We start from the raw sequence: 57,671 nt of genomic DNA, 5'->3' as shown, positions 1-57,671 counted from the left end.
CTGACGAACTCATTCAGAAGATAAAGGCTGAGATTGCAGAAATAGATAAGGATCTTAGCGAGATGGTGCGTGTTACCATCGAATGGTTCACTCATTTGAAGGAAAAATACGGTAAGGATCACCCTCGCCACACCGAGATAAAGAGCTTCGATACCATCGTTGCAGCGAAAGTAGTTGATGCTAACGAGAAGTTATACATAGATAGTAAGGCTGGATTCATTGGTACTGGACTCAAGAAGGCAGAGTTTGTTCAAAACTGTTCAGACCTTGATGACGTCATTATCTTCTATCGCGATGGTAAGTATAAGGTGATTCGTATTGCCGACAAGGTGTTTGTGGGTAAAGGAGTTATATATCTTCAGGTATTCAAGAAGAATGATAAACGCACCATCTATAACGTTGTTTATCGTGATGGAAAGACTGGTCCTTACTACATCAAACGCTTTAATGTCACCTCAATTACACGTGACAAAGAGTATGACTTAACCTCTGGTACAGATGGATCAAGGATCTTCTACTTCACAGCTAACCCTAATGGCGAGGCCGAACTGATAAAGATTACCCTTGATCCGAACCCTAACAAGCCAAAACAAAACATCTTCGTTGAGTATGACTTTGCTTCTGTGCTTATCAAAGGACGCACGGCTAAGGGCAAGCTACTCACAAAGAAGAACGTTCATCGTATCTCATTGAAGAGTCATGGACACTCAACACTGGGCGGACGAAAGGTTTGGTTTGATCCAGATATCAACCGAATCAATTACGAAGAACATGGTCGTTTCCTCGGAGAGTTCGCTGATCAGGACAATATACTCGTCGTCTTGAAGAATGGAGAGTTCTATATTACGAACTTCGATGCAAGCAATCACTACGAAGATAACATCCTTCGCATAGAGAAATTCATTGCAGATAAACCATGGACAGCCGTGATCTATGATGCAGACAATCAAGGTTATCCTTACCTGAAACGCTTCCAAATGGAGGCAACAAAGCGTCATCAGAACTTCATAGGAGATAATCCTAACTCACAAATGGTACTCTTGACGGACGTTGCTTACCCTCGCATTCAAGTGACATATGGCGGGGTGGATGCATCAAGAGGTACAGAAGAGTTTGATGCAGAGCAATTTGTTGGTATCAAAGGATTCAAAGCTAAGGGTAAACGACTTACCACTTGGAAAGTAGATAAGATTGAGGAACTTGAGCCAACACGCTTCCCAGAAGAAGAGAAGAAGGATAATAACGATGAGGGAGATAATGGAGATGATACTCAAGAAGAGCCTACAACAACTCCAATAGAGGAGAATCTCGACCCTGATGCAGGTAAATCTCAACAACAAGTGATTGATGAGATAACTGGGCAACTCAACTTGTTTACAGATGAATAACATGATATTCCCACTTATAGAGACTTGATGTGAATGTTTCTATAAGTGGGACTTTCTCTTTAACGGAACTTATGCCTATGAAACTAAAGACTCTCTTTTTACGTAAAACAAACTTCTTTATAACGTTTCTCTTACTCTCTTCAGCAACCTTACAAGCCCAAGACACCTTATATAATAATAAGGTGATAAGCAATGCACAAATGTTGGGTATCGGTACAGCTAACGTCCTCGACACTTACTTATCACAAGAGAAATACAACGGAACAGAGCTTAGATACATCTCACATACAGTGCGTGAGAATGGTAGCAGGGCGTCACGAGAACTGATACATCAAGCTCAATTAATCTATGCACACAATCGACGAGACAATAATAACGAATTAGGAGGCTATTACAACTTCCAATATAACTGGCAATATGTCATCAATAAATGGACTATCGGCAATGGAGACTTACGCTTGAAAGCTGGTGGAGGAATTGACACAAGGCTTGGTTTCCTTTATAACACCAGCAACGCCAATAATCCAGCACAAGCTTATGGGCAACTAAACATCGCTCCTAATGTTACAGCTGATTATCATTTTCACCTTTGGGAGAAGCCTTTCTGTCTCCGTTATGAATTACAAATACCACTTATTGGATTAGCTTTCTCACCTAATTATGGACAGAGTTATTATGAGATATTCACGAAAGGTAATTACGATCATAACCTCATTTTCACAACTCCCATCAATGCTCCTTCACTCCGACAGATGGTTACAATTGATTTTACATTGCATCACACCACCCTTCGTCTTGGCTATCTTGGCGATTACCAACAGGCTAAGATGAACGGATTACGCCAACACACGTGGAGCAATCTATTTGTATTGGGTATCGTAAGAACATTTTCTATCAATAAAATATTGCCATGAGAAGAATCCAATCTACCATCAGCTATATCACAACGAGCCTCCTTCTAATTCTCTTGTTATGCTCTATTACGAGCTGCATTGATAATGAAGAGTATGCCAACAACCCACGTGGAAACTTTGAAGCATTATGGAAGATCATGGATGAACATTATTGTTTTTTCTCACAAAAGGGAATAAATTGGCAAGAAGTTCATCAACGTTATGCCAAACAGTTCGACACATCCATGAATGAAAAACAGCAGTTTGAAGTTTTAACGAATATGCTTTCAGAACTCAAAGATGGGCATGTCAATCTTTATACCTCTTTTAATATCGGACGTTATTGGGCGTGGAGAGACAACTATCCAAAGAATTATTCTGACTCGCTGGAGCGTAAATACCTGAAGAGTGATTATCTCATTGCAAGCGGATTAGACTATACTGTCTTTGATGACAACATTGGTTATATACGCTGCGAGAGTTTCCAAAATCCTATTGGGGCTGGTAATTTAGATGACATTCTACTGCATCTTCAACCTTGCAATGGGCTTATTATCGATGTAAGGAACAATGGAGGTGGACAGTTAAGTAATGCTGAAGAACTGGCAGCAAGGTTCACGAATAAAGAGGAGCTTGTTGGTTATATTCAGCATAAAACAGGTCCCGATCATAATGACTTCTCATCACTTCAACCCGAATACCTCACTCCCGGAAAGGGTATTCGATGGCAGAAACCAGTTGTTGTGTTGACTAACCGCAGTGTATTCTCTGCTGCCAACGAGTTCGTGAAGTATATGAAGTGTTGCCCAAACGTCCACATCGTTGGTGATAAAACAGGTGGCGGAGCAGGTTTACCCTTCTCTTCCGAACTACCCAATGGATGGTCGGTTCGTTTCTCCGCATGCCCCATGTATGATCGAGATAAGCAAATGACAGAGTTCGGTATTGATCCTGATTACAAAGTAGACATCACTGAATCGGATCTCATAAAAGGCAAGGATACGATTATCGAGTTTGCTCGTCAACTCCTTGCAAAGTAATAGAACCAACCCTTCAATCTCCAGAAAGAAGAGCTTGAAGGGTTGGTTTTATAAAAGGATAATGCCCATCTTAAAACCACCAAACACTAGTGTTATTTTTAATTGGGGTTGCTGTCACATTTAACATTTGCATTAATTATCTAATTATGACCATCTTATTTATTCTAAAAAGATGACAGAAATGACAGGAAAAACGTTTTTCGTCATATCCAAGTAAAACGTATTTAGAATTGACTTCGCAGCTACATAACCTTCTCATACACAGATATTATAGTTGCAAAACAACTATAATATAACATAAACAATAGTCACAATGAAGCAAGAATACATATTAGTTCTTTATTATAAAACAATTAGAAAAGAAATTCATAAACATTTGGTTATATCCAAAACATTATGTATCTTTGCACTCGTTATGCGCCTGTGGCGGAATTGGTAGACGCGCTAGACTTAGGATCTAGTAACTTACGTTGTGCAGGTTCGAGTCCTGTTAGGCGCACAAGAAAGAGCTAAGCATCATTGATGATTAGCTCTTTTTTATTCTATATATACATGTCAACATTGAAACCTCATGGTTTGACCTATTAGTAATCGCCCTCATTACTCATCATCAACATCAGCCCACACAACACGAGCACCAGATGCCATGTCTTGAATCTTCTTCCCCTTCCTACCGTCACGAGCACCAGAAGGAACAAACTTGCACTTTATACCCTTGATATTACGCTTAAGATTGAAGTCTTCTCGATTCTCTACAGGTTCACTCTCTACGCTGAGATGAAAACGACCTAAGCCATCAAGAACAACCGTTTCTCCCTGGCGAAGACGATAAGAGATCTCATCTATAAGGGCTACAACAAGCCCTCGAACGTCACCACGAGTAAAAGATGTGCTCTCCTGAATAGCATCAGCTAACTCTTCAGTGGACACTTCGCCAGCACTAACAGTTCGTGCATACCAATGCCCAGCACCCTTTTTATCTTTAAACTTACTCTGTTCTAATCTGATTTGAATTGACATAATATTATATTTATCTAGTTACTCTATTGGTTAAACAACTTCAATTGGAATCTATCAATAGACTGAGCTACGTTGCTTCCAATGGTGGCCTGCAAAGGAGGAGAGCTTCTTCAATCTTTCAATAAAGCCCGACCGTCCTTCCAAGTCAGCTGCAAATATAATAAAAAAGGGCACCTTCTGCAAGAAAAAATAGATTATTTTTTTATATAAGACATCATCTCTTCCCTTATTGTTAGCCCCCTTCTGTTCTATAAGTTGTGGTTAATTTGAAGATAGATAAATCTGTTGAATGAATTAAAAAAGTAAAAACAGCGTGTTAGAAACATAGTTTTTCGTATATTTGCAAGCACACTAATAACAATAAATAAAGGTAAAGATAATGTTGAATAAGAAGTTTCTTTCAGCTACCTTCATAGCTTTAGCAATTACAGGTAGCGTTGCTTTTGCTGCAGTCCAGCAGGGAAAGGTGATGTATAAACAAGCAGATGGAACATACGTAGTGAACACCACAACCCTAACTCCTAATGTAAAAGGATTTAAGGGGGCTACTCCTGTGGAAGTTTATATCAAGAATAACAAGGTAGTAAAGGTCGTTCCATTGCCAAATCATGAGTCACCTCGATACTTCAACACGGTGAAGGAAAACCTACTCCCTAAGTTTGAAGGAATGAAAGTGGCAAAGGCTGCAAAGGCAGAGCAGGTTGATGGTGCAACAGGTGCTACCTTCTCTTCACGTGCAATAAAGGCTAATGTGGCTGCAGCTGTGGCTTATTATAAAAAGAATAAGTAAGGGTTTCTCAACAAAATAGGTAGAAATTATGATTAGATTAAACGCTTTTTTCAAGGTAAAAGAGGGTGTTACGACAGCTCAAGTGAAGGCACTTGCAGATGAGTTAGTGGAACTCTCTCGCAAAGATGAGGGCAACAAAGGTTACGATTTGTTTGAGAGTGCAACTCAACCGGGTGTTTTCATGTTCTGTGAAACATGGGAGAATAAGCTTTGTTTAGCTCGTCATGCCCGTTCAGATCACTTCACGCGCATTGTTCCAGAGATAGAGAAGTTGACGGATGGAGGCTTGAGTATAGAACAGTTTGAGCGTTAAAAAAGCCTCCTCCCCCTCTCCTTTCGGAGAGGGGGAGGAGGCTTTTTTATAGTCTCTACCCTTACTTCACATCGCCCACTTTAATCAGATACTCTGCAATCTGTACTGCATTCAATGCCGCACCCTTGCGTATCTGATCACCTGTAAGCCATAACGTATTACCATTGTCATCAGCTAAATCCTTACGAATACGCCCCACATAGACATCATCGTGACCAGCACTCTCGAGTGGCATTGGGTACACATAGTGCTGCGGATCATCAACGAGTGTTACGCCAGGAGCCGCCTTCAATGCCTCACGAATCTCCTCAACAGATAGCGGGTGTTCGGTCTCGAACCATACAGCCTCTGAATGGCTACGGAGTGAAGAGACACGAACACAGGTGGCAGAAGTACGTATGTCGGAGTGCATAATCTTCTGTGTCTCATTAAACATCTTCACTTCTTCCTTCGTATAATCGTTTTCCATCATCTTATCAATCTGTGGAATAACGTTATAAGCAAGTTGATGTGGGAATTTCTTAATCGTCTTTACCTCGCCTGTCTCAACGAGTTCCTTATATTGTTGGATGAGTTCTTCCATTGCTGCAGCACCTGCACCCGATGCGCTTTGGTAACTGCTGACGTGCACCTTCTTGATATGACTGAGCTTGTTGATAGGGTTCAAGACAACAACCATCATAATCGTTGTACAGTTTGGGTTGGCTATAATGCCACGAGGACGAACGAGGGCATCCTCTGCGTTAATCTCTGGAACAACCAAGGGAACATCTGCATCCTGACGGAATTGGCTAGAGTTATCAATCATCACAGCACCATATCGAGTGATTGTTTCGGCAAACTCGGCTGACGTTCCTGCTCCCGCACTAGTAAAAGCAATGTCAACACCCTTGAAATCGTCGTTATGCTGGAGCTGTTTTACTTCATATTCTTTACCCTTAAATGTGTACTTTCGACCTGCAGAACGCACTGAACCGAATAACACAAGATCGTCCAAAGGGAAGTTTCTTTCGTCTAATAGGCGTAGAAGTTCTTGTCCTACGGCACCACTGGCACCAACTATTGCTACTTTCATATGTTTTGTCTTTTTTGTTTTCAATTAATCACTTGTACTTGCAAAAGTACTATTTTTATTGCAATATAGGCTACAATCTGTCTTTCTTTTTAGCCTTTGGTGGGTTATATTTGTCTATATTCAACTTCTTTTGTAACTTTGACCTCGGATTTAATAGAGTACATCTATAACTAAAAACACTTGAGAAAAAGAGAAGTAAGAAGGCTTGAGTTGAACTATCTAAACAATTATAACAATGAATAATACTACACAAGAACCCGAACTTCCAAGCAAAGAGCATTTGTTTGAAGAGAGTTGCTTAATCATCGATGAGGCGCAACATGAGGCGTTTCATGCCGTGAATATCGCCTTACTGAAGCGTAATTGGCTGTTAGGGAAGAGGCTGAATGAGGAGCTATTAAAGTATTCCCGTGCTGATTATGGCAAGCGAGTTATACAAGAGTTAAGCGGTCTGCTTGTACAGAGATATGGTAAGGGTTTCTCTAAGAGTAATCTTTATAACTACATACTCTTTAATCAACTTTACCCAGACATATTCCAGTTGTCGACTGGAAAATCGGCTCGGCATGACATTCTCCAGTCGGTGACTGGAAAATCTTCCATTCGTCTCACTTGGACGCATTATAGCGTATTGTTGCAGGTTCGAGACGATGAGGCAAGGGCATGGTATGAGCAGGAAGCAGTTACAGAGGGATGGAGCGTTAGGACACTCCAGCGTAACGTGAGTAGCCAATACTACTATCGCCTATTACAATCTCACCATAAGGAGCTGGTAAGAGAGGAGATGCTGGAAAAAGCAGTCCACTTGTTGAGAAGTTGGAATTCATTAAAAGCCCTGTTGTTGCAGAGTTCTTAGGATTCACACCGAATACTTCTTTTACGGAAACAGACCTAGAGAGCTGTATTATTAGTAATCTCCAGAAGTTCATCATGGAGTTAGGAAAGGGCTACGCATTCGTTGGGCGCCAGCAACATATCCATACGGAGAAGGAGGATTATTACATCGACTTGGTCTTTTATAACTACTTCTTAAAGTGCTTCGTATTAATGGATCTAAAGACATCAAAGGTTACGCACCAGGATGTGGGGCAGATGGATATGTATGTCAGGATGTTTGATGAACTCAAGCGGACGGATGGCGATAACCCGACCATAGGTATTCTTTTATGTTCGGACACGGATGAAGACATCGCACGATACTCCATACTCCACGATAGTAAACAACTTTTTGCAACAAAGTATAAGCTTTATCTACCCACACAAGAGGAACTGAAGGCAGAGATAGAAGCGCAGAAAGCGCAGTATTACTTACAGTTTAAAGGGCAAAATAAGTCGTGATAATTTACGCTCCGGCATATATACAAAGGGTGTAAAATGGGGTTCATCTCTTGAAGTAATATACCTGTTTAATAGTTGGAAGCACTCTTTATCTATTGTAAAGCATAAGCAGTGGAATCGAAATATATATGTTTAGCATTTCTTTTCCGCTGCTTTTCTTTTTGTTTCTTCGGTGTTCTGTATTGTTTTGAAGCGTAAGTAATAGTATTATCTAAGTGTGATAATTAATTATCTAAGCGTGATAATTAGTTATCTAAGTCTGATAATACTTTATCACGCTTAGATAATAAGAAAAGATACGCATTCCGTGAATGCAGAATACGTATGTAAAGAATACGGGAACCGCAGGAACTGAATGCGGAAAGCGTGTGTAAGTGTGAGGAACAAAGCATATTGACTTAAATTTTGGCTTATATAATCTATGAATATATGCTAAGATGGAATGTTGCCAAACTTTTTTAGTAACTTTGCAGGCAATAAGTTTATAGACATTCATGTTGCATTTATCACAGTATTTCCCTATAGCTGACCCGACACTGATATTCTTTGTGGTGCTTTTGATGATTCTTATTTCACCTATCATCATGGGGCGATTGCGCATACCTCATATCATTGGTATGGTATTGGCAGGAGTTATCGTTGGTAAGTACGGACTGAATATATTGGAGCGTGACGCTTCATTCGAGTTATTCGGGCGTGTTGGGTTGTATTATATCATGTTCTTAGCGGGACTTGAGATGGATATGGAGGGGCTGAAGAAGAATCGTAATCGGGTGATGATCTTCGGGCTGTTAACCTTCCTTTGTCCGTTTATTATGACTTATCTGATGGGTGTTAGCTTGTTGAGTTATACGCCATTAGCCGCATTGTTACTTGCTGCTATTATGGCATCGAACACGCTGATAGCCTATCCGATTGTGGGAAGATATGGACTGACACGGCACACAAGTTCGACGTTGAGTGTTGGTTCTTCCATGATGGCACTCTTCATTGCTTTGATCGTAATGGCATCAATCGTCAATAGCTTTCATGGCGGTGGGGGAGTTGGCTTCTGGTTGTTCTTCGTTGTGAAGTTTGTTGTTTATTGTGCTGGACTAGTCTTCTTTATACCCCGTCTTGCACGTTGGTTCTTGCGCCGTTATTCTGATGCCGTTATGCAGTTTATCTTCATCTTAGCGGTTGTATTCCTTTCGGCTTCTTTATCTGATGCTGTAGGCTTAGAGGGCATCTTTGGTGCATTCTTGTCTGGTTTGATATTAAATAGATATGTTCCGAAGGTTTCTCCGTTGATGAATCGCATAGAGTTTACGGGTAATGCGCTGTTCATTCCTTACTTCCTAATTGGTGTGGGAATGTTGATCAATGTTCGTTTATTGTTCTCTGGCACCAACATCTTATGGGTGGTCTTTTGCCTTGTTGTCTTTGGAACATTGGGTAAGGCAGTGGCAGCATATATTGCCGCAAGACTCTTTAAGATGTCGAAGATGTCGGGGCACATGATGTTCGGTCTTACGAGTGCGCACGCCGCAGGGGCTATTGCCATGGTGATGGTGGGGCGTCGCTTGGAGGTTTCTCCTGGAGTTTACCTCTTTGGAGATGAGGTGTTGAATGGTATTGTGATTATGATACTCTTCACCTGTATCATATCAACATTGGTTACAGAGTGGGCTGCTCAGCGCATTCGTTTACAAGAGAAAGAGGAACCAGAGATCGTGAAGACGCTTAACGACGAGAAGATTCTTATTCCTGTGAAGTATCCTGAATACGCTGAGAGTTTGGTCTCTATGGCTATAATGATGCGTAATCCACGACTAAAAAAGGAACTTGTCGCCCTAAATGTAGTGTATGATGATGTTAATATGCGGCATAATCAAGCGGAGGGGCAGCGTTTGTTGGAACAGATTCATCAGTTAGCTAGTTCTTCAGATGTACCAATGACAACGCAGGTGCGCATAGCGGCGAATATTGCCAATGGTATTAAACATGCCTTTAAAGAGTTTCAGGCATCTGAGATACTTATGGGGTTGCACTTCCATAAGGATATAAATAAGAACTTCTGGGGTGAGTTCACACGTAGTTTGTATAATGGATTGAGCCGACAAATTATCGTTACTCGTATTACCCAGCCCCTGAATACAATAAGAAGAATACAAGTTGCAGTGCCTTCTCGTGCTGAGTTTGAGCCTGGTTTCTATCGTTGGTTAGAGCGATTGGCACGTATGGCAGGTAATTTGGAGTGCCGTATCGTGTTCCATGGTCGCCGTGAAAGTTTGCAACTCATAACGGAGTTCATTCGTAATAGATTCCCTAGTGTGCGTGCTGAGTACGAAGAGATGTCTCATTGGAAAGAACTTCCAGATTTGGCAACACGTGTGAAAGCTGATCAGCTATTTGTGATCGTCACAGCTCGTAAGGGTACAATTTCTTATAAGAGTGCGATGGAACGATTACCAGAAGAGGTGAATCGCTACTTCAAGGGTAAGACACTGATGATAATATTCCCTGATCAGTATGGTAATCGTATGGACGATATGACGTTCGCCCAACCACAACACACGGAGGAACGCAGTGCTTACGAGGCTGTGAGAGAGTGGATTCATAATAAGGTGTAGGAGGGGATTAGGCTAATATGGCTAATAAGCCTAATAGCCCCAATAAAAGAATAGCATTATGATAGATATTAAGAACATAACCAAGAGTTTCGGTTCACTTCAGGTGTTGAAGGGTATCGACTTGCATATTAATAAAGGAGAAGTGGTGAGCATTGTCGGACCATCAGGTGCTGGTAAGACTACCTTATTGCAGATAATCGGAACACTGGATAAACCTGATAGTGGTTCTGTCATTGTCGATGGCATTGACGTTGGTAGTCTTTCGACAGGAAAGTTGAGCGACTTCCGTAACCAACATCTCGGTTTTGTATTCCAGTTTCATCAGCTCTTACCAGAGTTCACTGCCCTTGAGAACATTATGATTCCTGCCTATATTGCAGGCAGAAAGACGAAGGAAGCACGTCAGCGCGCAGAGGAGTTATTAGCGTTTATGGGGTTAAGCGATCGTGCAAGTCATAAGCCCAACGAACTATCAGGTGGTGAGAAGCAGCGTGTGGCAGTGGCTCGAGCATTGGTAAACAATCCAGCTGTCATCCTTGCCGATGAACCTTCAGGTAGTTTGGACACAAAGAACAAACAAGAGCTGCACCAACTCTTCTTCGATCTCCGCGATAAGTTCGGTCAGACCTTCGTCATTGTTACACATGATGAAGGGCTCGCACACATAACAGATAGAACAATACATCTTAAAGATGGCATGATACAGAATGACATTTGTCAAGAGACAGAATGACATAGAGACATATCTTTTAATGACATATTTCTTTAATGAGATATTTCTGAGGTGAAAGGAATAAGTCACTGTTAAATCTTCATTAAAACTGAGATACGATGGGCACAGAGCAGTTGATAAAACTAATTATAAACACCGCCTACGAGGTTCGGAGCCATTTGGTAGCTGGGTATATAGAGAGTGTATATAAGAAGGCTTTGTTGTTAGAACTCGGAGAAGCTGGGCTCAAAGTAGAGGATGAAGTAGAGTTGCCTGTGCAATATAAAGGACATGTGATAGGCAATTTCAGAGCAGATATAATAGTAGAAGGAAGCGTTATTATAGAGTTAAAGGCTGTTGCTCATTTGCTACCTGCACATGAGATTCAGCTCGTAAACTATCTTACCATAGCAGAGATAGACAATGGACTAATTATTAACTTTGGTGCTGCAGAGAGATTAGAAATTAAACGCAAGTATAGAGTTTATACTCCGCATATTTAAAGAATATGTCATTAACTAATATGTCATTAAAAAATATGTCTTTATGTCATTCTGTCTATTTCATTCTTTCTATGTCATTAACTAATAAGTCATTCTGTCTAAAGTTCATTTTGTCTAAAAATAAAGCATTATGTCTAAAATAAAGCTCGGAGCATACAACACGCTCACTGTATTAAAGATTGCCTTACGTGAAGGCAATGGTGAACCATTTGGACTTTTCCTCGATGGAGGACCAGATGGAGAGATTCTCATGCCTCAGAAGTATGTACCAGAAGGTACTGAGATTGGTGATGAGATAGAAGTATTTGTCTATCTTGATCAAGAGGAGCGCCCTATTGCTACGACAGAAGATCCCCTGGCGCAGGTGGGCGACTTTGCTTACTTGGAGTGTTCGTGGGTCAATGAGTATGGTGCATTCCTTTCGTGGGGTGTGATGAAAGATCTCTTCTGTCCGTTCCGTGAACAGAAAAAGCGAATGGTAATGGGTAATTCATATATTGTGCATATCCATTTGGACGAAGATAGTTATCGCCTTGTGGCATCTGCTAAAGTGGAACATTATCTTGACGAACGTCGACCACGTGATTATAAGCATGGGCAGGAGGTTGATCTTCTCATATGGCAGAAGACAGATCTTGGCTTTAAGGTGATTGTTGATAACCAGTATCCTGGTCTTATCTATGAAGATCAGGTGTTTCAATATGTTCACACTGGCGACCGATTGAAGGGTTACATATCCACTGTTCGCCCCGATGGAAAGATAGATTGTACACTTCAACCCACAGGGCAGCAGCATGCAGAAGACTTTGCTGAGGTGCTCCTCCAGTATCTCCGTGATCATAATGGCATCTGCGACCTTGGCGATAAGAGCGAAGCAGAGGATATCAAGCGTCGTTTCCAAGTGTCAAAGAAGGTTTATAAGCGAGCTATTGGCGACCTTTACAAGCGCCGACTCATCACAGTTGAACCATTGTCTATACGCTTAGTCGGCGAGCAATGATTCTTCTAACTCGCTTTTTTTGCAGACCAAATAAAGGATAATAAAATACAATGCAGAATCAATTTTCAAGAACCCAACTTCTTCTTGGTAAGCCTGCCATCGACACCTTAAATGGTAGTCGCGTGGCTGTTTTTGGTGTTGGAGGTGTTGGTGGATATGTTGTGGAAGTCTTGGCACGCAGTGGCGTGGGGGCTATTGATGTTATTGATGACGACCGTGTCTGTCTTACGAACGTCAACCGACAACTTCTTGCAACCACTCGGACAGTGGGAAAACACAAGGTGGACGTGGCTGAAGAACGTATTCATACCATCAATCCTCGTTGTATCGTACGGAAATATCAGACCTTCTATTTACCCGACAATGCTGACCAATTCGACTTCTCACACTATGACTATGTCGTTGATTGCATCGATACCGTAACAGCAAAGCTTGATCTCATCTATCGTTGTCATGAGTTGAACATCCCTTTGCTTTCTTGTATGGGTGCAGCTTATAAGCTGGATGCTACGCAGTTTCGTGTGACTGACATCTTCAAGACTATCAACGACCCACTGACGAAGGTGATTCGCAAGAAACTTCGTAAGACAAAGATTAAGCATCTAAAGGTAGTATATAGTCCTGAAGAACCGCTTGAGAGTATAGAGCAACCCGAAATCTCTTGTCGTTTCCACTGCATCTGTCCTGACAAGGATATGCGTAAGTGTACCGACCGCCATACTATCCCTAGTTCTAATGCGTGGGTTCCAGCTGCGGCGGGACTAATCGCAGGTGGAGAAGCTGTGAAAGATCTTGTCAATCTTGCCCACACTATGCGCATCCGCCCTGAAGATGAGGCTACAAGTGAGCCTGCTCGCATTGCACGTGAGCGTGCAGAAAAGATGTTGGAAGAGCATAAACGAATCAAAGCAGAGAAAGCTGCTGCAGATAAGTAATGTATTTATATTGTATATATTAAGGGGATATAAGTGTTTCTGTCATCGTTGGAAAGACATAATCCTAAGACTACGTAAGAAAATTAAAGGGCATTTGGTGATGTTACAATCTCCAAATGCTCTTTGTTTTTGTTGTATTTTATGTCAAATTATACCATGAGATTACTCATAAACGAATGTGAAGTCTTTCTTTGCTGTTAGCGTATTACCAACAAAGCAAGTCTTTAGAGCGATATGCTCAAACTTCTTACGTTGCTTCTCATCAAATGAAACTTTCAGATGGAAGGTGATTGGAATACGTGAAACAGCGAAAGTCTCCATATCTTCTTCAATCTGACCAATCTCAGCATAGCAACCTGAAAAATCTACACCACCACGTTCAGCTTGCAATCCCATCATCGTCAGCGCACATGCAGCCAGTGCATTGCCCAATAACTCAACAGGATTTTGGTTCTCCCCCAAGCCTCCTACAGCCTTACCAGCATCAGTGTTTATGGTTACAGCAGACCTAACGTGTGTTGCTTCAACTCGCCCTTTCCCTTGATAAATTGCTTTTGTAACTGTCATAATTGTATCTTTTAAATTAGTAATAATACTTCGGTTTGCTAATAACATTTATATGTTTCGACAAAGGTAGTAAAAGGTTATAGATAAAACAAGGAATTAATTATTTTACTGAAAATTAGTTTGCCGTCACTCCCTGTTACTTTTATGGATGTGTAAATGCTAGCCCACTTCGTAATCCCTCTTTAAGTATTACAATAATAGCATTTGTTTCTGAAAGTTCTTTACATTCAAAATTCTCATTCTAGAGTAAATAGCCCATTATTATGGGCGAAAAATGAGTCAAAAGTAGGGTTTTCTCGAAAACTATATAGTTTTTGTGCAAAAGGTATATAGTTTTTTGCTAAAAAGTATATAGTTTTTCGCTAAGAAATATATAGTTTTTTGTTGAGAAATATATAGTTTTTCAACAAAAATTCCCTTGTTTTTCAGTAATAATGAATATTTTTTTGCTAAGATAATAAGATAAAATATATAAGACGATGAATATCAACAAGTTATAAAACATTATCTTTTCAGCCCCATATTTTCCGTATTTGAGTCAAAGTACATTCCTCTTTGAAAATATCGCAGAAATACCCCCTCAAATTAGCAGTATTTTATTACAAAATATAGCCTTTCGATAAACCTCTTCCAGAGATAAAAGTTAAGGACAGGAATCCTTGCTTGTATTTTAGCTCTACTGGACAGCAATATTTTCTAAACAGTTCTTCTGTATTGTTCATGCTTAAAAGTAATATTTACGTGATGTTAGTTATTATTAGATTAATTGTTTGCTATTTTTTCCAACTTAGGAATATTCCCTTTAATTATTAGTTTTTATTAATTTATATTATTAACTTTGCTGTGGGAAAGCTATTGAAATATTTGCTTTTGTATAATTATAATCTTAAAAACCTATTTAAATATAACCATGAGTAATTTCTATGTTAAGATAGATGAGGACTTAGAGTCCTTTTTAAGTGCTAAGGAGGATGCAGAAAGATTCGTTAATGATTGTATCCGCAGAGATAAAATAGAAAGCGAAAAACAGCAACAAATTGAAAGAGAACGTATAAAGAAAGAGTTGGCTAATTTTAAGAAGAATGATGAGAATCAACCCACAGAATCTCATGAAAAGAAGAGCTCTTTTAAGGTAATCTCTCTAATGTATTGCCTTATTTTTATTGCTATCATAATGGTCCTCCTTTCTCTTAGCCAAATTAAAAAGGAGTCACACCCCAGTGGTACTCCTATAAATGTATCGGATGATTCAACAGCCATAGTACCTGATTCTAGTACTGTTAAGTCGAAATCAGTTTCAAATATCCGTTCTTGGAATTTCAAAGAAGAACAGGATAAGATGACAAGTACTAAGAATATTTGGGCTTCAATTGTCAGTGATAATTCTGTAAACCTTGATGCGCCATACTATTCTACAGAAGCAAAGATTACAATCAGATATATGAAGAAGTGGGGATATGATGCCATTATTTATGTTAGTGAGGGGCAAGTCTATGGGAATGAATATTCTAATCAAAATTATGTGATGGTTCGATTTGATGATGAGAAGCCTATTCGTTACTGGTTTGATGAGCCTGCAGATGGTTCTAGTACACATGTTTTCATAAGAAAGCACAATGATTTCATCTCTAGATGTAAGAAGGCAAAGAGAATTAAAGTAGAGATTCCTCTATATGAGGCTGGTCGCCCTATCTTTGAATTTAGTGTTGATAAGCCTCTTGTTTGGAAGAAATGATGTTTATGCTTTAAGTTATGGAACGGATATACTTTAGCACTAAACTCCATTTTATAATGATTTAAAAGTTATATATTTATGAATAAGTTTTTATTTGCTTTCTTGTTCTCATTTTATACAGTTTGTTGTTATTCCCAAATTGCTGATACAAAGATGGGAATGTCAAAAGAGATTGTTCAGAAAATGCTTCAAAATAGATTTGGATATACTGATAATACAGATGAAACAAGTATTACGTACTGGGATGTGTCCTATGCTGGATATAAATGGGATTACATTAATTTCGATTTTAAAATTGACAAGCAAGATCAAAGTCACCTTTCTGAGATAGAACTTAATAGAGACTTTGTATATTTAGAAAGTGCTAAAGAATTCCTTTATAAGCTTAAAGAGAAGTTATCTTATGATTTTGCGATAGAAAAGACGCGAGCTAATGTCCCTTTGAGTTATGAATCTCATAATAATGATTCAGAAGTAAACTTATATATATACATCAATAAAAATAGCAAAAAGAAGTATAGTGTTTGGCTTTGTTATGAAGATGAAAAGCCACTATATGTAGAACAGGATCTAAATGAATCTATTCTTTATACGAATTTTGGTGATTCTTATGATAAAACTAAAAGAATCTTAGAACACAAATTGGGAGATTGTTCTGAATCGTCTAGAGATTGGATAGCATACGATGATGTTTGGTTTGCGAACATAAAATGGGACTCTTCCTATTTTTACTTTATTTATACAAGCACGACTAGTCATCTGTCTGCAATTCTACTTAGGAAAAGTTGTTTTGATGCTGATGAAGCAAAAAGGTTTAGAGACAGTATATGTAAATATAAGTTTTGTAATCATACTTTTAATAAATACAAGATTGAAGAGAATGGTTTTAAAACACGATATTCTGATGAAAGCGAATCCCTTGTAATTGTAAGCATAAAAAAAGATTATACGGATGCTCCTTACTCTGTAATAGTAATTGTAAAATCTAAGCTTTATAATTCTGAAGATAAATTTTAGTGATTAAAAGGCGACCATCTGTTGAGATAGTCGCCTTCTGTTATCTTATCTTTAGAATTCTGCGTTCTTAGGAGTACGTGCAAATGGGATTACGTCACGGATGTTTTGCATACCAGTAACGAAGAGGATGAGGCGCTCGAAGCCAAGTCCGAAGCCACCATGTGGACAGGTTCCATATTTACGAGTGTCGAGATACCAGTCGTAAATCTCACGTTTCATACCGCGATTATCTATCTCTGCAAGTAGCTTATCGTAATTCTCTTCACGAACAGAGCCACCAATAATCTCACCGATATGTGGGAAGAGAACGTCTGTTCCCTGCATTGTCTTGCCATCAGGGTTCTTCTTCATATAGAACGACTTAATTTCGCTTGGATAGTCGGTCATGATGACAGGGCGTTTGAAGTATTCCTCAACGAGATAACGCTCATGCTCACTGCTGAGATCCATTCCCCAACCAGTGATTGGGAACTCAAACTTCACACCATCAGCAACTGCCTTCTGAAGAATCTCTATACCTTCAGTGTAAGTTAGGCGAACAAAATCCTCCTTGAGTACACCCTCTAAGCGAGCAATCAGTCCCTTGTCAATCATCTTGTTAAGGAATTCAAGGTCGTCCTTGCAATTCTCCAATGCCCAGCGAACGCAGTATTTAATGAAGTCTTCCTCAAGATCCATCAATTCATCCTTATCAATAAAGGCTACTTCGGGCTCAACCATCCAGAACTCTGCCAAGTGACGAGGCGTATTAGAGTTCTCTGCACGGAAAGTGGGACCGAAAGTATAGATAGCACCAAGTGCGGTAGCACCCAACTCACCCTCCAACTGACCAGATACAGTAAGGTTCGTGCGCTTACCGAAGAAGTCAGCACTATAATCAACCTCACCACCTTTTGCGACGCGATCGAGGTCGAGTGTCGTTACTTGGAACATATTTCCAGCACCTTCGGCATCACTACCAGTAATTAATGGAGTGTGGAAATAATAATAACCATGGTCGTGGAAGTACTTGTGGATAGCGATTGCCATATTGTGGCGAATACGGAATACAGCACCGAAAGTATTTGTGCGCAGACGCATGTGACCATACTTGCGCATGTACTCAAAGCTCTGCCCCTTCTTCTGCATAGGGTAGTCGCTTGGACAAAGACCATAGATTTCAATCTCTTTACATTGAATCTCCGACGTCTGACCAGCACCCTGACTCTCTACAAGCGTACCGATAACGCTGATACAAGCACCTGTTGTAATGCTCTTCAGTTTCTCATCGTCGATAGTAGTAGGGTCAACGACCACCTGAATGTTCTTGATAGTAGAGCCATCATTCAGTGCGATGAAGTCAACAGCCTTGCTACTTCTATGTGAGCGAACCCAGCCTTTTACATTAATATCTTTACCAAAGTCGGTGCAAGCAAGTGCATCGACGACTTTTGTTCTTTTCATCTTTGTATTGTAATTAGGACTTCTCAACAAGCTCAAAAGAAAAGGAAAAGGAATAAAGAGGGAATCTCTTTACACATTCTTTCCTTAGAAGTTTATAGTAGAAGTCTTTATCCTCGTTTATCCTCTCACCCCCTCCCTTCGGAGGGGCTTGGGGAGGGCTTCTTATTCAAATGCACCCATGCGCAGCATATCAACTTCCTTCTCTGTGAGGAAACGCCAATCGCCACGACGTACATTCTTCTTTGTTAGACCAGCGAACTGTACACGATCGAGCTTAACAACACGATAACCAAGACTCTCGAAGATACGACGAACGATACGATTCTTGCCACTATGAATCTCAATACCAACCTGTGCCAAATCGTCAGGACTAGCGTATTCAATGGCATCAGCCTTTATCTCTCCGTCTTCAAGCTCAATACCATCAGAGATTTTCTGAAGATCATTTGCTGTGACAGGCTTATCAAGGAATACATGATAAACCTTCTTCTTTAAGAACTTAGGATGTGTGAGTTTAGAAGCAAGGTCACCATCGTTTGTAAGAAGCAATACACCGGTTGTGTTACGGTCTAGGCGTCCAACAGGATAGATACGCTCTGGGCATGCACCTTTAACAAGATCCATTACAGTCTTACGCTGTTGTGGGTCATCGCTTGTTGTAACGTAATCCTTAGGCTTATTCAATAGGACATAAACCTTCTTTTCTAGTGAAACTGTCTTATCCTGAAAGAGTACAACATCAGTGCGTAGAACCTTACTTCCAAGTTCTTTAACAACCTCACCATTTACGGTGACAGCACCAGATAGGATGAACTCATCAGCCTCACGACGTGAACAAACACCAGCATTAGCTAGATACTTATTCAAACGAATTGGCTCGTTTGGATCGAAATTCTCTTCCTTATATTCAATGCGTTTCTTCATTGAATACTTTGCATTTGGATCATAATCTGCGGTACGCTGACGGTATCCACCTTGGTTATATCCACCACGGTTGTTATACCCACCGCGACTCTGATAACCGCCACGATTATTGTAACTACTGCGGTTCTGATAACCACCACGGTTATTATACCCACCGCGATTATTATATCCACCACGGTTTTGGTAACCATTTTGACGTGGCTGATAGCCACCCTGGTTTACCTGATAACCATTGTTGTTCTCTTCTCCTTCTGCGTTAGTGTTGTTGTTATAACGAGGGCGATAACCTTGTGACTGGTATCCTCCTTCTTCGTTATTATAACGTGGACGATATCCACCTTGCTGTGGTCTGCTTTGATAACCACCACGACTTTGGTATCCACCTTGGCGTGATTGATATCCTCCTTCTTCGCCATTGTTGTTGTTGTAACGTGGGCGGTATCCTCCCTGTTGAGGGCGACTTTGATAGCCACTACGATTGTTGTATCCACCACCATAGTTGCTTTGACGTGGGCGATAACCTCCTTGTTGTGGGCGGCTACTGCTTTGCAAGCCTGAACCAAAGCCCTCTGGACGGAAGCCACCTTCGTCGTTTCCACCATTAGCCTTGTCGCTGCTATAAGCACGCTGTGTGTGAATACGTGGACGTTGTGGGCGTCCTGTGCCACGGTACTCTCTTTGATAACCACCTTGTCCAGCTGCAGAATAGCCCTCACGGCCATTATCATTCTGTTCAGACTGAACCTCTTTGTTCTCGAATTCTTCTGCCATAATTGTAGTTTGCTTTAATGTTAACTACTGACCTCACGATCAATGAGTAATAAAGTTTATTATTCTTTTATTTCTAATTATTATTTGTTAGAACTCCTATTAGAAGGAGCTACTCAGTTTTATTAATAATCTTTCTTTTTAATGATTTATGGATATTTTAAATTCCAGTATAGTTGTGTGGAGTAATTGCCATGAGCTCTGCTTTTACGCTATCACTAACATTCAATGTCTGTATGAACTCATGAATTGTCTCCTCAGTCATCTTGTTATTGGTACGTGTGAGAGCCTTTAATGCCTCATAAGGATGTGGATAAGCCTCACGACGAAGGATAGTTTGAATAGCTTCAGCTACTACCGCCCATGTATCATCAAGGTCTTCACGTAGTTTCTCTTCATGGAGAATAAGTTTACGTAAACCTTTCAACGTACTTTGAATAGCGATAACGCTGTGACCAAGTGGTACACCTACATTACGTAAGACAGTAGAGTCTGTCAAGTCGCGCTGTAATCTACTAACTGGCAATTTCTGTGCTAAGAACTGCAAAATAGCATTAGCGACACCCAAGTTACCTTCGCTATTCTCATAGTCAATAGGGTTCACCTTGTGTGGCATAGCACTTGAACCAACCTCTCCGGCTTTAATCTTCTGCTTGAAATATTCCATTGATATATACATCCAGAAGTCGCGATCAAGGTCTATAATGATGGTGTTGATACGACGAATAGCGTCAAAGATACTACCCATGTGGTCGTAATTACTAATCTGTGTAGTCCATTGTTCACGTTCCAAACCTAGTTTCTCACTGACAAACAGATTGCCAAAAGCACGCCAGTCATACGTTGGATAGGCTACATGATGCGCATTGAAATTACCTGTTGCACCACCAAATTTGGCTGTAAACTTACAACTGCGTAAGGATTCCAGTTGCTCACTAAGACGATATACATATACTTCTATTTCCTTTCCTAATCGAGTAGGAGAAGCTGGCTGCCCATGTGTCTTTGCTAGCATTGGAACCTCTTTCCATTCTTCTGCATACTCTTTTAGCTGCTGAATAAGCTCTTCCACCTGTGGATAATACACCTCCTCAAGTGCCTCCTTGATAGACAGAGGAACGCTCGTGTTGTTGATGTCCTGTGAAGTTAAGCCGAAATGGATAAATTCCTTATACTCATCTAAGCCCCCAATCTTATCGAACTCCTCCTTAATGAAGTATTCTACAGCCTTAACATCATGGTTTGTTGTCTTCTCAATCTCCTTTACTCTTGCTGCACCAGACTCATCGAACTTGCGGTAAATATCACGTAGTTGTTCAAATAAATCATGGTTGAAACTTGCCAACTGAGGTAGTGGTAGTTCACAAAGAGTGATGAAGTACTCTATTTCTACACGTATGCGATAGCGAATAAGAGCATATTCTGAAAAATAATCAGCTAGACGTTCTGTTTTGTTTCTGTAGCGTCCGTCAATTGGAGATACGGCTGTTAATGTGTCGAGAGTCATAACAATGGATGATTAATAATAGGTGCAAATTTAGCAATAAAATCGGTAAACTCACAAGGATAAATAATAATAAAACAAAAAAGAAGACGCCTTTTATACAGATAAAAAGAAAACTTCGTAACAAGTGTTACGAAGTCTTCTCTTTTGTTGATAACCATTCGTGGGCGTTGACGGATTCGAACCGCCGACCCTCTGCTTGTAAGGCAGATGCTCTAAACCAACTGAGCTAAACGCCCTAAATTAAAATCCCTGCAACCCCGAAGAATCACAGGGAAACACCCCTTGTGGGCGTTGACGGATTCGAACCGCCGACCCTCTGCTTGTAAGGCAGATGCTCTAAACCAACTGAGCTAAACGCCCCTCACTTTCTGTAAGGCGAGTGCAAAGGTAAGTGTTTTTTTTGTTTCTGGCAAACAATTAAGGAATTATTTTAATGTAGGGTGCTATTATTTACATCTTTCTTTATTTCTATTTGATATCCTTCTGTTCGGTTATGTGTTGTACTTGTAGTAGGTCGTTAGGCTTGTTACACAAGCTCTTTTAGTATTCTTTCTGCTCCCTTTAATTTGCAAAAGGAGGCTCTACATTATCAGAGAAAGACTTTTATCATTGGGGGAAATAGATTATTTTACGTTAGATTTAAAGCCGTTTTCATCTAAAAAATAGTCTATTTTTAATAAGAAAATAAACAAATAATGAAGAAAAAATAAGCTAAAAACTCTGCCAAGAAGAGTTCTCCTCAAACATTGTGAACCATTTGTATTCAGATAAACAGACTTCTCCTCAAAAATAGAAGGAACCTAGCTGCAACACTGAACACTAATATTTACAACAAAATCATTTGTTTTTTTACCCATATTACTTCGTCTCTTTTTCTAAAAGTTCGTACATTTGTAAGCAGTATCAATCAATACCAAACAATGAAATATATACTATTACCTAAACAAGATAAGCTCCATCAGCTACCTTTCTATTTTGCTGTAGAAGAATACGTTGCCCATCATTACCCCGATGATGATTATTTCTTGGCATGGCGTGTACCCCCTACTGTAATGTTAGGGCGCAATCAACTGATTGAAAATGAGGTGAACGTTGATTATTGCAAGGCACATTCTATCGACATATTCAGGCGTAAGAGCGGTGGAGGATGTATCTATGCCGATGAAGGGTGCATACAGTTTTCGTATATATCACACCTTTCTAATGCGAATGAAGCCTTCGTTCAATACATGAATCGCATGGCTAATTTGCTACAAAGTATTGGTATCAATGCCCAATTATCAGGGCGAAATGACATCCTCATCAACGACACGAAGGTTTCAGGATGTGCTTTTTATCAACTTAACAACCGCTGTGTTCTGCATAATTCATTGCTTTTTAACACACAACTATCGCATCTTTCAAATGCACTCACGCCCTCACTTGCGAAGCTCAAGAGCAAAGGAATAGATTCTGTTAGGCAACGTGTTACCAACGTATCACAATATACTGACATTGAAATAACCGACTTCATGCGCTATGCCCAACAACAATTCTGCCATAGTGAGGTGTTAGAATTGACCGAAGAGGATATGAAAGGAATTGAAAGAATCGAACAGGAGTTAGCCTCCGACAGCTTTGTTTATGGTAAAAATCCGAAGTATTCTATTGTAAAAAAGCATCGTTTCGAGGGGGTGGGAACACTGGAAGCGCACATAGAACTAAAGAATAACACGATTGTAAGCATCAATTTGATGGGCGATTATTTCCTCCTTGGAGATATTGATAACGCTCTTCTGAAACCATTAAAAGGCGTGGAGTTTACGAGAGAGGCTGTTGAAAATATTTTGAAAACTACTGATTTGTCAACTATCATACGTGGCTTTCAACTCTCACAACTGCTCCGCTTGCTCTTTGGACGCAAACCACACGTGATGAAACCAGAGTGGTTAAAGATTGATCTAACATCGAAGAAGTCAACTGGCGAGACTGCTGGAATCTTGTCGAAACACCACATGAACACCATCTGTACGAGTGGCTTATGTCCAAACAGGGCTGAATGTTGGATGGCACGCACGGCAACTCTGATGATTGGGGGCGATATCTGCACCCGAAAATGCCGTTTCTGCAACACTTTGAGTGGGCGACCAAGAGCATTAGATAGCAACGAACCAACAAGAGTAGCCGAATCCATCAAGGCTTTGGGACTGCGTTATGCCGTCATCACATCGGTGGATCGTGACGATTTAGACGATTATGGAGCTGCACATTGGGTACAGACAATCAAGGAAATACAGCGTTTGAACCCCGAAACAAAGGTCGAACTACTTATCCCTGACTTTATGGGTAAAGCTGAACTCATACATCAGGTGATGGCAACAAAGCCTCATGTGGCTGGTCATAACATGGAGACTGTACGCCGACTGACGCCTTCTGTGCGTTCAGTAGCACAATATAACCGAAGTTTAGAGGTGTTGCATGAGATTACGGAGTGCGGTATTACAGCCAAAACAGGCTTTATGTTGGGCTTAGGAGAGACCCACGAGGAGATATTAGAGACGATGGATGACATTCTCAAAACGGGTTGTAAGCGTCTAACCTTGGGTCAGTACCTTCAACCAACAGCCCACCATCTCCCCGTATCAGCTTATATTACACCCGAACAATTTGCCGATTACAAGCGCATTGCATTAGAGAAAGGATTCAAGCATGTGGTGAGTGGACCGCTGGTTCGCTCTTCTTATCATGCTGCAGAGGGGTAAAACAAGATTGAGAATAGGCTTTCCCCTACCCTTTACTGACATGGTTTAGATAGAATGACACAATGACTGATTGTCGTAATAACATATTTCTAAGATAGAGGAGACGTGTTTTTAGCCATAAAGACACAATGACAAGTCACCTTAATGACATATTTCTATGACAGAGGAATACAGGTACACGACCTTCCGTTAGGCGCTTCTCCTCCTTTAACTATCAAACAAATGTTCAATATCATGCTGCTTCATAACCGCAATAATCGGTTCGCCAGATGGCGTGTAATTGACATTTTCACAAGTGAAAAGCTCATTCACAAGGTTATCCATCTCACTATTGGTCAATACCTGACCCTGTGGAATAGCAGCATTACGTGCTAAACTCAAAGCGAGGGTACGATCGATATCTTCCTTCACACTTGCCCCACTCTCCGCAGCCGACGCCACCATATCTTGGATAAGACTAACAGCATTGAGCCCTTCGATGCCTGCTGGCACTCCATTCACAGCATAACTATCACCACCGAGACTATCCAATTGGAAGCCCATCTCTGCCATTTCAGGGAGGATGCGATCGATGATTAACTTGTCAGATACGGTGAATTGTACCACTTCTGGGAATAGAACCTTTTGCGAATGAGCCTTATGAGATGACAACTGACGCAAGTACTCCTCAAATAAAATGCGTATATGGGCACGGTGTTGATCGATAATCATCAAGCCAGACTTCACCGCTGTCATGATATAACTACCCTTATACTGATAGTGTGAAGGTGACTTTTCCTCTATCATCGATTCGTTTGTAGAGGCTGTAGAGGCTGATGAAATAATCAAACTCTCGTCTGTTGGAGTCGTATTAACATCTAAATCATCTTGTTCAAAGAGTTTTGATTGGCGTATCTCAGCATTCCCATCCAAACCAGAGTACAACTCCTCCCAACCCTCTGGCACACTCGGATTCTGCGGTTGGGCAGTTTGTTTAAAAGGATTGAACGATGGGTTGATTTCAACCTTCGGTGCTTTAGTTCCTGAATGAGGGTCGAATACAGGAATATCAGGCTTCCCCTCGGTATCAAAGTCAATCGAAGGAATATCATTAAAGCGCCCCACGGCTTCTTTCACAGCTGCTAAAAGAATCTGCCAGATGGCTTGCTCATTCTCAAACTTTATCTCCGTCTTTGTCGGATGAATGTTTACATCAATGTTCGTAGGCGGTACTTCAAAATAAAGAAAGTAAGGAATCTGCTCTCCCTGAGGGATAAGTCGATCGAACGCAGTGATGACCGCCTTATGAAAATACGGGTGTTTCATATAACGTTCATTAACGAAGAAGTACTGCTGGGGCGTCTTCTTGCGTGCAGACTCTGGTTTCCCAACAAAGCCATGGATATGACATAGACTTGTGTCAACGTCTATTGACAAGAGATCTTGGTTCAGTCTCTTCCCAAACACCTCAACAATTCGCTGTCTATAGTTGCATGATCGCAGATTAAAAAGCTCTGTTCCATTACTATATAAGGTAAAGGCTATATGCGGATAAACCAATACAATGCGTTCAAAAGCATTGATGATATTATTCAATTCGGTGGTGTTCGACTTCAAAAACTTGCGTCGTGCAGGTACATTGAAGAAGAGATTCTCAACCAAGAAATTACTTCCTACAGGGCAGGAACAAGGTTCCTGATTCGTAAAACGACTACCCGAGATAGACAGATGAGTACCAAGATCATCATTCGCCATGCGTGTCTTCAATTCTATCTGCGCCACCGCAGCAATCGACGCAAGTGCTTCTCCACGAAAGCCCATGGTATGGAGTGAGAAAAGATCATCTGCCTTACGTATCTTAGAAGTTGCATGTCGCTCGAAAGAGAGGCGTGCATCAGTCTCTGACATACCCTTTCCGTTATCAATCACTTGGATAGATGTGCGCCCCGCATCGACTACTAAGACATTAATTGACGTTGCTCCAGCGTCGATGGCATTCTCTACTAGCTCCTTGATAACGGATGCCGGGCGTTGAATAACCTCTCCCGCTGCAATCTGATTGGCTACACTATCGGGTAAAAGTTGTATGATATCACTCATTGATTAATAATGCTTAAGCAATAAACAAGAATAAGATAAGCAGTGCTATAACACCTGCAGAGAGTATCAAAGACACCCACATGGCTGTGAAACGATTGTATTTGTGTGTCAAAACTTGTGGTCGCAAGCTATGAGAAAGACGCCTTTGAAGTTCCTCACGATACCCCTCCTTTGGCTCATCTTGCTGTTCTAACTCATTTTTCGCACGCTTCTCTATATCCGAGAGAAACTCTTTACGTTCATCAACATACATGTATTCATGATGAAAACGACGGGGCTTTGATGATTGAAAGAAGAACATATTTCAAAGGAGTTAATGATGTTAATAATGTGAGGAGAAGTTGACCTATTGTCGGAAATGATTCTACCTATTGTCGTAAATGATTACGACAATAGGTTGACAAGGGGTCACTCTATACGTTGTCGAGGCGGCAAGATGACTTGAGCATTACGCTTGGTAGCTTCCGTCTTACGTGCCGCACGACGGAAGATGTCATTCTTATCCTTTGGACGAACATTATCAAAAAGCTCAAAGTGAGGCAATGTCAGGCGATCAGGAGGGATCTGCGTCATTGGACTAATCACACCATCTGCCTTGGACATCCATATTTTTTTCAACTTACGTTCGGGTGTTATGAACATACTAAGGGTATCTGTCTCCGTGTAATTATGCCCTATCAACGTACTGTCTTTATCGGTATGATAGAACACAACTTCTACGTTTCCCCATGCGTCCACACGCCTAACAGCACCATTGACAAAGTCTGCACGCATGTCACGTGACGATATTTGATTATAGTGTTGCTTATCTGGAAGCGTCTCAATAGAGAACGCATTACCATAGACAAAAGCCTGTCGAATGGTGGAATCATTCATGTATGCCTTGATCGAATCACCTACTAGTTGACGGTTACCACTCCATACTATCGGGTAGTCATACATAGTCATACAGGAGTCTTTCGTATTAGCAACAAGGAATCCACATACGGCTTGTACATCCGTGCGGAACGCCCTCACGTTATTGACGCCATAGATTTCACGATACATCTTAGGCGTGTTCATGTAGAATCCCTTCATACTAATAGTGTCGGCATGAACGAATAGTGTGTCACCCTGAGAGAAGTCCTTTGCAATCGGACCAGGCTTTCCGCCAAATGCTATAGCCGCCGAGTCAGTATAGTGAAGATAGTCTCCTTTGAAGGCATGTTTCTGTTTCTCATCTATATAATAGACGTTCCCTTCCCCTGTTCCTTCGTGCGTGTTGCTATTATAAGTAAGGTCGCGACCAGTGATTGTACGCTGGTTTAGCTTATCAATAATCTTCACATTACCATGTCCCTCACTATATCCAGACTTGGCATTGTAGATTACTTCATCACCAGTAATCACTCTCTTTTGTCGCCGATCATCGATCTTCACATTACCACGAGCAGTGCTATGACCAGTCTTCTCATTATAGAATACGTCTTGACCTATTATGGTTCTGTCATTTGCCTTATCGACTATCTTTACATTACCATGCCCTTCGGCTTCACCCGTCGAACTGTTATAAACGATGTTATCTCCCTCTACATCTTGCTTTGGAGATGTAATCGTTGAATGACCATTAAGCTCCATGTTGTCAGTTCGACTATTATAAGTTCCATCGCTAGTATGCACGACTTCGCCCTTTGCTGTTCGAATAACTGACTTGCCAACAACGTGTACCAAACCGGTTTCTGTATTACCATGTGCCTCTGGAGTTGTGATTCTGTACTTAGGAGTAAACATAACAACATTACCAAAGAAGTTCGCATCGTGGCTCTCTGTGTTATAATCACCTTGATCGGCAATAACAGTATTTCCATTGTAAACCAAGGTTCCACGACCACCGAAGTAATTGGCAACTTTCGATGTCATGTTATAGTCTAAGCTATCACAACGCAACGACTTTCCAGGCTGACGAACAACAACCTTTTCTCTTACATGAACCATCTGAGACATACCATCATAGTGAAGACGACGACAATCAAGCGTCACTCCACCTGGTCGAGTCATATGAACTTTACCGAAAGCTTTAAACCAATTCGATTGGTCATTGAAGTATGCACTATCACAACTAAGCGTCATTCCCTTATAACGCAACCGAACATTACCCTTTGCAATCTGCACATCTGGCATCAACATCTGGTTGTGTCTAAGGTTATCAGCATGGTCTATATAGAACTTACTACCCTTCTTTTCCGTCACTTTCTGAGCCATAGAAGGGTAGTTATAGCATAACCCAAACAGGCATAGAATCGTGATTAACATGATTCTATGCCCGCAAAGCTTATATATATAAGTGTTTTCTAATGTCATTTAATCCAACCTTCATACTTGAACTTACAATCCTTGTAGCGAGGATTCATTCGAACATAAGTGTTCTTAATCTTGCTTACTACCCAGTCATGAATTATCTCTTGACGACGATGAGCAATAACTATATCACGCATAGTTTGGAAGTCTTCTGTTATCGTAGCTCTATGTTCGTCGGTACGACTCTTTAGCTTTACGATAGCACAAACAACCTTCCCTCGATTGTTAACCATCTGAAAAGGAGCAGAGATCTCACCAACTTTCATGGTGTCAACAACTCGTGCTACTTCCGTTGGTAAGTCCTTCATCTTGAAGCGTGAAGTGCGTGAGTTATCTGACGAGTTGACCATGAGACCATGATTATTCTTCGTATCTTTGTCATCAGAAAGATATGCGGTAGCATCTTCGAAAGTGAATTTCTCTTTGCGAATATCGCGCCCAATAGAGTCCAACCTTTCCTTTGCAGCATCAATAGAAGCCATTGATACACGAGGTTTCAATAGGATATGACGACAATTAATCTTATCTCCTCGACGGTCAATCAACTGAATGATATGATACCCAAACTCGCTCTCTACAATCTTAGAAACCTTCTTGGGATCAGTCAAGTTGAATGCTACTGCAGCGAAAGCAGGGTCTAACACTCCTCTTCCCATATAACCTAATTCACCGCCCTGACGCGATGATCCAGGGTCTTCGGAGTACAAACGTGCTAAAGTGGCAAAGGATGTTTCCCCCTTTGTTACACGATCCGTATAGTCACGTAGTTGGTTTTTAATACGATTAACTTCCTCTGTCTCCACCTTTGGTGTTTGTGTCAAAATCTCTACTTCCACGGTAGTTGGAATCATAGGAATACTATCCACTGGTAGCTTCTTAAAGTATTCTCGCACCTCTGCTGGTGATACTTTCACATCACCAACAAGCTTTTCTTGCATCTTCTGAACCAACTGACGATTCTTATAATCATCGTGTAAGTCTTGTCTAAGTTGTGCTATACTCTTATGTTGGAACTCCTCTAGTTTCTCCTTAGAACCTATTTGTGGCAAGGAAATCCAGTAGTTGATTTGTTGATCAACTCCCTGTGCTATCTCCGACTCAGTCACCTCTACACTATCAAGAGCAGCCTGATGAAGGAAGAGTTTCTGCACTGCTATTTGTTCAGGCAGCACACACTCTGGGTCTCCATCCCACTTCATTCCCTCTGCTTCTCCCTGCAGTTTCATGATCTCGACTTCGGACTTTAAGATTGGTTCATCACCCACAACCCATATCACCTCATCGACAACATTATTGGCTTTATCAACCTGGTTCGTATCTACCGAATCTGTTAGAACTAGCGGTGCAGAGGCACGAAAGGCACCTGCATGCAAGCCCATTGCCACAAGCGTAACGCCTATGAGCAAAGCACCTGTCTTACATTTATTTATCTTCATCTGATTCCTTTATTATCACTTAATGCTTATTGACTGTAGCAAGCACAGCCTTATCAACCACAACTTTATATTTCTTTCGCAATGAATCAACCCAATTCTTCTCAAGTTCCTTTTGATAATCAGAAACCACAAGATCGCGTACATCATCCAAAGACTCTGGTGCTTTCAACTTCTTACCATAGGTTGCACCAATAGGAAAGTCCTTCATCTCTTTCACAGGAACACTCATTCCAAACACCTGCTCATCGACAAGTTCACTATCACCCTTACGGAAGATTCCCTTCTCAACACGTATGCGAAGTGTGCTATCAGAATTGAATGTCTTACGCAGTGCATCATTCCATTGTGCAAAAGGGAGTCGCTTCACACAATCCCTCACAGCCTCAACATCAGCTTGATTCTTTACATGATAAGCAATGCCTTTAAAGCGTGGTTCAGTCCATTTATATTGTTTCCTATGTTTGTGGAAATAGTTTTCTAAGCCCGTAATATCTGCTGAAGCCTTATCCCAAACCATACGATTACTCATCTCAACCATCAATAAGCCATCATAATACTCACGGATAAGATTCTTCAAATTAGCATCCTTTTCTTCCAGTTCCGCAAGTTGTTTATCAAGTAATTGCTCACGAGTTACACCCTTACCTGCCTGCTGAACAAGGCTATCTAACTTCTTATCGACAATCTGATCACGCAATCCACGCATCTCAATAAACTGTAAGATCCTTGCATGCAACGAATCATAAGGAGCCAATCCTTCATGTGCTATCATCTTAATAATGTGATAACCATAAGGAGAAAGTGTTGGTTTACTAATCTCACCAGGCTTCAATGCCAACATAGCACACTCGAACTCCTGTACAGTCTGCCCCTTTTGTAGTAAAGGCAACTCGCCTCCATTCTGTACAGACTCTCGATCAGCAGAATACTTCCTAGCCAACTCTCCGAAGTTTGCTCCATGCTGTAAAGCATTATAGATAGAGTCTGCCAAGACCTTAGCTTTCAATTCTTCTTCTTTTGTCGCACGCTGGTTTATTCCTACAAGAATGTGTGCACAACGCCATAAGCCACCATTCGCTTCAATACTCTTCTTCGTCTCTTGATAAATATCCCGAGCCGCTTTCTCAATATCTGAGTCTGTTAGGAACGATGGACGAACCTGCTGATCTCGATAGGTAAGGAACTCCTGCTTGAAGGAAGACAATGTATCCAAACGAGCATCCAAAGCCGCTTGTACCTTCAACTTATAATTGATGAACAGGTTCACATAATCGGCTATACTCTTCTTATCAATGACTCCTTCTGCATTGTTCTTATTATATGAATACTCAAATTCAGAACGACTAACTGGATGCCCATTGATAGTCATTATGGTTGGGTCAATCTGCCCAAATACCATCGTGGTAGATAGCAGTGACAATAATAAAAGAGCCTTGATTTTCATTGTTATTATTTAAGACACACATACCCTCTCCACTGCTTTTACAGAGAAGAGGGCGGTTAATTATTAATCTGTTAATTACTCTGGACGAGAGTAGTTTGGTGCTTCACTCGTAATAGTGATATCATGTGGATGACTCTCCATAACGCCTGCGTTGGTGATACGAGTAAACTTCGCATTGTGCAAATCTTCGATAGAAGCAGCACCACAATAGCCCATTCCAGAGCGGAGACCACCAACAAGTTGATAGATAACTTCTTGAACAGTTCCCTTGTAAGGAACGCGTCCTGCAATACCTTCTGGTACCAGTTTCTTTGCATCACGGATATCATTCTGGAAGTAACGATCACGTGAACCATTCTTCTGCTCCATAGCCTCCAAAGAGCCCATACCACGATAACTCTTAAACTTACGACCATTGAATATAATCGTGTCACCAGGAGATTCCTCTGTTCCTGCAACCAAAGAACCAATCATCACACTGCTTCCTCCAGCTGCCAAAGCCTTCACGACATCACCAGAATAGCGCAATCCTCCATCAGCTATCAATGGCACTCCCGTTCCTTCCAACGCTTTATAAACATCATAGATAGCACTCAACTGTGGTACACCCACACCTGCTACAACACGTGTTGTACAGATAGATCCAGGACCAATACCTACTTTCACTGCATCCGCACCATTATCAACAAGGAACTTAGCTGCCTCTGCCGTCGCAATATTACCCACTACAACATCAAGGTTAGGGAAGGCCGCCTTTACATCATGCAACTTACCAATAACACCAGCAGAATGTCCATGAGCAGTATCGATGACGATAGCGTCTACACCTGCAGCAACCAATGCTTCGGCACGCTCCATGGTATCACCTGTAACGCCAACACCCGCTGCGACACGCAAACGACCCTTCTCATCCTTGCTTGCCATAGGCTTATCTTTAGCCTTTGTGATGTCCTTATAAGTGATTAGACCTACAAGATGATTGTCCTTATCGACTACTGGTAACTTCTCAATCTTATTCTCTTGAAGAATCTGCGCAGCGGCAGTAAGGTCGGTTTGTTGATGTGTAGTAACAAGGTTCTCCTTGGTCATCACGTCATCAATCAACTTATCCAAATGGCGTTCAAAACGCAAGTCTCGATTGGTCACAATGCCTACTAAGTGGTTATCCTCATCTACAACGGGGATACCACCAATGTGGTAATCGGCCATCATCGCGAGTGCATCCTTCACTGTTCTACCTTTTAAGATAGTCAGTGGGTCATAAATCATACCGTTTTCAGCCCTCTTCACGATTGCAACTTGGTGTGCTTGATCCTCAATAGTCATGTTCTTGTGGATCACACCAATACCACCTTCTCGAGCGATGGCAATCGCCATTGAGCTCTCCGTAACGGTGTCCATTGCCGCTGTAACAAAGGGCACATTGAGATCAATGTGGCGTGAAAACTTGGTTTTCAACTGTACCTCTTTGGGTAATACTTCCGAATAAGCTGGGATTAAAAGGACGTCATCGTAAGTCAATCCGTCCATCTTGATCTTTTCTGCAACAAATGATGACATAATGATTTGGAAATTTATTGCATGCAAATTTAGTAATTAATTATCAAATAGACAGGCTTTTCCTCCATTTTCTCTAATCGAATTAAAGCTATTTAACGGCAGCTTAGTACGACAATAGAATATCTATAATATCACATGGAAAAAAGATATAGTAACGGATGTTCTGATCTTCTTCTGGATATAAGATTCGTGCATTTCATACATCTTCTAACTAGTAGTTGCAAACTAAAGAGAACCGACCTCGTTAGCAACAGACAAGAGATTGAAAAAAAAGAGACGCCTTCTTCACATCAAAGAAAGCCTCCCTTCACAACAAAGGAAGCCTCTCTTCAAATCGAAAAAAGCACTTCCTTTAAGTCAAAATTATATTTTTTATATGCGATTAGTTTGCCATCTCTGACAGAAACTTTATACGTACCAACCGGATAACATCCTCACTATAATCACCACCAAACTCTTCCATTGCCACATCTAGGCTATCTGTCTCACTGTCCATGAAGTAGTCATAGATGTCATTGATTGTATCATCATCGTAAACATCCTCTAGGAAGTAATCGATATTGAGCTTCGTTCCACTATAGACAATCTCTTCAATCTTAGTGAGAAGATCATCAAAATCAAGTCCTTCTGCCGATGCAATGTCATCAAGTGGGAGTTGTCTGTCAATGCTTTGGATGATTTTTACCTTCTGCATAGACTTCTTTGCGACCGTTCGCACACGTAGTTCTTCGGGACGTTCGATGTGGTTTTCTTCGCAATGTTGCCTTATCAATTCACAAAACTCTTTCCCATAACGCTTCGCCTTACCTGCTCCTACCCCTTGAATGTTCTGTAGTTCCTCTTCATTAATAGGATACATCATTGCCATCTGCTCTAAGGATACATCCTGAAAGATGACGTATGGAGGAATTTCTAACTTACGTGCTATCTTCTTACGAAGGTTCTTTAGCATAGAGAAAAGCTCCGGATCGAGAACTGCAGTGCCCGTCAATGGTGTATCATCGTCCTCTTCATCCTTAAATTCGGCATCCATTACGATCATAAACGACGTTGGCGACTTCATGAAGCGTTTGCCTGCTGCTGTCAACTTCAGTAATCCGTAATTCTCGACATCCTTCTTCAAATAACCAGCCAAGAGTGCTTGTCTGACTACAGGGTTCCATATCTTCGGGTCTTCATCTTCGCCGGCACCGAAGTCTTCAAGCTCGTTGTGCTTATGATCTTTTTGATCATCTGTCGCCCTACCTTTGACGAAGTCAATGACATACTCTTGTCGGAAGTTTTCTTTCAAAGCCTTCACTGCTTGGAGAACTATCAAGAGCTGATTCATTGCCTCAATCTTCTTCTTCGGGTGCAGACAGTTATCACACATACAACAATTATCCTTTGGATATTCTTCACCAAAGTAATGAAGTAACATCTTACGCCTACAAACAGACGATTCAGCATAAGCCTCAGTCTCTTGTAACAGCTGCCTACCAATGTCCTGCTCAGCTACAGGCTTTCCTTCCATAAACTTCTCGAGTTTCTTCAAGTCGTTCTTTGAATAGAAGACAATACAGATCCCTTCCTCACCATCACGTCCAGCACGTCCTGTCTCTTGGTAATATCCCTCCAAACTCTTCGGTATATCGTAATGGATAACGAAGCGTACATCAGGCTTATCAATACCCATTCCGAATGCTATTGTAGCCACAATAACATCCAACTCCTCCATAAGGAAGTCGTCTTGAGTCTTCGATCTCGTTTCCGAATCGAGCCCTGCATGATAGGGCGCAGCCTTTATATCATTAGCTTGAAGGATGGCTGCCAACTCTTCCACCTTCTTACGTGAAAGACAATAGATGATTCCGCTTTTACCAGTATGCTGCTTAATGAACTTAATTATTTGCTTGCTTGTATCGTCATCACTCCTCTTTGCACGTACCTCATAGTATAGATTAGGACGATTAAAAGAGCTTTTAAACTCGGCACAATCCTCTATTCCAAGACTACGAATGATATCCGTCCGCACCTTATCGGTTGCAGTTGCAGTGAGCGCAATGACTGGTGCAGCTCCAATAGTATCTATTGCATAACGTATCTTACGATATTCTGGACGGAAATCGTGTCCCCATTCAGATATACAATGAGCCTCATCAATCGCATAAAAACTTATCTTCACCGACTTTAGAAACGCCATATTCTCCTCTTTATTGAGAGATTCTGGGGCTACATAAAGTAGCTTTGTGCGTCCGGAAACAATATCGGCACGAACCTTATCTATCTCAGCCTTCTTTAAAGATGAGTTAAGATAATGCGCTACACCATCCTCTTCACTGATACCATTGATGACATCTACCTGGTTTTTCATTAATGCAATAAGAGGCGAAACAACAATAGCTGTACCCTCCATTATCAGTGATGGAAGTTGATAACACAGGCTTTTACCACCACCTGTAGGCATTAGTACGAAGGTATCATGTCCTGCAAGAAGATTGCGTATAATGGCTTCTTGATCACCTTTGAACTTCTCAAAGCCAAAGTAATATTTAAGTTTTTCGGTAAGATTGAGCTCTTTTGTCATGTTAATAGTTGGTGATTTCCTATCCGTTTATGGTTTTGGTAGAAACAAAGAAAGTCTGCTGATGCAGCGTTACACACTACATCGGCAGACTATACATATATGTTATGAGGCTGCCCCCGATTGTTGGATATGAGCCTTATCGAGCTGTTGACGAACATATTGTTCCGTCACCTCAAATTCTTTTACGTCTCTTGATGGGACTTCAAACATAGCATCCATCATTACAGACTCTACGATTGAACGTAGTCCACGGGCTCCTAACTTATATTCAACAGCCTTGTCTACAATACTATCAAGAGCTGCTTCTGTGAAAGTGAGCTTTATATCGTCCATTTCAAACAGCTTGATATACTGCTTAACAATGGAATTCTTTGGTTCAATAAGGATGTTGCGCAAAGCTTCTCGATCGAGTGGACTAAGATAGGTAAGCACTGGCAAACGACCAATTATCTCTGGTATAAGACCAAAGGACTTCAAGTCTTGTGGTAAAACATACTTCATTAAGTCCTTTTTATCTATCTTTGCAATATTCTGAACAGAGTTATAACCAATCACATGTGTATTGAGTCGCTGTGCTATCTTACGTTCAATGCCATCGAAAGCACCACCACAAATAAATAAGATATTGCGAGTATCCACATGGATATAGTCCTGATCAGGATGCTTACGACCACCCTTTGGTGGGACGTTAACCATTGTGCCTTCCAATAACTTCAGCAATCCTTGCTGAACACCCTCACCACTTACATCACGTGTAATACTTGGGTTATCACTCTTACGGGCAATTTTATCAATCTCATCGATAAATACTATACCACGTTCAGCGGCTGCTACATCGAAGTTAGCTACCTGTAACAAGCGTGAGAGAATACTCTCCACATCCTCACCAACATAACCTGCTTCGGTGAATACTGTTGCATCGACAATGGTGAAAGGAACATCGAGAAGTTTCGCAATAGTACGTGCCAATAAGGTCTTACCAGTACCAGTTGAACCCACCATAATGATGTTGCTCTTCTCTATTTCTACACCATCTTCGTTCTTCGGTTGCTGAAGTCGCTTGTAATGGTTATACACTGCAACTGAAAGATAGCGTTTAGCTTCATCCTGTCCAATGATATATTCGTCAAGATACTGCTTAATTTCTTTGGGCTTAGGAACCTCCTTTACCTTAAAAGCAACACTACCAGTATTCTCATCATCAGCCAATGCGCCTGTCTGTGTAACTATCTTGTAAGCCTGCTGTGCACAATCTTCACAGATGTAACCATCCAACCCTGTGATGAGAAGCTTTACTTCCTTCTCACTGCGACCACAAAAACTACATTTCTTCTGGGGCATTATTTACTCCTTTACTTATTTGATTCTGTATTGTCATCAGACGTATTGAGGACATTATCGGAAGACTTCTTAACAAGAACATCATCTATCATTCCATATGCTTTAGCCTCTTCTGCGTTCATCCAATAGTTACGATCACTATCATTCCAAACCTTCTCGAAGCTCTGATGGGAATGGTCACTAATGATAGTATAAAGCTCTTTCTTGAACTTCATAATCTCTTTTGCTTCTATCTCAATGTCGGATGCCTGACCTTGTACCCCACCCAATGGTTGATGGATCATAACACGACTATGCTTTAGTGCAGATCGCTTCCCTTCTTTTCCTGCAACCAATAATACTGCTGCCATAGATGCAGCCATACCAGTACAGAGGGTTGCGACATCACTAGAAATAAATTGCATGGTATCATAGATACCCAAGCCCGCTGTCACGCTTCCACCTGGTGAATTGATATAAATAGAGATGTCTTTACCAGGGTCAACAGAGTCCAAGTAAAGAAGTTGAGCTTGTATTGTATTAGCAGTATAATCATCTACTTGTGTACCAAGAAAGATGATACGCTCCATCATCAAGCGTGAGAAAACATCCATTTGGGTAACATTCAACTGACGTTCCTCAAGTATATAAGGGTTTAAGTATTGTGCTTGTGCCTTAACAACATCGTCTAGCACCATACCATTCATCCCTAGGTGTCCTGTGGCAAATCGCCTAAAATCATTCATTGTAATCCTTTCTTATATAATAATGTGACAAAAATAGAGGTTATCGACCTCCCTTATTATTGCCATATTCACAAAGAGTATGCCATAAAACAGGCATCTTCTCGCTTACTATAAGCAAAGATAAGGAAAAAAACCGATAACCTCTATATATAAAAGAAGATTTTTCTTAAAATTATTACTCGCTTACAAGTTTGTTGAACTCATCGAGAGTTACAGTCTTAGTATTTAGCTTCACTACCTTCTTAATAGCGGCAGCGAGCTTACGATCCAATGCTGCTTCTACGAAAGAATCGATATTCTCACGCTTCTTTAACATCTCATCAGCATAACCATTCAAGTAGTCCTCTGGCACATTGGTCATACCATATTGAGCGAACTGGGCACGTGCCATCTGGCGTGCACTCTCACGTACATCATTATCATCGACCTTAATATCATTAGCTTGTGCTAGCTGTTCCTTGATTAAGTGCCATGTAAGTTCTTTGACGCTCTGCTCATAGTTCTTCTCTACAAACTCTTCACCCTTATCCTGGTTGTTAGCCAACATAATGCGCTTCAAGAGAGCATCTGGGAAAGTAAGATCGCCCACTTTCTTCTCACAATAAGCACGGAGATCCTGAACGAACTTATAGTCAGAATCACCCTTCAACTGCTCTTTCAAACCATCAGCGATAGCCTTGCGGAATGAAGCCTCATCCTTTATCTCGGTATCTTCACCATATACGCTTTTCCATAACTCAGCATTATTCTCTGCCTTAACAAAGCGTGAGATTTCAGTGATCTGATACGAGAAGTTACCCTTATGTTCAGCAACTTCTTCCTTCTTGATCTTCAATAGAGAAGACACCTCGATATCGTTATCTGGGTAAGCTGCAGTAGGATTGAAAGTGATAATATCACCAACCTTTGCACCATCAAAGAGCTTCTTCTGATCCTCAACCTTTATATATTGTGGCATCAAAGAAGCACCCTCTACAGTAATACCACCTTCAAGAGTATTACCATTCTCATCCAACTCACGAAGATCACCCTTCAACAAGTCACGCTGTTCTGGATCGAAAGTCTCTGCCTTATCATAGTGACCTGCACGGCTCTGGAACATCTCAACTTGCTGATCAATCAGCTTATCATCAACCTCAATCTCATAGAAGTCAATCTTGTTCTTACCATTTAATTCGATCTTAAACTCTGGTGCAACAGCAATATCAAACTTAAACTCATAAGGTGCAGGTTGCTCCAACTCTACAGGCTTTTGAGCCTCTGATGACATTGGCTGACCCAACATCTGAATCTTATTATCAGTAATATATTTCTGTAGATTCTCGCCTAGGATCTTATTGATAACATCCATCTTCACCTGTGGACCATACTGACGTTTAATCATGCCCATTGGTACTTGCCCCTGGCGGAAACCTGGCACATTAGCACGCTTACGATAATCCTTGAGGGTCTTCTCAACCTCATTCTTGTAGTCAGACTCTTCTACTGTAATGGTCATCAAACCATTTACTTTGTCTGGATTTTCAAATGAAATCTTCATCTTGATATTATTGAATTTATGTTTAATTATTATTTATCAAATGTTTACATACACGCTAAGAGTATTGCACTTCATAGGGTATTTGGTGTGCAAAGATACTTAATTTTTCGCACAACCTTATCATATATAGAGGGAAATTTGTTTTTTTAACCTAGGTAGTAATGGTTAAAAACGAACTTATCAGCACTCTTCAAAACTCAAATCCCGACCCTTTTCCTCCAGAGAAGGGATCCTTTAAGAACCCAATTAGCAAGAGTTCTTATAACAATCAGTCTTCTCTTTTCTCTTATTAAATGTTAATTTTAGTATTAAAGTAAGATTCTTTTCACAAAAAGAATTACATTTGTCACAAATAATACAATAAACCTAAACAGACATAAATACTAACCGACCTAAACGAACAAGAAACCTAAATCAAGTTTACCAGGTCGATATTATTCATCTAAGACACAATACTTAATATGAAACAGCAATTTAGGAAGCTAGGAATGTTTGCAGTTGCAGCTGCCATTTCTACAGGATCTGCCTATGCAGGAAAGTCTGCTATGCAACCTATGACAAGTTTGCCTGTCATGCAACAGGCCAATAACACTTGCACAGGACAGGTTGTCGATGCTAATGGTGACCCTATCGTGGGAGCAACAATCATGGCAAAAGGGACTACACATGGAACCATTACCGACCTTGATGGTAAGTTTTCTCTATCTAACGTAAAGGCTGGTACAATCATTATTGTCAGCTATGTTGGTTATGAAAAGAACGAAATTATGTGGAGAGGAGGCTCACTTAACGTTACCTTAAAAGAAAGTACACAAACCATGGATCAGGTTGTTGTCATTGGTTATGGTAGTGTTCGCAAAGCCGATTTGGCTGGTTCTGTAGCGGTAATGAACGACAAAGCCTTCAGAGATCAGCCTATTAAGAACGTTAGTGAAGCCTTCCAAGGACGTGTAACAGGTGTTAATGTTGTCCAAAGTGGCGTACCTGGTGGTGGCGTAAAGATCCGTGTGCGTGGTACGAGTTCTATCCATCGTAACAACGACCCACTATATGTTGTTGATGGTATTGTACGTGAGAATGGACTCGACGGTATCAATACTGAAGATATCCAAAGCATACAAGTTTTGAAGGATGCATCGTCTACTGCCATCTATGGTAGCCGTGGCTCAAATGGCGTTGTACTCGTTCAGACCAAGCAAGGAAAACAAGGTCAACAGAGTATCATGTTTGATGCTAGCCTCGGAATTGCCAACGCTTACAACATGCCTAAGGTGATGACCACAAAGCAATATGCACAGGCTTTACTTGATGGAGGTAAGATTACAAACCAAGCAGAGCTACAACCTTACCTCGATGGTACGAAGCCTGGCATTGATTGGATGGATAAGATTCTCCGCACAGGAACTATTCAGAACTATAAACTTACGATATCTAAGGGTAATGCCGACACACAATACTACATGAGTGGCAGCTACCTAAAGAATAAAGGTGTCGTTGAGAATACTCAATTTGAACGTTATCAAGCTAAACTCAACATTCACTCTCGCCTTTATAAATGGTTTGAATTCACAGGAGACCTCGATTACAGCCATGGAAAGAGTACAGGAGGTGGTTTTGATATGTCGCAATATAATCCACTATGGATTGCTGAAAACTACTCTCCAACCATGGAGATGTATGACCAGAAAGGCAATTTTATGAAGGATCCTTATAACTCAATTCAAGCCAATCCTTATGGTATTTTGATTGCAAATGCTAGTCAATTTCGCACAGATATACTCACTGGTCATGCAGACTTAAAGTTCCATATTCTTCCAGGACTTACCTTTACCAGTACCAACGGATTTGATTACTTTGATGGCAAAGGCTATAGTTTCTCAACCACAAGGGTACTTCCTAAGAGTAGTATGGGCAACAATGATCATCAACGTGCCACTTTACAAACCACCAATAACCTTACTTATACGGGCGCATGGGACAAGCATAACCTCACAGCAACAGGTGTATTCGAGGCTACACAGAGTACCACTCGTATGATGGGGCTCAATGGTACTAACCTTCAAACAGAATCCGTTGGATGGTGGGATTATAACAATGCAACTAACCGAGGTGGTTCAAACGATTACAGCAAGTGGGGACTTCTCTCATGGGTAGGTCGTGTAATGTACAATTACGATAATCGCTACATGCTAACAGGAACGTTCCGTGCCGATGGTAGTTCACGTTTCTCAAAGAAGAAGTGGGGCTATTTCCCATCTATCGCTGCGGCTTGGACCATCAGTAATGAGAAATTCATGAAACCAATCACATGGATTAGTAACATGAAAATCCGTGCTAGTTATGGTCTTATCGGTAACCAAGGAGTACCAGTATATGCAACTTTAGGCACCATGACCGCTACTAACTTTGACTTCGGAACATCAACGACTTACACAGGCTACTGGGCTAAAAACATCGCAACCCCAGACCTAACATGGGAGAAGTCGAAACAGTTTGACATTGGATTAGATGTTAGCTTCCTCAATAACAGGCTGGAGTTGAGCATTGACTACTTCAATAAGAAAACCTCCGATGCCTTATTAAAGAAGTCACGTACATACTATCTCGGTGGTACACAATACTGGGTTAATGCTGGTGAAATTACCAACAAAGGTCTTGATATTGCACTTACAGCACGCATCATAGATACTCCAGAACTTTCATGGACATCTACTATCAATGGTTCTTATCTAAAGAATAAAGTCGTAAAGTTGACATCACAAGATCCAATTCTCTATGGTAGCTCACCTTCTCCAGGCACAGTTGAACCTTCAACTATCATTAAGGAAGGGCAACCTATTGGTACATTCTATGGTTACAAGTGGGCAGGTCTAAACGCAAATGGTCTCGACAGCTACTATGCAGCCGATGGGAGCATCACCACAAGTCCCCAAAGTGCAGACCGACAGATACTCGGTTGTGCTAATCCAGACTTCACAATGGGTTGGAACAACTCAATTACCTATAAGAATTGGGAGTTCAATGCTTTCTTCAATAGTGCCTTTGGAGCACAACGATTGAACCTTGTTCGCTTCGCAATGAACTCCATGGTAGGTGCTTCAAAGTTTGTTACTGCAGCCGATTACATCAGTGAGATTGGTAAGACAATGCCTGCTCTTAATGCTGTAGGGAACAATAACCTTGGCAACTCAAGCAAGTGGATTGAGAATGCAGATTACTTCCGCTGTGAGAACATAAGCATAGCATACAATATTGCTCGCAAGCACACTCACTTTGCTGATATACGCTTAGCATTGAGCATACAAAACCTCTTTACAATCACAAGCTACAAGGGTGCGGATCCTGCAGGTATGTCTTTTTCTAACAACAACGTCGACATGGACAATGGTATTGATATGGGCACATATCCTAATCCACGCACCTTTACATTCGACATTCGCTTTAACTTCTAACAAAATAACGATATGAAAAGAAATATATTCTATGGCTGCATGCTCCTTGCTTCAGCCCTTACGCTACAAGCATGTAGTGATATTCTAGACGAAGACCCAAAAGGTAAGCATACCCCTGGTAATTTCTTCGCTTCACAAAACGACCTTGATGAAAGTCTGTATGCCCTCTATGAGCAGGTGAATCATACTCAAAACTACACCAATCCAGGCTATCCTCAATGGCAAGGTGACGATATTACGGCTAATCCAGGCTCTAATAAGCAGGCTTGTGCAGAGATAGATAAGTTCCAAGTATCCGATAATAACAAGGGTGTAAGAGATGCTTGGAGACTGCATTATAATCTCATTCAGGCAGCTAACTACATCATTGACAATGCAGAGAAGACGCCTGTTGCTAAAGAGAACATCGACCTTGCCATCGCTCAAGCACGTTTCTGGCGTGCATACGCATACTATTATCTTGTGCGTGTGTTTGGTCCTCTTCCCATCAATCTACATAATGAAGATGACAACGGAACAACTAAGTTAACTGATGTTCAGGGCGTCTATGACCTCATCGTATCGGATCTGGAGGCTGTTGATGCTGTCAATCTGCCAACACATTACACATCAGCTCCAGCCCAACTCTTCGGTGTTGACGTCTATGTAACGCAACAGGCGGTGAAGTCAACACTATCCGCAGTCTACATGTCAATGGCTGGTTATCCTCTAAACAAGGGTCAGGAATATTATGCGAAGGCTGCAGAAAAGGCAAAGGAGGTTATTGATGGTGTGAACAGCGGCAAGTATAACGCTACTATGGATGCTGATTGGCGTAACGTCTATTCGTATGGTAACAACTACAACAAGGAGACTATACTTGGAATCAACTTCTCCCCGACAAAGAATTGGTCGACTGATTCAGAGTTCTCAAGCTGTTGTTTCTTTGAAAGTCTCGGTGGATGGGGCGATGCATGGGGTGAGATTAAGTTCTGGAAAGACTTCCCTGATGGTCCACGTAAGCGTGCCATCTATGATCCACAAATACGTTTAAAGGATGGAACGCTCGTTGATTGGTGGGCACTTGATGGTAGCGGTAAGCCTATTGTGGCAGAGCGTCACCCAATGTTCTCCATCTTTACCATCAATGCAGACGATAATGGCAAGGAGATTAAAGCACCTTACGACTACACCAAGAAGCCTTACAAGGGTATGTGTACCGACACTCGCCATCAACTCATACGCTATCCAGAGGTATTACTATGGTATGCAGAGAGTGCAGCACGCAGTGGTGGCAACCTCGCACTGGCTAAGGAATGTTTGAAGAAAGTGCGTGCTCGCGCTGTTGATGGGGCTGCGGCAACAATCGTTGATGGTGTTGCTATTGATGCTATGACCCCTAACCAGCTTGCAGAAGCTGCCTTTAAAGAGCATGGATGGGAAGTTGCTGGAAACTGGGTTGCCCTTGCTACACGCCGAAGTGATGAGTTGCGTATGAACATTCTACGTAATAACTTCGAGTATCGCAAGGCTAACGCACCACTCACAGTAGCCGCAGGGTTCGTTGCAACAGAGAGTGTTCCAGTCACAGGAACATGGAATGATAACATGAACTACTTGCCTTATCCAGGTACAGAAGTTGAGAAAAATCCGAACTTGAAACGATAAGTTCTTTATTTATTAAACCTATCCTGCTCACCTATTGCTTACTCTTCAAAAGAGTTTGCGATAGGTGGGCTTTCCATATTATAGCGATTATAACTACTCAAAGCAATGAGTGAAACCCATTGTCTCTACTATAACTTAATAAGAGTAATCCCCCTGATTATCTGCTTCGAAAGTATCGCTTACCAAGGCAAACACCATAACAAACTGACCAAAGAGACTTGTACTGAGATAAGTAAATACACCCAATGGTTTCAGTACTACCATTGTCTTAACGAAACGAATCTAGAGTTTGTTTCACAAGAAACGCCCCTCTCCATTCGAGAAAGGCGCTTCTTCATATCGAAGAGGGCATTTCCTTGTATCAAAGAAACGTCCCCTTTGTTTTTGACTAATACTATTCTATCCTCTATTCATTTGGAAGAAGGGAGAGAAGAAGGTTTTAATAAAAAAAACGTAACCATATCCTGCGATACACATAAGATATGATTACGTTACTCTTTACCGAATAGCTTTGCGGAAGTAGAGGGATTCAAACCCCCGATACACCTATGGGCGTATACCGGATTTCGAGTCCAGCGCATTCGGTCACTCTGCCATACTTCCTTACTAAATGCTGTGCAAAAGTAAGCATTTATGATGTAAACAACAAATTATCAAAGGGTGAATTTCGCTCTAACTGATAATTAATAAAACAATGATGTACGCTCTAATCTAATGTTCAACTCCTATTGTCTATTATAGTTCAACACCCTCTTGCTGTGCTCGCTTACGCTGGTCTAACAGCTGGAAGTCCTTCTTTTGTAGCACGAAGTCTGTACCCAGATACTTCTCCTTAACAATCTTATTGGCAGCTAACTCTTCTGGCGTCCCTTTGAAAAGGATGCGTCCTTCAAACAAGAGATAAGCTCGATCGGTGATATTCAATGTCTCATGCACATTGTGGTCGGTGATAAGAATACCGATATTACGGAACTTCAATCGCCAAACAATATGCTGAATATCCTCAACAGCGATAGGGTCTACACCCGCAAAAGGCTCATCCAGCATGATAAACTTTGGATCAATAGCCAGACAACGAGCAATCTCACAGCGACGACGCTCACCTCCAGAAAGACGGTCACCAAGGTTTTTACGCACCTTCTCGAGGCGGAACTCACGGATAAGACTTTCCATTTTATCAATGCGTTCCTGCTTATTTAACTTCGTCATCTCTAATACACTCATGATGTTGTCTTCGACACTCATCTTGCGAAAGACACTTGCTTCCTGTGGAAGATAGCCTATACCCGCACGCGCACGCTTATAGACAGGATAATTAGTAATCTCTTGGTCGTCAATATAAACATGACCTTCGTTAGGAACAACAAGTCCTGTTGTCATATAGAAAGATGTTGTTTTTCCTGCACCATTCGGTCCGAGCAACCCGACAATCTCTCCTTGTCGTACACTAATACTCACACCATTTGCCACAGTACGCTTTCCGTACCGCTTTACCAACTTGTCCGTATGCAGGATACTCCCCTCTTCTTCTGGACGCACAACTATATTATCTGTCTCTGACATAGCTATTCTTTTCTTTCGAGTTTGCTGTTATCTTGCCTCTCCTTATAGTTTGCAAATGTAGCAAAATATTAATAAAACAACAAACAACAAGGCTATATAGCACCTTGTTGTTTGTGTTTTTTAAGAGACAAAGAGTCACATCCGAGTATTACTTAGTAATGATTAAAAAATAACTTGGTACATTTTCGGAGCCGAGGCATCGGTCTTGAGCAGTGTATTCAATTGATGAAAAACTCCAGAAATGGAACTATATGGTTTCATGGAGAGAGAGAAAAAAATACCAAGTTATTTTTTTATCATTACTTAACTAGTTTCAGAACCTCACCAGACGCTGAACGAACAATATAAACACCATGTTTCAATTCTATATTTGATGGTGTTCTTCCAGTCCAAATAGTCTTTCCATTCACATCAAAAACCATAACCTGTTGTGGTGTGGCTGTCTCTATACGACAACCATCATCGGTCTTTATCACATGTAAAGCAGCATCCGAAGCCGTAACAGAAGTTATACCATTAGGGATGGCTTTGAGTTTTATCATATAAGTCCCAAGTGTATTGCTGCTCTTCTTACCAATACCAGGGAAGCCGGGGTTCGACATCTTGCAATAAACACGCACAACATCATCCTCTGACAAAGACTTATCAAAAGTAAATACACCAAGTATATTGGTCAACTTATTAGCAGGAACAGGCTCATAAGCAGCCGCTTCATTACGTTTATACATCCATGTGAACTCCGTCCGTTCGGCTGCTGTTGAGATACCACGAGCAGACAGAAGGTAAGAAAGGTCTACTGTTAACCCGTTTATTTTATCTTGAGGAACAAGGTAAGCAGTCTGTCCACTGTATCGGAAGTTCTCGATTGGAGAATCCTGAATATAGCGGTCGGGGATTTGGTCAAAGGCTAGTGCATTTCCTCGAACATCAAGCATTTGCAATTTACGAAGCGCCTTCGCTCCATTAATCTCACGAAGAACTTTCTTAGGATTAGCGAATACCAAGGTCTCTAAGTTAAGGTTATTGCTTACATCGAGCTTGCTAATAGAAGCCCCCGTAACACCTAACTGCTTTAGATTCTTTGCGTCTTGATTATTCAACTGGCGCAATGATCCTTGTCCAAGAAGGGTTGGAGATGCCTGCACCGACACAAGGTTATCACTCTTAGGAAGTACTATCTCACCAACACCACTAGCACTCAAGGTCAATACTTCAAGGTTAGGACATAAAGATACATCCACCTTATCGTGCGCAGTAAGGTCTACATAATCAACATTCAAATCACGAAGAGCATTTGACTTCACCTCTACCACACCATTTACTTCACGCCTCTGTACAATGCGCAAAGTCATTAGTTTGTCGGCAGCAATGGTGAAAGTACGCTCGGAAGTAGAAGGAGTTACGAATTGGTACTCTACCTTTGTGAAGGTTCCATCAGTATTTGAAGGAAAAGATTTAACGCCTTCATCTGATCCAAAATCACAGACAACGGGAGCATTAGCAAGCGTACGCACTACAAACGAAACCAAGGTGGTATTAGCCTTCACACTGATTACTACCTTCTCACTAGGAATAGTTTGAGCTCTTGAAATTGTCACACAGCATAAGAATAAAGCTGAAATAAGTAATTGTTTCATCATACACATTTGTTTTAATATAGCGTAAAAGGAACGCTAGTGAGTTATTTAAATAAATAAAGAAAGCAAATAGATGACACTTTGAATATGTGGCAATCATTTTGCAATATTCGTTATTTTATTTGAAATATGCAAACAAAATAGTGCCAAACTGATAGTAAATAAGGAAAATAAATATTGCTCTTATATATATACGAAGCCATTAACACAATGAATAGAGATCATTTATTGTCAGCACACCCCTCCCCTCTTACCATTCATCAGACATTTTATTCATGCACTATAATTCACAAGAACCACACAAGAAAGATTATTAAATAATGTCTTTCCTGCCTATATCTGTGATTATTTGCCTACTTTTGTAGCCACAAAACTAAATAAGAGAATCATGCTTATCATTAAGTGGCTGAATACATTCGGTAATTATCTTATGCTGATGGGGCGCTCATTAAGTCGCCCGGAACGCATGAGAATGTTCTTTAAAAGATATCTTAAAGAGATGTCACAACTAGGTGTCGATTCTATAGGAATCGTGTTGCTCATCTCGTTCTTTATAGGAGCTGTGATTTGTATTCAGATAAAACTCAACGTACAAAGTGCTTGGATGCCTCATTGGGTATCTGGTTATGTAACGCGCGAGATTATGCTCTTGGAGTTCTCAAGTAGTATCATGTGTTTGATATTATCGGGTAAGGTAGGCTCAAATATAGCCTCAGAGCTTGGCACCATGCGTGTGACTCAGCAAATAGATGCCCTTGAGATTATGGGAATCAACTCTGCCAGCTATCTGATATTACCAAAGATTCTTGGTTTGATGACCATCATGCCGTTCCTCGTAATATTCTCTGCTGCAACGGGTATCATCGGAGCGTACGCCACAGCCTACTTCGCACATATCATCACACCAGTAGATCTCACCGCTGGATTGCAGCATGATTTTAATCCGTGGTTTATGTGGATGAGTATAATTAAGGGCTTCTTCTTTGCTTTCATCATCTCAAGCGTATCGTCTTACATGGGCTACACCGTGAAGGGCGGAAGTGTCGAAGTGGGCAAAGCATCCACTGATGCTGTTGTCTGCTCTAGCGTTTTGATTCTCTTTAGCGATGTGTTCCTAACGCAGATGTTGAGTTAGAAAAAGACTTCCCACAGCCCTTCCAAGGAAGGGAGTACCTAACGAAAGCTAGTTAGAAACGGCAGGGAAAACTTTTCATATAGTATCATTAAGAATAAGAAAACTAACAATTCTCCCACATCCCACTCTTAGTATATGGGACTCCCCTCCTTTCGGAGGGGCTGGAGGAGGCTCCTCTACTATGATTGAAGTTAAAGATCTATTCAAGTCATTCGGTGACAAAGAAGTGCTGAAGGACATTAATACTGTCTTTGAAGATGGTAAGACGAATCTCATCATCGGACAAAGTGGTGCGGGAAAGACCGTGCTCATGCGTTCTCTGACGGGACTCATAGAACCCACAAAGGGCGAAGTCTTATATGACGGGCGCAACTTTGTGAATATGACAAAGAAGGAGAAGATTCTCATGAGGCGTGAGATGGGTATGATATTCCAGGGTGCTGCGCTCTTCGACTCGCTCACCGTGCTAGAGAATGTACGCTTCCCTCTCGATATGTTCTCGGATATGTCGGCTACTGAACGCGACAAAAGGGCACTAGAATGTCTAGAGAGAGTGAATCTATCAGGCGCAGAACAGAAGTATCCGGGTGAAATCTCAGGAGGTATGCAGAAGCGTGTTGCCATAGCAAGAGCCATCGTTATGAACCCGAAATACCTCTTCTGTGACGAGCCGAACTCTGGACTCGACCCTAAGACTTCCCTTGTCATTGACGAACTATTGACGAGTATCACTCGAGAGTTTAATATGACGACCATCATCAACACGCATGATATGAACTCCGTGATGGGTATTGGCGAGAATATAGTATTCATTGCAGACGGTAGGAAGGAGTGGCAAGGCGATAAAGATTCTGTCATCTCATCACATAATAAGAAATTGAACGACCTTGTCTTCGCATCGGATCTCTTCAAGAAGGTGAAGAGCATTGAGCTATCCGCAGAGTAAATAGCACTTCATAGGATTATATAGGAGGGGCAGCACCTACCCAAAATCCGCTGGCGGGCATAGCCTTCTAAACGAAGAAATAACATCAATAACCCATCCGAAAGGATAAGCAGGGAAAACGAAATACGCACGTATTGCCTTTCGTTTTCCCTGTTTTTCGTTTGTCTCCTGGCGTATTTTGCACTAGTCTCTAGCCTATTCGCCATCATTCGCTTTTCAAGATAATTCCTAAAATACAATTTATTGAAAATGAACAAGTTACCTTGCTAATATAACTAAACAGGTAACGATTTGGAAACGAGCGAAGTACTTGGCTTTGCTGTTTTCTGCCTAACAAAGAACGCTTGTTATTCTCTGTTTGCAAAGATAATACTTTATTACCGAATAACAAGCGTTTTCAAGGATAAAGAATGTATCCTTACAACGATAAAAAACCTAACTATACTTTTTAAATCTGCTATTGGTCTCTCTTTTTAGAATTTGATTTGTATAAGCTATTTGTTATTACCCCCCTAAAAATGTCTTCATTTAGAAATTCCAAAGTTCTATTAAGTTCTGACACATTATGAGTAGGAAGAATAAGTTTTCCCTCATTATTAATCTGGGCCTTTATACCATATTTCTTTAAGAGTCTTTTTTTTGTACTAAGGGACTTCCCTGTAAAGGTTGAGACATTTGTTGTTGATGATAATACTTTAATTAGCCTTCTGGTCTTAATATTTGCAATATTTTTAATGAGGCCAGCATTAGCTTCTAAGTTTTCATTTTCTCCGAAGGAATCAATTTCTCCATTAGTTGCTTCAGTCACAAAATCAAGTAAAGAAAAAATCTGATTTGCACTTGTATAACTCTGAAAATACAACTTTCCATCTTCATATATAGCATTAACCTTTTCTTCAATTATAAACGCATTTTCTTGCATTTTTGAAAAAGAATTCCCATATTCACGTTTCAATACTGTCTTACGCTTTAATATGTTTCTTTTGTTAAAAACTTGAAAGAGAAATCTCCTTTCTTCATACCAAAAAATACTTTTAGGGATATCTTTCTCTATATCATACTCAGACATATCTGCTTGATTGTCAGGAATTCTGTTGAAGTCGTCAGGCAAAAAGAATTTTACATAAGTAATATTTTCTCCATTTCTCGCCATTATATCTCCACTGAATTCATCTTCTTCCATTTCCGCTGTTTTTAATCTCGCAGCACCGTTGATAAAAATATTTCTAATGTCAGTAACCACATCCTTTTTGAGTGAAATATATTTCACCGTGTTGTCTGACATTAAGGCGTAAAATTGGCTCATATCTATTCTTAATTATTAATGATTAATCCCATATAATCTGTTATATCTATATATGATTTTATATCTTTTTTATTTCTAATACATTTTTTTGAAAGTAGTATATATGTATTCTCTTCTGTATGAACTTCATAATAGCGATAGCCTAATATCGAACAAATTATATTATAGTTACTGTTATTGTAACTAGTTATTGCTATAAGACAGCCTTGTAGTACGATGCAAAAAAATAAAATTATAAAATCTAAATTATCTGCAAAAACAGTGAGCCATGGAATTACTGATGACAGAACTTGTTCCACTCCGCTTTGCGACATATTTGAATAAGAAATAACAGTTATAGTCTTTCCCTCTTCAGAATGCTTACCTTTATTTTTAAGATAGAAAAATACACCTATTATGCAGAACAACATAAATAGTAGGCTGCCATTAATAGCCCACCACTCAAAGCTATTAAGACAAGTCTTGTCTGACCAAATTTTCCTCCATACATCACAATAATTTTCATAATCTTTCACTATGCCAGTTAATGCCAATGAGAAGAATGTTGGTGCAGTTACAGTCATTGTAAAAAATATTTTTGAAATATTCAGTGCCATACATCTATTCTTATTTATTTTATCAAGCAGTTCACATACCTGTAAGTAAGATATGTGAATATCATGTTCCTGTTTTAACAATATAGTTCCCTGAGAGGTTTATAGCTTAATTTGGCTTAATAGTTCCTCAAAATCTTATAAATATTTGTTTTGCTAAAGAATTCTACGTCTTTCATAAGTTAGATTAAAAAGCTATTTCTATCTAACAAAGAACACTTGTTATTCTGTTTGCAAAGATAATACTTTGCTTGCGAATAACAAGCGTTTTTAATGAGATATTCTTCTTTCTGCACTTTTATAATGCGATTTGTGATTGGACTATAATCCTCGTCCCCGCTTCTTCTTTCTGTTGGCTTGATATCTGAGTCTGCGCTGCCACACAGCTTCGGCATAGTCATAGCCCTGTGTGGATGGTGTAATCAAATCGCCTAACCCTTCTACAACTTCATCGGCTGCACTAACAATGGTGTCTGCTACTGCACCAATGGGATTCTGTACTTGTGAGGTATCATTTTCTCGTGAGATAGAGGAACGGCTTGGAGGTACGAGTTGGTAACCTGTATCAGGTTGTTCTTTCTTTTCTATTGGCTCTTGTATCGTTTGGTGTGGTTTCCTTGATTCTTCCTTGTTGGTTGTTTCAAAGTTCTTCTGCAAGGAATGGTAGCCGAACTCCCTGCCGATCTCGGAAGCTTTGAATGTCTGTCCACAGTAGGAGAACTTCAAACCATAGACGTTACCTTGCTTATTCTTCATACGCTCAATAATAATGCCGTTTTTGTTCAATTCATAAAGGAACATGGAATGCCCCGTGACTCCTGTTCCTTTGTACTTGTCAAGCTGAGCATAACAGATTTGTTGCATCTCTTTCTTTGTTTGCTCTCTCGTAGGATTGGTCTTTGCTTTTTGGTGTTGTCTTTCCGCCTTTACTTCCTTCGCAATGGTCAAGCCTTTCTCTCTGCTTATTTCCTCCTCCACTTTTGCTGCCCTATTGCTCACAAAAGTAGTGTCATAGACCTCTCCGTACAGACTGATACGGTTGGCAATGATGTGAATGTGTCTGTTGTCGGTGTCCTTATGTGTTACCGCTACCCATTGGTGGTTGTCAAGTCCCATTCGCTTGGCAAACAGATGGGCTATTCTCATAAGCTCGGATACAGGCAGTCTTTTCTCGTCCTGCGGTGCGATACCTATTTCGATACGGAGGAACTTATTCCTGCACCGTGTGTTGTAATCGCTGACCACTTTCATTTCCTCATAGATAGTCTTTGGCTCCCTGCTGCAAAGGTTGTGGAAGGCAAGCCGACTGCCAAGTTTACCCTCTCTGAAAATATAGTCCAAAGCCGTGCTACCATGCGCTATTGCCTTACATTTACCTATCATCTCTTGTTAGATTTAAGACCTTATATATCTCATCATCCACACGAAAATGGGGGTCGTAAAACCGCTTAAATGCCTCTTTGGCACATAGCGAAAGGTTCTTTGTTATATGTACCCACCTTTCATCCTTTACCTTGATAAGGTTAGAAATCTGCCCATAGAACCGTCCTGTATGCTGAAGTATACAAATGGCTTCCCTCTCATTTTCGGTCATCTTGGGAACGGCTGCCACCTCTCCATTTAGGAGTATCTCACGGCAGTAATCGGAGAACTTACGCCCAGCGCTTTCTGCCTTTGACTTAATACGTTGCTTTTCCTCTGAGGTGCATCTTACCTTGATGAACTCTGTCTTATTCATCTTCTGCTCTTCCTTATTCTGTTGCTGCCATTTAGCAGTCTTTCCTTTGCGTCTGTTCATATAAGTTTCTTTGAAAGTTAATCATTATAGATGATTCATTGTCTCTTAATTCTTGAATGCTGACCGATGAGAACGGAGTGATTACGGTCTTATCTCCCCGATAGTCTGACGAGGGGAGCTGGGCGCAGTTTGTGGGTACAAACTGACGTCTTGCAATGCTACCTAACAGACCGTTTACGCATAAAGCGTTTTGCCGTCCAAAAACGAATGCCGTGCATTCTATGACTAACTGCATTCGTGGCATTCTCACAGAGAACTAAACCGAAGAAGAAAAGGTAGACCCTTTTAGCAAAAAAGGTAGACCTATTTTGAAGAAAGGGTAGACCTTTTTCCAGAAAACCGTCTACCTTTTCTTGCGGCTTACAGTCTTCTCCATTTCTCTATGTCTTCACCATATTCCTCCAGATGCTGACGCACAATGTTCTCAACAAAGCTTGAAAGGTTGCTGCCCCTGTCGCCTAACCTACGCACAATGAAGTCGGCACGCTCCTGTGTCTCCCTACTCAGATAGACTGCCTTACGGTTGTTTAACTTGGTCGGCACAAGATAGGCTTGCTTGTAGGCTTCGAGTGTTTTCTTTCTCATCTTGGCACTGATACGTCTTTGAATAGTTGCACTCTTAGTATTCTGTGTAGGCTCGGAGTGCATGGTATTCTCTGTGTCCTGCTTGTTCGTTGGTCTTTCTCTTTCAGGAACCGCAGTCGCTTCTTGTGAAGTAGATTCGTTCTCTGTTTCATCTTCCACACCCAAGAACCATGAAAGATCTTTGTCGCTCATCATAGTTTCCATTTCTATTTCGTTTTAAGTTTAACTTGTTTTGATTTCTTATTTTGTCCTGTAATTGATATGTGTGTCTGTTTCTGCGCTTTCCGTTTCTGCTGTTCACGGACACGGCTGATATGAAAATCGTTGAGATCTTTGAAGTCTTTGTAATGTATGTTCATGTCCTCAACATGGAAGCCTGCCTTTATGAAATATTGAACAGCCCTCCGTCCTGCTTCATCATTGTCAAGGAAGGCACGGATATGGGTAAGGTGTCGGTCATTCAAATAGCGGATAGTCCTTGCCACGTTGCTCACGGAGTTCATCACAAGGCAGTGGTTGGTAATCTCTTCTTTCATTGAAAGGAAGGAGAGGAAGTCCATGAAGCCTTCAAAGATACATACAGGTTCCGCTCTGTCCGTGAATATCGGAGTAATGTCCTTCGGGGCAATCGTTCCCTTGAACACATTGTCGTCCCGAAGCTCATAGCCGCCAGAGAGATTGGCAAAGCCAATGGCTTGATAGCGCCTGCCCCTTACCTCATAACTGATACATTTGAGGAATGGCATAGCCTTTTCCAAATCAATACAGCGTTCCTTCGTAAGATATTCCTGTAAATGTGGTGGCAAGGTGTCTGATATTTCTATCAGTCTCCTTGCTCCATTTACAGCCATCACAGGCTGGGAATTATTTGGCACGAAGTCATTAAGAAAACTATATGTGCCATTATCGGAAGCGTTCTGCCCCAAACGACGGATGGCTTCCGATAGCGTGCAGCCCTCCATACGCATACAGAGGTCGATGATGCTTCCGCCCCTACCTTCGCCATAATCTATCCAAAGGTTCTTCTCAGTGTCCACCTTAAAACTTGGATGCGTTTCCTCCCTGAGCGGTGAACGGTACATGGCATAGGTAGGTGTTTTGCGGACAGGTTTGATGCCTTTCCTTTCGAGATACTCCACGATGGGGTATCGCTTAATTGCTGATAAATCTTCTTCTTTCATTGCTTTGATACTTTAATGGGTTGAATGATAATTATTTATGTTTATCTGTTTTTATGGTTTTACCGTTTCCAAAGTTTTCCCCCTCCAAACTTTTTCATCTTTCTTCTTACTACATACTATTTTGTGATAAGTGATTGATAATCAGTATCACTTTGTAGTATAAGACAATACTACACATTCTACTACTTTTGGCTACTACAAGTTTGAAGGAGCGGGCATGGCAAGATTTTCCTAATCTTGTAGACATAGATGGGGCTACTACCGTTTCTTCGTTTGCTCACCTTTATGTATCTTGCTTTCTTCAAGGCTTCGCCCATACGCTTGGCAACAAGTGGTTGGTGAGTATAAATACCCAAATAAGTGAGTATCTCCGTAGTGGTCATTAACGAATAGCTTTCATCCTCCGTTGGCTTCTCGAAGCAGCGTAGCAGCAGTTCCATTTCTGCGGTCTGCACTTGGAAATCCTCGCTCTCCCTGTATAGCTCGGAAATCTCTTCCTCATCAAACCAATAGCGGAAACCAGACTTTAACAGGGCTTTGGCTTCAGCATAGACATTGTCCATTGAAATACGCTTGGCTTTCTCTATGTCTATGGATAGAACTTCAAAGGGCAGGAAACGTCTGCTTCCAGTGGGGTCTGTAAGAAAGTCGTTGCCGTTCACCGATGCCACGAAACTTGCCAAGTGGGAATGTTCCTCCACATACTTGTCGTAAGGCATACGGTACTTGACCATCGGGCAGGTGATGAGGTTCTTCAGCTCGTTCTCGTCCCGTTTGTTGAGGGCTTTGAGCTGGTCGTCAATGTTTACGATGAGATTCTGCCCGATATAGGTAAGCGTGTCCTTCTCCTGCGGATATATCTTGCCCGTGTAGCTGTAACCGTGCAGGGCAGGTGGACAGAGCAAATCCAAGAATGTAGTTTTGAACTTGCCCTGCTCGCCCGTCATCACGAGGCAGGTGTGGTTACGGCACTCATGGTCGTCCATTGCGTTGGCAACCACTGCCACGAGCCACTTGGTGAGGTACGGTAGCCATTTGTCGGAGTTGCGCACGACCACACAACTTGCCAAGTGGGGAATGGCTTTCAACGCAAAGGGAGAACTACTGCTTATATCCACCGATGGCAAGTCTTTGAAATACTCCTGCATGGGATTGATACGTGGAGAGAAGCTGCTCTCAATAATTGAATAGAGGTTGTCGGAAGATGTGATAATTCCCACATCGTTGTCAAGTTCCCTGCGGAGCGTGTTGATTTCATAGCGCCCCACCTTTGAGAAGTGAGCATCATTCTTGCTACGATATTCGGTTCTTCCCAATACCGTATTGTATCTGAACTCGTAGTGAGTGGAGAGATAGGCTTCTATCTTCGAGTTCTTGGAAAACTTCCTTCTTGTATGAAGTTCGCTGTTTCCGCCCTCCAATTTGCCTTTATCTGCATTCTTCTTCATTATATGATTGGTTTGGTTTCTGAGAGTGAAGTTATGAAGAGAACAGGAAAGTGCCAAGCATTCGGAGAGTGCTTGCATAATGTTGCGCACATTGGCAATGAATTTCTCACGGATTTCAGGTAGGAAACTGTCGGAAAGCATGGATTTAAGCCCCAAACAAGAGGACAAGTATAGAAATGATGCAAGAAAGGAATGTGTTTATTTGCTCCAATCCGAATAGCATTGCGTCAGATAAAACGGATATGATAAAATGGAGTGTGGAGGCAAAGAAAGAGAGCGACAATCCTTTTGTCTTTTCCTTGTTTTTCCCTGTATTTCCTTGCTGCTCTCTCGTGCTTTGAAGTATGGCAAACACATCATACTTTTGCAGACAGAAACGTGCATTAAGGCGCAATACAAAAAGGAATTACAAACAAAACAACAATAAAATTATGGGATATTTTATCATTACGGATTCAAACTGGGCAAAGCTGAGGAACGAGATACTCAGCCTTGCCGAGACATGCCACAAGGCATTCGGGGAACAAAGCAGGCACACCGATTGGCTGCACAATGGTGATGTGTGCAAGTTGCTTAATATCAGCAAGCGTACCTTGCAGCATTATCGGGATACAGGTGTGTTGCCCTTTGCCCAAGTAGGACATAAGTGCTATTACAAGCATGAGGATGTGGAATGGCTATTACAGACAAAATCGGAGAAATCAAAAACAGACAAATAAAAGAACGAGAAATAAGACAAGGGTATTATGGAATCAGTAAAGGACTTGAACATGGAGGCTGACGACATGCAGGTGGTGCTGTCCGCTATCAGCGGAGTAAGCAAGAGAATTAAGGAAGTAGCACAGACACACAAGCCACTCTTTGGCGGTGAGCACTTCCTCACAGGTAAAGAAGTATGCGAACGGCTGTATGTCAGCCCCCGCACCCTGCAGGACTATCGGGACAGGAGGATTATTCCCTATACACAGTTCGCAGGGAAGATACTCTATAAGGAGTCGGATTTGGAAAGGCTGTTAGAGATGAATTATAAA

The 57,671-nt window shown here is 41.1% G+C and carries 45 protein-coding genes, 4 tRNA genes and 1 pseudogene (1 of these 50 running past the window's edge); 21 read left to right on the top strand and 29 right to left on the bottom strand.

Going from position 1 to position 57,671, the window contains the following annotated elements; translation table 11 throughout:
- The 4 genes from O3603_RS08740 to O3603_RS08725 all read left to right on the top strand — a co-directional run.
- Positions 1 to 1,388, top strand: the 3' portion of a protein-coding gene (locus O3603_RS08740; protein ID WP_371522245.1) for a DNA gyrase/topoisomerase IV subunit A. Its footprint begins 1,345 nt before the window's first position; only the last 1,388 of its 2,733 coding nucleotides appear in the window; its start codon lies off the left edge, out of view; the stop codon is at positions 1,386 to 1,388.
- A gap of 71 nt (positions 1,389 to 1,459) precedes the next feature.
- Positions 1,460 to 2,302, top strand: coding sequence for a DUF3316 domain-containing protein (locus O3603_RS08735; protein ID WP_371522243.1), 843 nt, complete (start codon positions 1,460 to 1,462; stop codon positions 2,300 to 2,302).
- Positions 2,299 to 3,321, top strand: a complete 1,023-nt coding sequence (locus O3603_RS08730; RefSeq protein WP_371522241.1) for a S41 family peptidase — start codon at positions 2,299 to 2,301, stop codon at positions 3,319 to 3,321. Before O3603_RS08735 ends, O3603_RS08730 begins: the two co-directional genes overlap by 4 nt.
- 417 nt (positions 3,322 to 3,738) lie before the next feature.
- Positions 3,739 to 3,820, top strand: a tRNA-Leu gene (locus O3603_RS08725).
- Between the two features lie 101 nt (positions 3,821 to 3,921).
- Here O3603_RS08725 and O3603_RS08720 read toward each other — a convergent pair.
- Complete coding sequence (locus O3603_RS08720) at positions 3,922 to 4,341, bottom strand: HU family DNA-binding protein (RefSeq protein ID WP_009436001.1); 420 nt, start codon at positions 4,339 to 4,341, stop codon at positions 3,922 to 3,924.
- A 379-nt stretch (positions 4,342 to 4,720) separates the two neighbouring features.
- Between O3603_RS08720 and O3603_RS08715 the strand changes: the two genes are divergently transcribed.
- Complete coding sequence (locus O3603_RS08715) at positions 4,721 to 5,131, top strand: FMN-binding protein (RefSeq protein ID WP_287315696.1); 411 nt, start codon at positions 4,721 to 4,723, stop codon at positions 5,129 to 5,131.
- 28 nt (positions 5,132 to 5,159) lie between these two features.
- Positions 5,160 to 5,444: a putative quinol monooxygenase gene (locus O3603_RS08710; protein WP_287315698.1), complete on the top strand. Its 285-nt coding sequence runs from the start codon at positions 5,160 to 5,162 to the stop codon at positions 5,442 to 5,444.
- 61 nt (positions 5,445 to 5,505) lie between these two features.
- Here the strand turns inward: O3603_RS08710 and O3603_RS08705 are convergent, their stop codons facing one another.
- Positions 5,506 to 6,519, bottom strand: coding sequence for an aspartate-semialdehyde dehydrogenase (locus tag O3603_RS08705; RefSeq protein WP_371522238.1), 1,014 nt, complete (start codon positions 6,517 to 6,519; stop codon positions 5,506 to 5,508).
- A gap of 235 nt (positions 6,520 to 6,754) precedes the next feature.
- Here O3603_RS08705 and O3603_RS08700 point away from each other — a divergent pair.
- The 6 genes and pseudogenes from O3603_RS08700 (at position 6,755) to O3603_RS08675 (ending at position 13,619) form a co-directional block, all read left to right on the top strand.
- Positions 6,755 to 7,857, top strand: a pseudogene (locus O3603_RS08700) (YhcG family protein).
- A 494-nt stretch (positions 7,858 to 8,351) separates the two neighbouring features.
- Entirely contained in the window at positions 8,352 to 10,469 is a 2,118-nt protein-coding gene (locus tag O3603_RS08695) for a cation:proton antiporter (protein ID WP_371522236.1), read from the top strand.
- Positions 10,470 to 10,527: 58 nt separating this feature from the next.
- Positions 10,528 to 11,202 carry an ABC transporter ATP-binding protein gene (locus O3603_RS08690; protein ID WP_314519602.1) on the top strand — a complete coding sequence of 225 codons (675 nt, stop codon included), beginning with the start codon at positions 10,528 to 10,530 and terminating at the stop codon, positions 11,200 to 11,202.
- 98 nt (positions 11,203 to 11,300) lie between these two features.
- Complete coding sequence (locus O3603_RS08685) at positions 11,301 to 11,684, top strand: GxxExxY protein (protein WP_155716711.1); 384 nt, start codon at positions 11,301 to 11,303, stop codon at positions 11,682 to 11,684.
- Between the two features lie 130 nt (positions 11,685 to 11,814).
- Positions 11,815 to 12,684: a S1 RNA-binding domain-containing protein gene (locus tag O3603_RS08680; RefSeq protein ID WP_155716712.1), complete on the top strand. Its 870-nt coding sequence runs from the start codon at positions 11,815 to 11,817 to the stop codon at positions 12,682 to 12,684.
- 50 nt (positions 12,685 to 12,734) lie between these two features.
- Positions 12,735 to 13,619: a ThiF family adenylyltransferase gene (locus tag O3603_RS08675; protein WP_371522234.1), complete on the top strand. Its 885-nt coding sequence runs from the start codon at positions 12,735 to 12,737 to the stop codon at positions 13,617 to 13,619.
- A 162-nt stretch (positions 13,620 to 13,781) separates the two neighbouring features.
- Here the strand turns inward: O3603_RS08675 and O3603_RS08670 are convergent, their stop codons facing one another.
- Positions 13,782 to 14,186: an OsmC family protein gene (locus O3603_RS08670; protein WP_371522232.1), complete on the bottom strand. Its 405-nt coding sequence runs from the start codon at positions 14,184 to 14,186 to the stop codon at positions 13,782 to 13,784.
- Positions 14,187 to 15,096: 910 nt separating this feature from the next.
- Here O3603_RS08670 and O3603_RS08665 point away from each other — a divergent pair.
- Together O3603_RS08665 and O3603_RS08660 are read left to right on the top strand one after the other, a co-directional pair.
- A complete protein-coding gene (locus O3603_RS08665; protein WP_314574089.1) occupies positions 15,097 to 15,921 on the top strand; it encodes a hypothetical protein in 825 nt (274 codons plus the stop codon).
- Between the two features lie 78 nt (positions 15,922 to 15,999).
- Complete coding sequence (locus tag O3603_RS08660) at positions 16,000 to 16,938, top strand: hypothetical protein (RefSeq protein ID WP_371522230.1); 939 nt, start codon at positions 16,000 to 16,002, stop codon at positions 16,936 to 16,938.
- 51 nt (positions 16,939 to 16,989) lie between these two features.
- Here O3603_RS08660 and asnS read toward each other — a convergent pair whose 3' ends face one another.
- The 5 genes from asnS to O3603_RS08635 all read right to left on the bottom strand — a co-directional run bounded on the left by asnS (position 16,990) and on the right by O3603_RS08635 (position 21,940).
- Positions 16,990 to 18,381, bottom strand: coding sequence for an asparagine--tRNA ligase (asnS, locus tag O3603_RS08655; RefSeq protein WP_371522228.1), 1,392 nt, complete (start codon positions 18,379 to 18,381; stop codon positions 16,990 to 16,992).
- A 162-nt stretch (positions 18,382 to 18,543) separates the two neighbouring features.
- Positions 18,544 to 20,076, bottom strand: coding sequence for a pseudouridine synthase (locus O3603_RS08650; protein ID WP_315441273.1), 1,533 nt, complete (start codon positions 20,074 to 20,076; stop codon positions 18,544 to 18,546).
- 157 nt (positions 20,077 to 20,233) lie between these two features.
- The gene (purB, locus tag O3603_RS08645; RefSeq protein ID WP_371522225.1) at positions 20,234 to 21,580 is read right to left on the bottom strand and encodes an adenylosuccinate lyase; all 1,347 of its coding nucleotides are present in this window, start codon (positions 21,578 to 21,580) and stop codon (positions 20,234 to 20,236) included.
- A 161-nt stretch (positions 21,581 to 21,741) separates the two neighbouring features.
- A tRNA-Val gene (locus O3603_RS08640) sits at positions 21,742 to 21,816 on the bottom strand.
- 49 nt (positions 21,817 to 21,865) lie between these two features.
- Positions 21,866 to 21,940, bottom strand: a tRNA-Val gene (locus O3603_RS08635).
- Between the two features lie 560 nt (positions 21,941 to 22,500).
- On the opposite strand from O3603_RS08635, the gene lipA reads away from it, so the two are divergent.
- A complete protein-coding gene (gene lipA / locus O3603_RS08630) occupies positions 22,501 to 24,321 on the top strand; it encodes a lipoyl synthase (protein ID WP_371522223.1) in 1,821 nt (606 codons plus the stop codon).
- Between the two features lie 207 nt (positions 24,322 to 24,528).
- On the opposite strand, the gene mutL is transcribed toward lipA, so the two are convergent.
- The 10 genes from mutL to tig form a co-directional block, all read right to left on the bottom strand.
- On the bottom strand, positions 24,529 to 26,400 hold the full coding sequence (gene mutL / locus O3603_RS08625) for a DNA mismatch repair endonuclease MutL (RefSeq protein WP_371522221.1): 1,872 nt from the start codon (positions 26,398 to 26,400) through the stop codon (positions 24,529 to 24,531).
- A gap of 13 nt (positions 26,401 to 26,413) precedes the next feature.
- Positions 26,414 to 26,701, bottom strand: coding sequence for a ubiquitin carboxyl-hydrolase (locus tag O3603_RS08620; protein ID WP_371522219.1), 288 nt, complete (start codon positions 26,699 to 26,701; stop codon positions 26,414 to 26,416).
- A gap of 107 nt (positions 26,702 to 26,808) precedes the next feature.
- Positions 26,809 to 28,641: an OstA-like protein gene (locus O3603_RS08615; protein ID WP_371522217.1), complete on the bottom strand. Its 1,833-nt coding sequence runs from the start codon at positions 28,639 to 28,641 to the stop codon at positions 26,809 to 26,811.
- 95 nt (positions 28,642 to 28,736) lie between these two features.
- Positions 28,737 to 30,173 (bottom strand): peptidylprolyl isomerase, encoded by a 1,437-nt coding sequence (locus O3603_RS08610; protein WP_009434455.1) that lies wholly within the window; start codon positions 30,171 to 30,173, stop codon positions 28,737 to 28,739.
- 19 nt (positions 30,174 to 30,192) lie between these two features.
- The gene (locus O3603_RS08605; protein ID WP_371522215.1) at positions 30,193 to 31,617 is read right to left on the bottom strand and encodes a peptidylprolyl isomerase; all 1,425 of its coding nucleotides are present in this window, start codon (positions 31,615 to 31,617) and stop codon (positions 30,193 to 30,195) included.
- 75 nt (positions 31,618 to 31,692) lie between these two features.
- Positions 31,693 to 33,177, bottom strand: coding sequence for an IMP dehydrogenase (guaB, locus tag O3603_RS08600; protein ID WP_371522213.1), 1,485 nt, complete (start codon positions 33,175 to 33,177; stop codon positions 31,693 to 31,695).
- A 382-nt stretch (positions 33,178 to 33,559) separates the two neighbouring features.
- Entirely contained in the window at positions 33,560 to 35,743 is a 2,184-nt protein-coding gene (gene recQ / locus O3603_RS08595; RefSeq protein WP_314573415.1) for a DNA helicase RecQ, read from the bottom strand.
- Positions 35,744 to 35,845: 102 nt separating this feature from the next.
- Positions 35,846 to 37,084, bottom strand: a complete 1,239-nt coding sequence (gene clpX, locus O3603_RS08590) for an ATP-dependent Clp protease ATP-binding subunit ClpX (RefSeq protein ID WP_371522211.1) — start codon at positions 37,082 to 37,084, stop codon at positions 35,846 to 35,848.
- A gap of 11 nt (positions 37,085 to 37,095) precedes the next feature.
- Positions 37,096 to 37,809 (bottom strand): ATP-dependent Clp endopeptidase proteolytic subunit ClpP, encoded by a 714-nt coding sequence (clpP, locus tag O3603_RS08585; protein ID WP_287315754.1) that lies wholly within the window; start codon positions 37,807 to 37,809, stop codon positions 37,096 to 37,098.
- Positions 37,810 to 37,984: 175 nt separating this feature from the next.
- Positions 37,985 to 39,349: a trigger factor gene (gene tig / locus O3603_RS08580; RefSeq protein ID WP_314868203.1), complete on the bottom strand. Its 1,365-nt coding sequence runs from the start codon at positions 39,347 to 39,349 to the stop codon at positions 37,985 to 37,987.
- A 488-nt stretch (positions 39,350 to 39,837) separates the two neighbouring features.
- Between tig and O3603_RS08575 the strand changes: the two genes are divergently transcribed.
- Complete coding sequence (locus O3603_RS08575; RefSeq protein WP_371522251.1) at positions 39,838 to 42,801, top strand: SusC/RagA family TonB-linked outer membrane protein; 2,964 nt, start codon at positions 39,838 to 39,840, stop codon at positions 42,799 to 42,801.
- Positions 42,802 to 42,813: 12 nt separating this feature from the next.
- On the top strand, positions 42,814 to 44,448 hold the full coding sequence (locus O3603_RS08570) for a RagB/SusD family nutrient uptake outer membrane protein (protein ID WP_314868206.1): 1,635 nt from the start codon (positions 42,814 to 42,816) through the stop codon (positions 44,446 to 44,448).
- A gap of 135 nt (positions 44,449 to 44,583) precedes the next feature.
- On the opposite strand, the gene O3603_RS08565 is transcribed toward O3603_RS08570, so the two are convergent.
- The 4 genes from O3603_RS08565 to O3603_RS08550 form a co-directional block, all read right to left on the bottom strand.
- Positions 44,584 to 44,712, bottom strand: coding sequence for a hypothetical protein (locus O3603_RS08565; RefSeq protein ID WP_371522208.1), 129 nt, complete (start codon positions 44,710 to 44,712; stop codon positions 44,584 to 44,586).
- Between the two features lie 250 nt (positions 44,713 to 44,962).
- Positions 44,963 to 45,051, bottom strand: a tRNA-Ser gene (locus tag O3603_RS08560).
- A gap of 132 nt (positions 45,052 to 45,183) precedes the next feature.
- A complete protein-coding gene (gene lptB, locus O3603_RS08555) occupies positions 45,184 to 46,011 on the bottom strand; it encodes an LPS export ABC transporter ATP-binding protein (RefSeq protein WP_009434464.1) in 828 nt (275 codons plus the stop codon).
- Between the two features lie 299 nt (positions 46,012 to 46,310).
- A complete protein-coding gene (locus tag O3603_RS08550; RefSeq protein WP_371522206.1) occupies positions 46,311 to 47,651 on the bottom strand; it encodes a hypothetical protein in 1,341 nt (446 codons plus the stop codon).
- 385 nt (positions 47,652 to 48,036) lie between these two features.
- On the opposite strand from O3603_RS08550, the gene O3603_RS08545 reads away from it, so the two are divergent.
- Together O3603_RS08545 and O3603_RS08540 are read left to right on the top strand one after the other, a co-directional pair.
- Positions 48,037 to 48,783, top strand: a complete 747-nt coding sequence (locus O3603_RS08545) for an ABC transporter permease (protein ID WP_004381600.1) — start codon at positions 48,037 to 48,039, stop codon at positions 48,781 to 48,783.
- A gap of 181 nt (positions 48,784 to 48,964) precedes the next feature.
- Complete coding sequence (locus O3603_RS08540) at positions 48,965 to 49,729, top strand: ABC transporter ATP-binding protein (RefSeq protein ID WP_371522204.1); 765 nt, start codon at positions 48,965 to 48,967, stop codon at positions 49,727 to 49,729.
- 457 nt (positions 49,730 to 50,186) lie between these two features.
- Here O3603_RS08540 and O3603_RS08535 read toward each other — a convergent pair whose 3' ends face one another.
- The 7 genes from O3603_RS08535 to O3603_RS08505 all read right to left on the bottom strand — a co-directional run bounded on the left by O3603_RS08535 (position 50,187) and on the right by O3603_RS08505 (position 56,718).
- Positions 50,187 to 51,035 carry a Kiwa anti-phage protein KwaB-like domain-containing protein gene (locus O3603_RS08535; RefSeq protein WP_371522202.1) on the bottom strand — a complete coding sequence of 283 codons (849 nt, stop codon included), beginning with the start codon at positions 51,033 to 51,035 and terminating at the stop codon, positions 50,187 to 50,189.
- Positions 51,036 to 51,043: 8 nt separating this feature from the next.
- Positions 51,044 to 51,631, bottom strand: coding sequence for a hypothetical protein (locus O3603_RS08530; RefSeq protein ID WP_371522200.1), 588 nt, complete (start codon positions 51,629 to 51,631; stop codon positions 51,044 to 51,046).
- Between the two features lie 318 nt (positions 51,632 to 51,949).
- Complete coding sequence (locus O3603_RS08525) at positions 51,950 to 53,011, bottom strand: relaxase/mobilization nuclease domain-containing protein (protein ID WP_371522198.1); 1,062 nt, start codon at positions 53,009 to 53,011, stop codon at positions 51,950 to 51,952.
- Positions 53,001 to 53,426: a hypothetical protein gene (locus O3603_RS08520; RefSeq protein WP_371522196.1), complete on the bottom strand. Its 426-nt coding sequence runs from the start codon at positions 53,424 to 53,426 to the stop codon at positions 53,001 to 53,003. The genes O3603_RS08525 and O3603_RS08520 overlap by 11 nt, the downstream gene beginning before the upstream one ends.
- Positions 53,427 to 53,786: 360 nt before the next feature.
- On the bottom strand, positions 53,787 to 54,206 hold the full coding sequence (locus O3603_RS08515) for a DUF3408 domain-containing protein (RefSeq protein WP_371522249.1): 420 nt from the start codon (positions 54,204 to 54,206) through the stop codon (positions 53,787 to 53,789).
- Between the two features lie 11 nt (positions 54,207 to 54,217).
- Positions 54,218 to 55,192: a toprim domain-containing protein gene (locus O3603_RS08510; RefSeq protein WP_371522194.1), complete on the bottom strand. Its 975-nt coding sequence runs from the start codon at positions 55,190 to 55,192 to the stop codon at positions 54,218 to 54,220.
- A 182-nt stretch (positions 55,193 to 55,374) separates the two neighbouring features.
- Entirely contained in the window at positions 55,375 to 56,718 is a 1,344-nt protein-coding gene (locus tag O3603_RS08505) for a VapE domain-containing protein (protein ID WP_371522247.1), read from the bottom strand.
- A gap of 353 nt (positions 56,719 to 57,071) precedes the next feature.
- Here O3603_RS08505 and O3603_RS08500 point away from each other — a divergent pair, with 353 nt between their 5' ends.
- Together O3603_RS08500 and O3603_RS08495 are read left to right on the top strand one after the other, a co-directional pair.
- Positions 57,072 to 57,359 carry a helix-turn-helix domain-containing protein gene (locus tag O3603_RS08500; RefSeq protein ID WP_371522192.1) on the top strand — a complete coding sequence of 96 codons (288 nt, stop codon included), beginning with the start codon at positions 57,072 to 57,074 and terminating at the stop codon, positions 57,357 to 57,359.
- Positions 57,360 to 57,386: 27 nt separating this feature from the next.
- A partial coding sequence (locus O3603_RS08495) for a helix-turn-helix domain-containing protein (protein ID WP_371522190.1) occupies positions 57,387 to 57,671 on the top strand: 285 nt, incomplete at its 3' end.

Source organism: Prevotella sp. 20925_1_30 (assembly GCF_041433025.1).
Taxonomy (GTDB): domain Bacteria; phylum Bacteroidota; class Bacteroidia; order Bacteroidales; family Bacteroidaceae; genus Prevotella; species Prevotella vespertina.
This window is presented reverse-complemented; position numbering and strand designations above follow the sequence as displayed.

Bases quoted from the DNA above. Each gene is read 5' to 3' on its own strand.
- O3603_RS08550 (WP_371522206.1), bottom strand. From the start codon at position 47,651: ATGATGAAACAATTACTTATTTCAGCTTTATTCTTATGCTGTGTGACA.
- guaB (WP_371522213.1), bottom strand. From the start codon at position 33,177: ATGTCATCATTTGTTGCAGAAAAGATCAAGATGGACGGATTGACTTAC.
- lipA (WP_371522223.1), top strand. From the start codon at position 22,501: ATGAAATATATACTATTACCTAAACAAGATAAGCTCCATCAGCTACCT.
- O3603_RS08720 (WP_009436001.1), bottom strand. From the start codon at position 4,341: ATGTCAATTCAAATCAGATTAGAACAGAGTAAGTTTAAAGATAAAAAG.
- O3603_RS08715 (WP_287315696.1), top strand. From the start codon at position 4,721: ATGTTGAATAAGAAGTTTCTTTCAGCTACCTTCATAGCTTTAGCAATT.
- O3603_RS08650 (WP_315441273.1), bottom strand. From the start codon at position 20,076: ATGGCAGAAGAATTCGAGAACAAAGAGGTTCAGTCTGAACAGAATGAT.
- clpP (WP_287315754.1), bottom strand. From the start codon at position 37,809: ATGAATGATTTTAGGCGATTTGCCACAGGACACCTAGGGATGAATGGT.
- O3603_RS08515 (WP_371522249.1), bottom strand. From the start codon at position 54,206: ATGATGAGCGACAAAGATCTTTCATGGTTCTTGGGTGTGGAAGATGAA.
- O3603_RS08540 (WP_371522204.1), top strand. From the start codon at position 48,965: ATGATTGAAGTTAAAGATCTATTCAAGTCATTCGGTGACAAAGAAGTG.
- O3603_RS08620 (WP_371522219.1), bottom strand. From the start codon at position 26,701: ATGTTCTTCTTTCAATCATCAAAGCCCCGTCGTTTTCATCATGAATAC.
- O3603_RS08510 (WP_371522194.1), bottom strand. From the start codon at position 55,192: ATGAAAGAAGAAGATTTATCAGCAATTAAGCGATACCCCATCGTGGAG.
- O3603_RS08565 (WP_371522208.1), bottom strand. From the start codon at position 44,712: ATGGTAGTACTGAAACCATTGGGTGTATTTACTTATCTCAGTACAAGT.
- O3603_RS08615 (WP_371522217.1), bottom strand. From the start codon at position 28,641: ATGGCTCAGAAAGTGACGGAAAAGAAGGGTAGTAAGTTCTATATAGAC.
- O3603_RS08730 (WP_371522241.1), top strand. From the start codon at position 2,299: ATGAGAAGAATCCAATCTACCATCAGCTATATCACAACGAGCCTCCTT.
- O3603_RS08570 (WP_314868206.1), top strand. From the start codon at position 42,814: ATGAAAAGAAATATATTCTATGGCTGCATGCTCCTTGCTTCAGCCCTT.
- O3603_RS08685 (WP_155716711.1), top strand. From the start codon at position 11,301: ATGGGCACAGAGCAGTTGATAAAACTAATTATAAACACCGCCTACGAG.
- tig (WP_314868203.1), bottom strand. From the start codon at position 39,349: ATGAAGATTTCATTTGAAAATCCAGACAAAGTAAATGGTTTGATGACC.
- asnS (WP_371522228.1), bottom strand. From the start codon at position 18,381: ATGAAAAGAACAAAAGTCGTCGATGCACTTGCTTGCACCGACTTTGGT.
- recQ (WP_314573415.1), bottom strand. From the start codon at position 35,743: ATGACAAAAGAGCTCAATCTTACCGAAAAACTTAAATATTACTTTGGC.
- O3603_RS08575 (WP_371522251.1), top strand. From the start codon at position 39,838: ATGTTTGCAGTTGCAGCTGCCATTTCTACAGGATCTGCCTATGCAGGA.
- clpX (WP_371522211.1), bottom strand. From the start codon at position 37,084: ATGCCCCAGAAGAAATGTAGTTTTTGTGGTCGCAGTGAGAAGGAAGTA.
- O3603_RS08690 (WP_314519602.1), top strand. From the start codon at position 10,528: ATGATAGATATTAAGAACATAACCAAGAGTTTCGGTTCACTTCAGGTG.
- O3603_RS08695 (WP_371522236.1), top strand. From the start codon at position 8,352: ATGTTGCATTTATCACAGTATTTCCCTATAGCTGACCCGACACTGATA.
- O3603_RS08520 (WP_371522196.1), bottom strand. From the start codon at position 53,426: ATGAACAGACGCAAAGGAAAGACTGCTAAATGGCAGCAACAGAATAAG.
- O3603_RS08680 (WP_155716712.1), top strand. From the start codon at position 11,815: ATGTCTAAAATAAAGCTCGGAGCATACAACACGCTCACTGTATTAAAG.
- mutL (WP_371522221.1), bottom strand. From the start codon at position 26,400: ATGAGTGATATCATACAACTTTTACCCGATAGTGTAGCCAATCAGATT.
- O3603_RS08675 (WP_371522234.1), top strand. From the start codon at position 12,735: ATGCAGAATCAATTTTCAAGAACCCAACTTCTTCTTGGTAAGCCTGCC.
- O3603_RS08670 (WP_371522232.1), bottom strand. From the start codon at position 14,186: ATGACAGTTACAAAAGCAATTTATCAAGGGAAAGGGCGAGTTGAAGCA.
- O3603_RS08705 (WP_371522238.1), bottom strand. From the start codon at position 6,519: ATGAAAGTAGCAATAGTTGGTGCCAGTGGTGCCGTAGGACAAGAACTT.
- O3603_RS08605 (WP_371522215.1), bottom strand. From the start codon at position 31,617: ATGAAAATCAAGGCTCTTTTATTATTGTCACTGCTATCTACCACGATG.
- O3603_RS08525 (WP_371522198.1), bottom strand. From the start codon at position 53,011: ATGATAGGTAAATGTAAGGCAATAGCGCATGGTAGCACGGCTTTGGAC.
- O3603_RS08660 (WP_371522230.1), top strand. From the start codon at position 16,000: ATGAATAAGTTTTTATTTGCTTTCTTGTTCTCATTTTATACAGTTTGT.
- O3603_RS08735 (WP_371522243.1), top strand. From the start codon at position 1,460: ATGCCTATGAAACTAAAGACTCTCTTTTTACGTAAAACAAACTTCTTT.
- O3603_RS08530 (WP_371522200.1), bottom strand. From the start codon at position 51,631: ATGGCACTGAATATTTCAAAAATATTTTTTACAATGACTGTAACTGCA.
- O3603_RS08535 (WP_371522202.1), bottom strand. From the start codon at position 51,035: ATGAGCCAATTTTACGCCTTAATGTCAGACAACACGGTGAAATATATT.
- lptB (WP_009434464.1), bottom strand. From the start codon at position 46,011: ATGTCAGAGACAGATAATATAGTTGTGCGTCCAGAAGAAGAGGGGAGT.
- O3603_RS08710 (WP_287315698.1), top strand. From the start codon at position 5,160: ATGATTAGATTAAACGCTTTTTTCAAGGTAAAAGAGGGTGTTACGACA.
- O3603_RS08505 (WP_371522247.1), bottom strand. From the start codon at position 56,718: ATGCAAGCACTCTCCGAATGCTTGGCACTTTCCTGTTCTCTTCATAAC.
- O3603_RS08665 (WP_314574089.1), top strand. From the start codon at position 15,097: ATGAGTAATTTCTATGTTAAGATAGATGAGGACTTAGAGTCCTTTTTA.
- O3603_RS08500 (WP_371522192.1), top strand. From the start codon at position 57,072: ATGGGATATTTTATCATTACGGATTCAAACTGGGCAAAGCTGAGGAAC.
- purB (WP_371522225.1), bottom strand. From the start codon at position 21,580: ATGACTCTCGACACATTAACAGCCGTATCTCCAATTGACGGACGCTAC.
- O3603_RS08545 (WP_004381600.1), top strand. From the start codon at position 48,037: ATGCTTATCATTAAGTGGCTGAATACATTCGGTAATTATCTTATGCTG.
- O3603_RS08610 (WP_009434455.1), bottom strand. From the start codon at position 30,173: ATGAAGATAAATAAATGTAAGACAGGTGCTTTGCTCATAGGCGTTACG.